This window comes from Streptomyces sp. NPDC098789, assembly GCF_044759975.1.
Taxonomy (GTDB): domain Bacteria; phylum Actinomycetota; class Actinomycetes; order Streptomycetales; family Streptomycetaceae; genus Streptomyces.
Map to the genome: position 1 here is coordinate 449,741 of NZ_JBIWAJ010000004.1, position 56,331 is coordinate 506,071.

The following is a 56,331-nucleotide window of genomic DNA, read 5'->3' on the forward strand; positions in this document are numbered from 1 at the left end:
GTGCGGCGGACCGTGGTCCAGCGCAGCTCCGTGAAGGCGTCGAGGTTGGCCTCGCCGCCGAACCGGGCCCCGTTGCCGGAGGCACCCACACCGCCGAAGGGGGCGACCGCCTCGTCGTTCACCGTCTGGTCGTTCACGTGCACGATGCCGGTGGGGATCCGATCGGCCAGCTCCAGCCCCCGCGCCGCGTCACGGGTGACCACGCCCAGGGAGAGGCCGTACGGGCCCGCCGAGGCGAGGTCGATGGCCTCCTCCTCCGAGGCGAAGGAGCGTACGGGCGCCACCGGTCCGAAGACCTCCTGCGCGTAGGCGGGGGTGTCATCGGAGACGCCCGCGAGCACCGTCGGCCGGTAGAAGAGGTCCTGGTGGGCGCCGCCGGCGAGCAGCTTCGCGCCCCGCTCGGTGCTCGCCTCGACCAGCGCGTGGACCCGCTCCAGCTGGGCGCGGTCGATCAGCGGCCCCAGGTGCACCTGTTCCCGGTACGGGTCCCCCACCACCAGCGCCTCGGCCCGGGCGGCGAGCCGCTCGACGTACTCGTCGTAGAGCGACGCGTGCACGAGGTGGCGGCCCGCGGTCATGCAGATCTGGCCCTGGTGGAAGAAGGACCCCCAGGACGCCTGGGCCACGGCGGCCTCGACGTCGGCGTCGGCGAGCACGATCAGCGCCGAGTTGCCGCCCAACTCCAGGTGCGCGCGCTTGAGGTGACGGCCGGCCGACTCCCCGACGGTCCGGCCGCTCGCGGTGGAGCCGGTGAACGAGACGACGCGCACCAGGGGGTCGGCGACCACCGCCGCCCCGGTCCTCGCGTCCCCGGGCAGGACGTGCAGCAACCCGGCCGGCAGCCCGGCGGCGGCGAGGACCGCGGCGAGCGCGAGCCCCCCGCACACGGCGGTGCGCCGGTCCGGCTTGAGCAGCACGGCGTTGCCGAGGGCGAGCGCGGGCGCGACCGATCGGATGGCGAGGATCAGCGGGGCGTTGAAGGGCGCGATCACCCCGACGACCCCGGCCGGGGTGCGCCGGGTGTACGAGAGCCGGGGCGCCTCGGTCGCCAGCACCTGCCCGGTCGGGCGCGAGGCGAGCGCCGCGGCCTCGTAGCACTCCTGGGCCGCGACGTGCAGTTCGAAGTCCGCCTTGCCGGGGATCGAGCCGGATTCGCGGATCAGCCACCCGCGCAGTTCGTCGGCGTGGGCGGTGAAGAGGTCCCCCGCCCGGCGGAGCACCGCGGCGCGCTCCAGGTGGGTGGCGCGCGCCCAGTCCCGCTGCGCGGCCAGGGCCCGTACGGCGGCCTCGGCGACGTCGGGGGCCGAGGCCAGGTCGAGGGTGGCGAGGGTGCGGCCGGTCGCCGGTTCGACGACCGGTGACGTACCCCCGGCCAGGGTCGGTCCGTCCTGCCAGAGCTGCGGGTCGAGGAGCGGCATGGCGCGGGGCCTCCGATGGGTGGGGCGGAGCTGCTGGGGTGGGGGGCGGCACGCGTCATCGTGCCAGAACGGAGTTCCCAATTCTGTTCACTTATTGGGCAGTTGCCGGCGGCACGTGTCCGGAATCGATCGAGCGTCCGTACGGCCCACCGGCCGACCGGCCCCCTGCCCCGACGGCCCCCGTGCCCCCTGCCCCCGGCCCGTCAGCGCTCCAGCACGAGGGCGATGCCCTGGCCCACCCCGATGCAGAGCGCGGCCATCCCCGTCCCCGAACCGGCCGCCGCCAGCTGGTGGGCGACCGAGCCCGCGAGCCGGGCTCCGGAGGCGCCCAGCGGGTGACCCAGGGCGATGGCCCCGCCGCGCGGGTTGACCACGCTCCGGTCCAGCTCGGGCCAGGCCTGCAGACAACCCAACGCCTGTGCGGCGAAGGCCTCGTTGAGCTCCAGGGTGGTCAGGTCCGCGAAACCGCGGCCCGCCTTCTCCAGAGCCCGCCGGACGGCCTCGACCGGCCCCAGCCCGAAGAGCTGCGGCTCGATCCCGGTGACCGCGGAGGCCCGGATCCGGGCGAGCGGCTCGCGCCCGGTCGCCGCGAGCCCCGCCTCGTCGGTGAGCAGCAGAGCCGCGGCCCCGTCGTTGAGCGGGGAGGCGTTGCCGGCGGTGACCGTGCCCCGGCCGTCGGTGCGGAAGGCCGGCTTCAGCCGGCCGAGGGCCTCCATGGTCGAGCCCTCCCGGATGCACTCGTCGCGCAGCAGGTCGACGCCGGGGTACGGGACCACCTCGGCCGCGTACTCCCCCGCCGCCCAGGCGGCGGCGGCCTTGCGGTGGCTCTCCAGGGCGAAGGCGTCCTGGGCCTCGCGGGTGAGGGCGTACTTGTCCGCGACCAGTTCCGCGCCCTCGCCCAGCGAACCGGTCCACTCCTGCGGCATCCGGGGGTTCGTCATCCGCCAGCCCAAGGTGGTGGACCACATCTGCTGGTGGGTCGCGGGGAAGGCCCGCTCCGGCTTCTGCACCACCCAGGGGGCGCGGGTCATGGACTCCACCCCGCCCGCGATCGCCACGGAGGCGTCACCGAGCGCGATGGCACGGGCGGCCTGGATCACGGCCTCCAGACCCGATCCGCAGAGCCGGTTGACGGTGACCCCGGGGACCGTGACCGGCAGGCCGGCCAGCAGCACCGCCATGCGGGCGACGTCCCGGTTGTCCTCGCCGGCGCCGTTGGCGTCGCCGAAGACCACGTCGTCGATCCGCGCGGGGTCGAGCGCGGGCGTACGGTCCACCAGGGCGCGGACCACGTGCGCGGCCAGGTCGTCCGGGCGGACCCCGGCGTAGGCACCGCCGAACTTGCCGATCGGGGTACGGACGGCGTCGACGATGTAGACGTCGCGGATGCGCATGCGGGGTCTCCTGGGCAGATCCGTGCGGGCGCGCCGGTGGGCGCGCCCGCAGTCTCCGTCCCCGGCTCGCGGCCTGTCAACGCCCCCCGGCGGCGCCCTGACCTGGCCGACCCGGCGGTCCGGGAAGCGTCGGAGGTCCCGGCCCGGCCCGTCGGCCGGCTCCGGAGCGCTCAGGTGGACTCGCGGGGGACGGCGCGCGCGGCCAGCAGGTCGCGGCGGGCCGGGACCTCCGTGGGTTCCCGGACCGCCCGGTCCACCAGGGACGCCAGGTGATCGCCCGTGGGCATCTCGATCTGCACCGTGCTCAGGCGCGGCCGCAGCAGGCGGCCGATCAGCAGGTCGTCGGCGCCCATCACGGCCACGTCCTCGGGCACCCGCACCCCCGCGTCCTGGAGGGCGCGCATGAGGAGCATCGCGTACTCGTCGTTGTAGGCGAAGACGGCATCAGGGCCGCTTTCCGGCCACCTGGCCGCCAGGGCCTGCGCGGACTCCTCCGTGTAGGCCATCGGCAGCGGCTCGATCGCGGCCGCGCCGGCGGCCGCCGCCCGGGCGCCGGCCAGGCGCGGGGCGGAGAAGAGTTCCAGGCCCGCCTCCTCGGGGACGATCACACCGATCCGGCGGTGGCCGCGCTCGACGAGGTGGGCCGCGGCCCGGGCACCGACCTCGGCCTGGTCCATGACGAGCGCGTGCGCCCCGGCGACGCTGGCCGGCCCGAGCGTGATCACGGCGCGGGCACCGGCCCGCTTGAGGGTCTCGACGTTGTGGGCGCTCAGGACGATCTCGCCGAGGGAGATCACCGCCACGGGCCGCAGCTCGGCCCAGGCGCGGGCCGCCTGGTCCCCGGTGAGGCCGAGGCTGCCGTACTGGACGACGGTGTAGTCGAGCCGGCGCAGCGCCCACTGGAGCTCGTTGAAGAAAGCACTGTACAGCGGCCCGGCCGGGACGTGCGAGGTGGGCAGCAGCACGATCCGGGTGTGCCCGGCCCGCAGGCTGCGGGCGGCGGCGTGCGGGACGTAGCCCAACTCCTCCGCGGCCTCGCGCACCTTGCGCCGGGTCGGCTCGCTGATGCGCACGGCTTCGGCGTTGTTCAGGACGTACGAGACCGTGGCGCGCGAGACGCCGGCGAGCCGGGCCACGTCGGCACTGGTCGGCGCGGCGGGGAGCGCGGGGGCGGCAGCCACGGGCGCGGGGGCGACGGGCAGTCCGGGCGCGGCGGTCTCCACGGCCTCGACGGCGGCCGCGGCGGGGCCCGCCGTAGGCCCCGGGGCGGGCGGCGGGGGCGGCGCCGATCGGGCGGACGACTTCGGCGACGGTCGCTTCGGGGACGACTTCGGTGAGGGAGGCATTGCCGTGGCATCTTTCCAGACCGGTGGGGCTCGGGGGCTAGCGGATGGCCGGAATCGGATGCTACACAGTGGTTACACGATTCATTGACACGTGTAACCCGGTCGTCACAACCCCTGCACCGACCGTGCCGCAACCCGTGTCGCACCGTGCCGCCGCCCCGTCGTGTTCCGACGCACCCCCGCCGTCACGACGGGGCGGCGCGCACCCCCTCACCCGCCCGACATCCCTGCCCAGGAGGGCACCGTGGCCGTCTCCTCCCCCGGCACCGGCACCGCCGACGCCTCCCCCGCCGCATCCGCCGCCGCGCCCTCGACGCCCGCGCCCGGACGCGGTCTGCTCCCGCTGCTCCTCATCGGCAACACCGCGATGTACGCGCTCTACATCGGAGTCGCCGGAATCCTGCTCGCGCTCCAGGTCGAACACATCGACCCGGCGAACAAGGTCTCCAACTTCGGCCTGATCGCGGGGGTCTCCGCGGTCTTCGCCACGGTCTTCAACCCGGTCGCGGGCGCCCTCTCGGACCGCAGCGGCCGCCGCAACCCCTGGATCCTGGGCGGCGGCCTGGCGGCGGTCCCCGCGATGTTCCTCCTCGGGCTCGCCGACACGATCCTGCTGATCACCATCGCCTGGTGCCTCGGCCAGGCCGTGATGAACGTCTACCAGGCCGCGATCACCTCCGTGGTCCCCGACCGGATCCCGGTCAGCGCCCGCGGCAAGGCCTCGGCGGCGGTCGGACTCGGCCTGCCCTTCGGCTCGACCCTGGGCGCCCTGCTGGGCGCGGCCTTCTCCGACGACTACCGCACCGGCTACCTGGTCTTCGGCGCGGTCGTGGCGGGCGCGGCCCTGCTCTTCACGGCGAGCAGCCGCGAGCAGCGCCTCCCGGTCCGCGCCCAGCTGCCCGTCCGTGCCCAACTGGCGGCCTTCAGCGGGGCGTTGCGGGACCATGACTTCCGGTGGGCCTTCATCGGGCGCGCGCTGCTGGTCCTCGGGTACTTCTCGGTGAGCGGCTACCAGCTGTACATCCTCCAGGACCACACCGCGTTGCCCGCGGGCATGGAGCCGGAGGAGGCGGTGGCCCTCCTGATGCCGCTGACCAGCGTCGCGATGGTGGTCTCGACGGTCCTGGGCGGCTACCTGTCCGACCGCTTCGACCGCCGCAAGCTGTTCGTCGGCGCCTCCGCGCTGCTGTCGGCCGTCGCGCTCCTCATCCCGGCCCTGTCGACGAGTTGGTCGGCGATGCTCGCCTTCTCCGTGGTCAACGGCCTCGCCTTCGGCAGCTACATGGCCGTCGACACGGCGCTGGTGACGATGGTGCTCCCGAAGGCCGAGGACGCGGCCAGGGACATGGGCGTCCTCAACATCGCCAACGCCGGACCGCAGATCGTCGCGCCGTTCGTCGCCTCGGTGATCGTGTCCGTCAGCGGCGGGTACACCGCCCTGTTCGTCATCGCGGCGGTGCTCTCCGTCGCGGGCGCGCTGGCCGTGAAGCCGATCCGCAGCGTCCGCTGACGACCGCTGACGTCCGCTCACCGGCAGACTCGTACGGCACACCCGCACCACGCTCCACGCAACACGCAACACGCAACACGCAACCACGCAGCCCGCACCACGCGTCCCGCAGAAAGGCACTCCGTGCAACTCCACACCCACACCTGGGGCGAGGGCGACCGCGTCGCCCTGCTCGTCCACGGCGCCATGTCCGACCACCGCACCTGGCGCCGGGTCGGTCCCGCGCTCGCCGCCCTCGGGTACCGCGTCATCGCCGTCGACCTGCGCGGCCACGGCGCCAGCGGCCGGGGCGACTACACCCCGCAGGGCTTCGCCGACGACCTGGTCGAAACCCTCCCCACCGGTGCGGAGCTCGCCATCGGCCACTCCCTCGGCGGCCTGGCGCTCTCCCTGGCCGTCGACCGGCTGCGGCCGCGGCGCGCGGTCTACTCCGACCCGGCCTGGCACCTGGCCCCGCTCGGCGAGGGCTTCGGTCCCGAGGTGTTCGCCGCGTTCAAGTCGGCGTCCAGGGAGCGGATCCGGGCGCTGAGCCCGCGCTGGGAGGAGGCCGACGTGGACGTCGAGCTGCTCACCCTGGCGGCCTGGGACGAAGCCACCGCGCTGTGCCTCGCCGCCCTGGCCGGTACGGACCTGCTGCCCGCCGCGCCGGTGGTGCCGTCCCTGGTCCAGCTGGCCGATCCGAGCTTCCTGATCGACGAGGAGCGCGGCGCCGTCCTCAAGGCCCGTGGTTTCGAGGTCCGTTCGGTGGCGGGCGCCGGTCACACCATCCACCGCGACGACTTCGAGGGGTTCATGACCTCGCTTGAAGGATGGATATAGCAAGCTTCCAGATCTCCCCGTTACGGTCGGTATACCGATGAGTAACGGGGAGGTCCGGTTTCGATGACCACAGTTCCTGGCACGGTTCCTGGTAGAGCGCCTGGTGCGACGACCGCCGTCCTGGCTCCGGGCGCCACGGCCGTCCTGGCCCCCGGCTCGCCGCCGGGCCCGCACCCCCTCCCGACCCCGCACCGGGTGCCCGGCCTCGCCGACATGGTCAGGGCGCTCGCCGACGGCAGCGTGACCTCGCGCTGGCTCACCGAACAGTGCCTGGAGCGGATCGAGGCCTCGCAGCCGGAGTTGAACGCCTTCCGGATCGTGCACTCCGAGGCGGCCCTCGCGGAGGCGGACGCGGCCGACCGGCGGCTCGCCGCCGGGGAGCGGCTCCCGCTGCTCGGCGTGCCGCTCGCGGTCAAGGACGACATGGACGTGGCCGGGCTGCCGACGGCCTTCGGCTGCGCCGGGGACTTCCCGCCGAAGGCCGAGGACAGCGAGGCGGTACGCCGCCTGCGCGCCGCGGGCGCGGTCATCGTCGGCAAGACCCAGACCCCGGAGCTGGGCCAGTGGCCGCTCACCGAGGGGCCCGCCTTCGGCGCGACCCGCAATCCCTGGAACCCGGCCTTCACCCCCGGCGGCTCCTCCGGCGGCTCGGCGGCCGCCGTGGCCGCCGGCCTGATCCCGGCCGCGCTGGGATCGGACGGCGCCGGTTCCATCCGCATCCCGGCGGCCTGGACGCACCTGGTCGGCATCAAACCGCAGCGCGGCCGCATCTCCACCTGGCCCGAGCCGGAGGCCTTCCGCGGGCTGACGGTCAACGGCGTGCTGGCCCGTACGGTCGCGGACGCCGCGCTGCTGCTCGACGCGGCCAGCGGGTCCCACCGCGGCGACCTGCACCGGCCCGCGCCGATCTCCGCCTCCCGGGCCGCCCGTACCGAGCCGGGGCGGCTGCGGATCGCGCTCGCCTTCGCGATGCCGTTCACCGGCACCTCCAAGTCCCTGGACCCGTCGATCCGTTCCGCCGTGGAGCGGCTCGCCGGGCGGCTGGAGGCGCTGGGTCACGAGGTGGCCCTGGAGGACCCCCGGTACGGGCAGATCGGGCTGAGCTTCATACCCCGCGCGACCGGGGGCGTACACGAGTGGGCCGCGCGGGTGCCGGATCCCTCGCTGCTTGACCCGCGGACGAGCGAGGCGACCCTCATGGGGCGGATCCTCAGCGGCCTGCCCCTGCGGGCCGCCCGCCGCGCGGAGGCCCTGCACCAGCACCGGATCGGGGAGATCTTCAGCCGCTACGACGTGGTCCTCACGCCCACGACGGCCACCGCCCCGCTGCGCGTCGGCGCCCTGGACGACCGGGGTTCCCTGGACACCGAGCGGGCGATCATCGCGGCCTGCCCGTACGCCTGGCCCTGGAACGTCCTCGGCTGGCCCGGCGTGAACGTCCCGGCGGGCTTCACCCCCCAGGGGCTCCCCGTGGGTGCGCAACTGCTGGGCCCGGAGTCTTCGGAGCCGCTCCTCATCTCGCTGGCGGCCCAGCTGGAGGCGGCGGAGAACTGGCAGTCCCACTGGCCGCGTTGGTCCGCCCCACTGGGAGCGGCGACGGCATCGGTCACGGGTTCGGCATAGCGCCTGTCAGGGCACCGCTGCGGCACGTCCCGCACCGGCCGCGCCGGCGCACCGCTAACCTCTGCCGGATGACGGCACTTTCGCACCACACCCCGCACACCGACCAGCCCCACCAGCCCGGCCGCGACGGCGCCGGGGCGACCGCCGAGGTCGATCCGCGCGCCATCGGGCCCGTGCGCACCTCCTACGCCCCCGATCACGACGGGGACCCCGACCCCGGCGAGATCGTGTGGACCTTCGTCCCCTACGAGGAGAACGACGGCCGGGGCAAGGACCGGCCGGTGCTGGTCGTGGCCCGCGAGACCGACCGCGACACCGTGCTGGCCGTACAGCTCTCCAGCAAGCGCCACGACCAGGACCGGGAGTGGGTCCCGATCGGCACCGGACCCTGGGACGCGGCCGGACGGGAGTCCTGGGTGGACGTGGACCGGGTGCTGCGCGTGCACGACGCCGGCATGCGGCGCGAGGCGTGCGCCCTGGACCGCGGCCGATTCCAACTGGTCGTCGACCGCCTGCGCGAGCGGTACGGCTGGGCCTGAGCGGACCTTCCTCGGTCAGTGCCCGCTGTCAGTGCCCGCTGTCAGCATCCTGTGCATGACGGATACCGAGGCATTCGACTGGCGGACCTTCCTCCTCAGGTGGAGCGGGGAGTGGGCGGACCACACGGCGGCCGCCGAGGAGCGGAACGAGGACGACGAGCTCGCCCTGCGTGCACGGTGGTTGGGGTTCCCGGCCGCCGCCGAGGAGCGGATTGCGGCCATGGAGGAGCGCCTCGGCCGCCGCATGCCCCCGTCGTACCGGGAGTTCCTCGCGGTCAGCGACGGGTGGCGGCACGCGGGCGGGTTCGTGTGGCTCCTGGCAGGGACCGCGCAGGCGCGCTGGCACCACAACGAGTCCGGGCTCGCCGACGTGTTCGAGGAGTACCTGGACGATGACGCCGGTCCCGAGGCGCGGCTAGGAGGTGTCTGGCGGCGCGGGCTCCAGCTGAACGTGCGGTCCGACGGTACTTACGTCCTGATGGATCCCGAGGACGTCGACGAGGACGGCGAGTGGGCCGTGTACACCTGGGCGGGCTGGCGGGCCGCGCCGCCCGAGCGGCACGCCGGCTTCCGGGCGTTCATGCGGGACATGCACCGGGAGTTCCACAACCTGCGGGCGAGCCCGCGGGACGGGGAGCCGGAGTTCGTCAACGAGACCACCCGCGAGCTGGACGCCCTGGTGGACTACGCCCGACAGGAGGCGTTGCGGGGCGGATGGGAGTCGGCCCTGGCCGCGCTGGACGAGGCCAAGGGGTACGGCAGGCCGGGCGCCGTCGGGCTCGGCGACCAGATCCGGCGCCTGCTTGGGCACACCTGCATGGTGAACTTCGGCGGCCTGGTGACGGACCCCCGGTACGCGCTCGAGGTGTTGCCGCCGCTGCTGGCCGCGGAAGCGCACCACGGTGGCGCCGCGCTGACGTTCTCCGTGCGGGGCGCGGGCGAGGACGTGCTGGACCTGGCCCGCGCGACCCTGGAGCGCCTGCGGGGCGGCACGTACCGGTACACGGCGCCCGGCGCCTTCGGGGAGGCTGTCGAGCGGGCCCGGGAGCTGGCCCGGTGGGGCGATACGGACGGGGCGTGGCGGACGCTGCGGGAGACCCTGCCCCGGTGGGAGCCGTGCGGGCCGGACCACCTGGCGCCGCTGGGCTGGCTGGCCGACCCGCTGCTCGGACCATTGCTCACCCCGGAGCGGGGCCGGGAGCTGCTGGCCACGCCGAGGAGCGGGCAGGCGGGCGGCGGGCAGGCGGGCGCGGCGCCGGAGCCGACGGCCGGGCTCGACCCGGGGAACCTGGCGTGGCTCGCGGAGCCGGACCCCGGCGGCAACCTCACCTCCTACCGGTTCGTCCTGGTGGAGGGGGTGGAGCCGGCGGAGCTGCCCGGCCGGCTCGCGGACGCCGACCCGGAGGGGGAGGGCCTCCTCCTCCAGCTGCCGATGACCTTCTGGGAGGCGCGCGACAGGGCCTTCCACCGCCAGCGGGAGTCCTCCTCCTACGACGACCGGGCCCTCGTGTCGGTCGGGCGGGCCGGCGACGGCTGGAGCTTCGCCTTCGACGGCGAGCCCGCCCCGTTCGACCGGCAGCGGCTGCGCTCCCCCGCCGCGGGCGCCAGCGCGGGCACCCGCGCGGTGGCGGTGTGGAGCGGGCTGCGGGCGGGCCGCGGTGCGCCCGTGTTCCACCTGTCGGTGGCCCGGGACGGTGTCGAGCAGTACGCGTTCACGTAACGCGGGGGGTGAGCTCCGCACCGCCGGAGCGGTACCGGCGCAGCTGGACCCGCACCGGTTCCTCGGCAGCGCCCTGGACGGCGCCGTGGCGGAGCGCTCGCTGCTGGAGGCGGTGACCCGGGAGTTCGGCGTCCTGCTGCCTCGGCACTCGCTCACGCACGGGCGCCTGCACACCTTCACCACCCGCTCCTGGACGCGGCCGCCCACGCACGGGGAGACGTACACGGGGTTCGTATGGTCCAGGGGGTGACCGCGAAGGTGCGCCGCGTCACGGCGCCCGGCGTGGCACCGGGACGCCGTCCTCAGCCCGGGAAGGCCGCCTCGAAGGCCCGGCGCGGGCCCGGGGAGCGGTCCAGGATCCCGAACGCCACCCGCTCGAAGACGCCCTCGAACCGGCCCGTCAGCAGGGCCCGGAAGGCCTCGGCGACCTCGGCCGGGTCGTTCATGAACACCCCGCACCCCCACGCCCCCAGCACCAGCTGCGGGTAGCCGTGCAGCGCCGCCACCTCCAGGACCCGCTCGGCCCGCCGGGCCAGCGCCGCCGGGATCTCGTGGGTCCGCTCCGGTTCCTGGCGCCGGATGGTGCCCGCGTTCGGAGCCGGGGAGGTGAGGAAGCCCGCCCGGAAGGGCACCTCCAGCAGTTCGCCCCGGTCGTCGCGGAAGACCGGGACCCCGGGCGAGTGAATCACCCGGTCGGTGTAGAAGGTGCTCACCTCGGCGCGGTGGACCTCGTAGTACTCGCGCGCCTCCAGCAGCGTCTCGTAGAGCGCCGAAGCGCGGCACAGGGCCTCCTCCTGCGCCTTGGCCCCACGGACGTATCCGCCCCCGGGATTGCGGGCCGAGGCGAAGTTGAGGACCGCGACCGGGCCGCCCGGGACGAGCCTGCGGGCGGCGACCGTGCTGCTCTCCCCGGTCACCTCGTACACGGTCTCCCGGCTCCGCACCCCCTCCGGCTTGCCCTGGATGACCGGATTGGGGCCATATATCCTGGTTCCCGCCTTGGCTTCCGCCACGGCGGCGGCGAGCGCCACCTCCCGCCCCGACCGCGACCGGTACCCCCCGGCCGCCACGATCTGCGCGTTCTCCAGCGCGATGGCCCTCAGTCTGCTGCTCATCCCCCGATCTTCCGGAACGGGCACCGCAAGTGGCAACGCAATTACTTGCACGAATCGGCACGGGTTTGCGCGATCTTGATGCGATCCGCACGCTTCACGGCCCGACCACGACGGGTAGGCAACGGTGACGTCACGGCTCACGACAGGAGAAGAGGATCCGGTCATGCCCCAGGACTCACCCCTGACGCACCTGCGCGCACATCCGCCAGGGCGTCCCCCCGGACGCGCCGCCGAGCACCCCCCGCGGCCGCTCACCGAGACCGCCGCCGAGGACCTCGTGCGCGGCATCTGTTTCAAGACGGGCCCGCCCCGGCTGCTCGGCGCCGAACTGGAGTGGCTGCTGCTGGACGCCGAGGACCCCGCGCGACCGCTGTCGCCGGACCGGCTCACCGCCGCCCACGACGCGGCGGCCGCACTGCCCCTGCGCTCCCGGTTCACCGTCGAACCGGGCGGCCAGCTCGAACTCAGCTCACCGCCCGCCACCTCCCTGATGGGGTGCGTGGGCGACCTCCAGGCCGATCTGGACGCCGTGCGCGCCGCCCTGGGCGCCCAGGGCGTCGTGCTCGACGGGCTCGGGCACGATCTGCGCCGGCCGCTGCGGCGGCTGCTGGACAGCCCGCGCTACCGGGCCATGGAGACCTACTTCGACCGCACCGGACCGGCCGGGCGCGCCATGATGCGCGCGTCCGCCTCCGTGCAGGTCTGCGTCGACGCGGGCCACGAGGAGCCCGGCCCGCTCGGCCACGGCAGGCGCTGGCGCTCCGCTCACCTGCTCGGCGCGGTGCTGGTGTCGGCCTTCGCGAACTCCCCCGCCCACAGCGGCCCGTACGCGGGTTGGCGGTGTTCCCGCCAGGGCGTCTGGAGCGACCTCGACACCGCGCGCGCCCTCGCTCCACCGCTGGACGCCGACCCGCGCGCGGCCTGGGTGCGCCAGGCGCTCGACACCGCGGTGATGTGCGTACGTCCGCAGGACCCGACCGGCCGGGACGGCGCGGGCGACCCGGGCGACACGGCCGCGGAGCACGCCGCGGGCGCGGCGTGGGAGGTCCCGCGGGACCTGAGCTTCCGTGCGTGGGTGCGCGGCGCCGGGCCCAGGCCGCCGACCGGCGCGGACCTCGACTACCACCTGACCACCCTGTTCCCGCCGATCCGGCCGCGCGGGCACCTGGAACTGCGGATGATCGACGCGCAGCCGGGCGTGGACGGCTGGCTGGTCCCGGTGGCCGTGGTGCACGCCCTGTTCGACGATCCGGAGGCCGCGGAGACGGCCTACCGCGTGGCGAAGGGGCTGGCCGACTCCTACGGCCCGGGGCCCGCGCCGCGCAATCCGCTCTGGCGCTCGGCGGCCCGGTACGGGCCGCGCGATCCGGAGCTGCGCGCGGCGGCCCGCGCGTGCTTCCGGGCCGCGACCGAGGCGTTGCCGCGGCTCGGCGCGGACACCCGGGTGCGGGACGCCGTCGGGGAGTTCACCGAACGGTTCGTGCGCCGCGGCCGCTGTCCGGCCGACGAGGTGGACGGGTTCGGCGGGGTCGACGACGCACGGCCCCGGTCCGCCGCCCGGCCCTTCCCGGCCTCGACCCCCACCCCCCTGCGCGCGTCTTTCCGCGCCCCCGTCCGCAAGGAGGAACGCCCGTGAGCGCCACGACCGCCCCGGCCGGCGGGACCGACCAGCAGCCGCCGGGCGACCTGCGCGAACGGGCGGCCGCCGCGCTGATCGCCGCCCGGGCCCGGACGGCGGCGCTGACCGATCCGGTGACGGACGCCGACCTGACCGCACAGCACTCGCCGCTGATGTCCCCCCTGGTGTGGGACCTCGCGCACATCGGCAACCAGGAGGAGCTGTGGCTCCTGCGCCGCGTCGCCGGGCGGGAGCCGATGCGCCCCGAGATCGACCCGCTGTACGACGCGTTCGCGCATCCCCGCGCCCAGCGGCCCGCGCTGCCCCTGCTCGGACCCGCCGAGGCCCGTGGCTACAGCGCCGACGTGCGGGGGCGGGTGTTCGACCTGTTGGAGCGGACCGCCCTCGAGGGTTCGGCGCTGCTCGACGACGGCTTCGCCTTCGGGATGATCGCGCAGCACGAACAGCAGCACGACGAAACGATGCTGATCACCCATCAGCTGCGGCTCGGCGGCCCGGTGCTGACCGCCCCGGAGCCCGGTCCGGCGACCGGTCCGGCGCCGTCGGCTCCCGAAGTCCTGGTTCCCGGAGGCCCCTTCACGATGGGGACCTCCACCGAGCCGTGGTCGCTGGACAACGAGCGCCCCGCGCACACCCGCGAGAGCGCACCCTTCTGGATCGACACGGTCCCGGTCACCAACGCCGCCTACCTGGCCTTCATGGCGGACGGCGGCTACGGCGAGCCCCGCTGGTGGGCGGCCGAGGGCTGGGACCAGATCCGCGGCCACGGCATCGAGGCCCCGCTGTTCTGGTACCGCGAGGCCGGCCAGTGGCTGCGGCGGCGCTTCGGCGTGGTGGAGCCGGTGCCGGCCGACGAGCCCGTGCTGCACGTCAGTTGGTACGAGGCGGACGCGTACGCCCGGTGGGCCGGGCGGCGGCTGCCGACCGAGACCGAGTGGGAGAAGGCGGCCCGTCACGACCCGGCGACCGGCCGCTCGCACCGCTACCCGTGGGGCGACGCCGATCCCACGCCCGCGCACGCCAATCTGGGCCAGCGGCACCTGCGGCCGGCCGCCGCGGGCAGCTATCCGGCCGGGTCCTCCCCGCTCGGGGTGCGCCAGCTGATCGGCGACGTGTGGGAATGGACGGCGAGCGACTTCCTTCCGTACCCGGGCTTCAGGGCGTTCCCGTACCGCGAGTACTCCGAGGTGTTCTTCGGCCCGGAGCACAAGGTGCTGCGCGGCGGTTCGTTCGCGGTGGATCCGGTGGCCTGCCGGGGCACCTTCCGCAACTGGGACCTGCCGGTGCGCCGCCAGATCTTCGCCGGTTTCCGCACCGCGAGGGACGCCTGATGTGCCGTCACATCGCCTGGCTCGGGCCCGTGACGCCGCTCGGCCGGCTGCTGACCGAACCGGAGCACTCCCTGGTGCGCCAGTCCTGGGAGCCGCGCCACCAGCGCTACGGGACGGTCAACGCCGACGGCTTCGGCGTGGGCTGGTACGCGGAGGGCGACCCGATACCGGGCCGCTACCGCAGGGCGGGCCCGGTGTGGGGCGACGCCACCTTCGGCGACCTCGCCCGGGTCGTGCGCAGCGGGGCCGCACTGGCCGCCGTCCGCGACGCGACCCTGAGCGGCGCGGACGGGGAGGCCGCGGCCGCGCCCTTCGCGGCCGGGCCCTGGCTGTTCAGTCACAACGGAGCGGTCCGGGACTGGCCGGACTCGGCGGCCGGAGCCGCCGCGGCGCTCCCCCCTCTGGATCTGCTCCAGTTGGCGGCCCGGTCCGATTCGGCACTGGTGTGGGCGCTCGTTCTACGCGCCCTGCGGGCCGGTGCGAGCCCGGGCGACGCGCTGACCGGGCCGGTGCGGGAGCTGGCGGCCGCCGCTCCCGGTTCGCGGCTGAACCTGCTGCTCACCGACGGCCACGCGATCGCGGCGACGGCCTGGGGCGATTCGCTCTGGTACCTCGCGGACGCCCGCACGAGCCGCACGGTCGTCGCCTCCGAGCCCTACGACGACGACCCGCGGTGGTGCGAGGTGCCCGACCGGACCCTGTTGACCGCCTCCCGCACCCGTGTCGACCTGACCGCGATCAAGGAGATCCCCGCGCAGGCGAGCACGCCGAAACCGAGCAAGGAGAACCCGGACAGTGAGTGAATTCCCCATGGGCGACTTCCGGTTGACCCGGACCCTCGACGAGAACGCGGCGGAGGCGGCACTGCGCACCGATGTGCGCGAGGGGCTGACCGGCTCGCCCAAATCACTGCCGCCCAAGTGGTTCTACGACGCTCGGGGCAGCGAACTCTTCGAGGAGATCACCCGGTTGCCCGAGTACTACCCGACGCGCGCCGAGCGGGAGATCCTGCTGGAGCGGGCCGGGGAGATCGCGGCGGTCAGTGGCGCGCGCACGCTGGTGGAGCTGGGGTCCGGGTCCTCGGAGAAGACCCGGCACCTGATCGAGGCGCTGCCCGCGCTGGACACCTACATCCCGGTGGACGTGAGCGAGAGCGCCCTGCGGGGCGCGGCCGACGTGCTGCTCTCGGACCGGCCCGGGCTGCGGGTCCACGCGCTGGTGGCGGACTTCACCCGCCCGTTGGCGCTCCCGCCGACGCCCGGGCCCCGGCTCGTGGTGTTCCTGGGCGGGACGATCGGAAACCTGCGGCCGGCCGAGCGGGCCGCCTTCCTGGCGTCCGTCCGGGCGATGCTCTCGCCCGGGGACGCGCTGCTGATGGGGACCGACCTCGTGAAGGACGAGGCGGTGCTGGTCGCGGCGTACGACGACGCGCGGGGCGTGACGGCCGAGTTCAACCGGAACGTCCTGGCCGTCATCGACCGGGAGTTGGGCGCCGATTTCCACACCGCCGATTTCGCGCACGTGGCGGTGTGGAACCGGGAGCAGGAGTGGATGGAGATGCGGCTGCGGGCCCGGACGGACGCCCTGGTGAAGATCCGGGCCCTGGATCTCGTGGTGCCGTTCGCGGCCGGCGAGGAGATCCTCACCGAGGTCTCCGCGAAGTTCCGTCAGGAGGGCGTGCGCGACGAGCTGGCCTCCGCGGGGCTCGAACTGACCCAGTGGTGGGCCGACCGGGAGGGCCGGTTCGCGCTGTCGCTGTCCGTCGCCGCGGCCGCCGCGGCGACGGAGGACGCTGACGTGCGCGAGGGCGCGCGGCGCGGGGTCGGGACTGCGCCGAGCGGAGCCGGCGCGGACGTGACGGCCGCCTGAGCCGCCGCGGCGAGTTCCCGCCGGTCCGCGTGGCGGCCCGGCGGGATCCGCGGCAGCAGGGTGAGCTCGGCCCGTACGCCGCGGGACCGGGCGATCCGCCACAGCGAGGCGGTGAGCGGATCGTCCCCGACGAAGGCGGGCGCCCCCGCGAGCTGACCGTCGGCCAGCCGGTAGGCGATCCGGACGGGCTGTACGGCGGCCCCCGCGTCCAGCGCCGCCTGGAAGGCCGCCCGGCGGAAGGGCCCCTGGCCGCGGCCGCACCAGGTGCTCCCCTCGGGGAAGACGGTCACCCGGTCCCCGGACCGTAGGGCTGCGGCGAGCGCACCCACGGTGTCCGGCAGGGCCCGGATCCGCTCGCGTTCGATGAAGAGGGTCCCGGCGCCGGTGGCGAGCCGGCCCAGCACCGGCCACCGCCGGACCTCGCTCTTGGCCAGCATCCGGGAGGGCAGCGCGGCCACCACCAGCGGGATGTCCAGCCAGGAGATGTGGTTGGGGACGACGAGCCGGGCCCCCTCGGGCCCGGGGTTGCCGTGGACGGTGATCCGGATGCCGAAGGACCGGACGAACCCGCGCGCCCAGGCCCGTACGAGCGCCCCGCGGGCCCCGGCGGGCAGCGGCCGCAGGGCCGGCGCGGCCAGGATGCCGAGCAGCAGCACCAGCACGGCGGTGGCCAGGCGCGCCGCCGCGCGCACGGCGCCCGCCACCGGTCCGTGGTGGGCGGCGCAGGTGTCGGGGGTGCAGGGCGAGGTGGGCAGCCAGGCGCTCATGCGCCGGGGGCGAGCGCGAGGAAGTGCCGCAGGTAGCGCGGGTTGGTGCGGCGCAGCGAGAGCAGGACGTACAGGTCGGCGACGCCGAACTCGGCGTCGAAGGCGGGCTCCCCGCACACCCAGGCCCCCAGCCGCAGGTATCCCCGCAGCAGCGGCGGCAGCTCGACGCGGTCGGGGAAGGCGATGCCCTCGGGGCTCCACGGGCGGTGCGGGGTGACCCGGTACTCCTGCGGGGCCGGGTTGCGGGCGAGGACGCTCTCGCGGGTGGCGGCCGCCAGGACCCCGCCGTCGGCGAGCGGGACGGAGCAGCAGCCGGCCAACCAGTTGTGCCCGGAGCGGTCCATGTAGCGGGCCAGCCCGGCCCAGATCAGCGCGATGACGGCGCCGTTGCGGTGGTCGGGGTGGACGCAGGAGCGGCCGACCTCGACGAGGTCGGGGCGGATGGGCGCGAGCGCGGAGAGGTCGAACTCGCCCTCGGAGTAGAGCCGCCCCGCGATCGCGGCGCGCTCCGGGGGGAGCAGCCGGTAGGTGCCGACGACCTGTTCGGTCTCCTCCTCGACGACGAGGAGGTGGTCGCAGTAGGCGTCGAAGGCGTCGGCGTCGAGCCCCGGCTCGGGGCCGTCGAGGCGGGCACCGAGCTCGCCCGCGAAGACCTGGTGGCGCAGCCGCTGGGCGGCGCGGACCTCGTTCTCGTCACGGGCCAGGCGGACGGCGTAGCGGGGCGCGGGGTGGGTGGGGGCGCCCTGCGCGGGTGCGGGGCGCGGGGCCACGGGGCGCGGGGCCGCGGGGAGGCTGGTGAGGTCGACGGGGGAAAGGGGGGCGATGGTCATGACGGCTCCTGGTCCGGAAGCGGGAGCCGGGCCGGCGGCGTATCGGCCCGTCTCCCCTACTTCTTCCGTGACCGACTGGATTCGACATGACCGAGCGGCGGCACCCGGATGTGCGAACGCTGAACTCAGCGGTCGGAGCTGAGGACCTTGCTGATGGCCTCGGAGGCGGTCCTGGCCGCTTCCTTGGCGTCCTGTCCGGACAGGACGGCCGTCATGTAGGGCTTGATGGGGTTCTTGGCCTCGACCTCGGCCCAGCGCGCGGACTTCGGGGTGGCCCGGCCCTGGGCGGCTCCGGGGGCCATCGCGGTGGCGCCGTCGTTGCCCTCGACGACGTGCGCGAGCGTGGTCTTGTTGGGCACGTAGCTCATCTCGCGCGCCAGCTCGGTCTGCCACTTCTCGCTGACCAGGGCCGAGATCACGTCCACGGCGGCCTTCCGGTCGGCGGTGTGGTCGGGAATGATCAGGTCGGAGCCGCCGGTGAAGACGGCGCCCGGCTTCTCGGTGGTCTTCCCGGGTATCGAGAAGAAGCCGAGCTTGCCCTTGAGCGCCGGGTTGAGCTCCTCGATCTGTGCGGCCTGCCCGGGCGGGGCGATGATCTGCGCGATCTGGCCGCGCGCGAAGACCTCGGCCTGCGAGGGGGTCTCCTCGTCGGAGCTCTTGGGGCCGTCGCCGAGTGCCTGGAGCTGCTTGTAGAAGTCCATGCCGGCGAGCGCCTCGTTGGTGTCGAGGGTGCCGACCCACTGGCCGCCGGTCTCCACGGCCAGGTCGCCGCCCTCGTCCCAGATGAACCCGGACAGCACGTACCAGTTCTGCCCCGGCAGGTAGATGCCCTGCTGGGCGCCCTTGTCGAGCTTCTGGGTGGCGGAGATCCACTCCCCGCGGCTCTTGGGCGGCGTCTTGAGCCCGGCGCTCGCGAACATGTCCTTGTTGTAGATCACCACCCGGTTGGCCGCGTACCAGGGGACGCCGTACTGGGCGCCGCCGACGCTACCGGGGTCCGCGAGGCCCTTGAGCCAGTCCTTGCTGCCCCACTCGCGCAGCCCTTCCAGGGTGACTTCGGACAGGCCACCGGTCTCGATGTACTGCGCGACCTGGGTGTTGCCGACCTCGATGACGTCGGCCTTCTCCTTGCCCTTGCCCTTCAGGACGCCGTTGACCTTGTCGCCGATGCCCGTCCACTCCTGGATCTTGACGTCGAGGTCGATCCCGGGGTGGTCCTTCTCGTAGGAGTCGGTGAACTTCTTGATGAAGTCGTCCGAGGCACTGCCCTTCATGAGCCACAGGGTGACCTTCTGGGGCCCGCCGTCCGATTCGCCGAGCACGCTGCAGCCGGTCAGCGCGGTGGCGGCCACCAAGGCCGTGCACACGGCGAGGAAACGCATTTTCACGAAGGTCACCTTCTGGGGGGTTGATCTCAGATGGCTTGAAATTGGCATGGACCAATGGGCGGGTCAAGGGGCTCGGGCTCTGGATTCTCTGCGCAAAAGCGACGAACCGGTACGACTCCTCCACCTGGCGCACACAATGGGTTCACAGGAACGCCGCATCCGGGCCGTACGGACCCCCGCGCCGCCCCCGCGCACCGCCCGGCCACCGTCTCCGCCTCGCGGACCGGGACGTACTGGGGCACCGTGGAACGAGGCACCAGTCCCCACCCTCGGGAGAGCCCCATGTCCAACCACACCTACCGGGTGACCGAGATCGTCGGCACCTCCACCGAGAGCATCGACCAGGCCATCCGCAACGGCATCGCCCGCGCGGGCCAGACCCTGCGCAACCTCGACTGGTTCGAGGTCTCCCAGGTGCGCGGACACATCGAGAACGGCGAGGTCGCGCACTTCCAGGTGGCGCTCAAGGTGGGCTTCCGCCTCGACGGCGAGGACTGAGCCGGGCCCCCGGCCCGATCAGGTACGCCCCTCGCCCTCCTGCGCCTCGCGCAGCTCCGGCGCGTCCGCCGCCCAGTCGGCCCGCACGACGCGGAACCCCGCCGCGCGCACCGCCTGGCACACCAGCTCGTCGTCGTCCACGAGCATGCGCACCTCCCGGCCCCGGGCGATCCGGCGCAGCACCTCCAGCTTGGTCGTCCGCGCCGGACGCCGGTCCTGGTTCCCGCGCATCCACACCCGCCCCTCGGGCAGCCCGTGCCGCGCCAGCCACTCCAGGGTGTCCGCCCGGCACCGCTCGGGCCGACCGGTCAGGTACACCACCTCGCAGTCGGCGCCGCTCTCGACCGCCAGCGCCACGCCCCGCGCGAGCGGCGGGTCGTCCTGCGCCGCGCCGAAGAAGCCGTCCCAGTCCCGGGGGCGGCCCTCCAGGAAGTGCTGGCGGTGCGCGGTGTCGGCGAGGGTCCCGTCGATGTCGAAGACGGCCAGGGGGCGGCGGGTGGCGTGATCACTCATGCGGGCCAGCCTAGGCGCGGGCACCGACAGCGAACGGGACCGGGACCGGGACCGGGACCGGGGAACCTTCACCTCCGCGAATTCCGCCCTTGTAGCGCGTTGCATACGCACGGGCGATTCCGTCGGCGCGCAATGGACCGGCGTCGCCCAGGATATTCGATCTTCATTCCTGAGAGTGAACTTGCGCGGCACTTCCCGACCCTTCGCCGCACCCGAACCTCCGCTGCGCAAAGCCCCTTTCGCCGCCCGCAGGACCCGGGCCAGGCCGTATCGGCCGGATTGACAACGGTGGACCGATCATAGGGAGATTCGAATTCCCATGAGGGGCGCCCTTGCACGTTCTGCCGGGACGTCACTTCCGTTGAGGAGACGGTAGATTCGGCTCCGCATTCACCACAGCAGGACGGCCCCGAGCGTTGGCGCGCCCAGGGCCGTCCGTCAAGCGAAGGGAAAAGGAATCACCTTGCTCAACCCGCTACGCCGGGGGGTCCTCGCATGGAACCCGGTGCACCGTAAGCGCAGTATCCCGCAGCCCTCCGGCAGGCAAACCCTCCTGCGCCTCGTGCTGGCCACGGTCCTCGTCCCCCTCTGCCTGCTCGTCGCCCTGCTCCTGTACCGGTGGGGCGGTTCCGCGACCCTCGACGTCGTGGGCTTCGCGCTGACCCTGGTGGCGCTCCTCTTCGCGATCGGCCTGTGGGTCGCGCGGGAACGCCGGGTCCGCAGGATCCGGCGCGAGCGCCGGGAGCGCGCCCGGCGCCGAGCACCCTGAGCGCCGCCGCTCCGGCGGTCCCACGGGACCGCCGGACTCGATCCCGCGCGACCCCTGCCCCCGCGCGCCCCGGAATCAACACCTTCAGGTGACGGCGCGGGCCCCGCATCCTCTCTAACATGGTCAGTTGTGACCGGAACAACTCCTGGCAAGGGTTGAGGGGGACGGATGCACCACGGTGTGCGCACGCCGAGCGTCGCGCGGATCTACGACCGGTTGCTCGGGGGGGTCGACAACCATCCCGTGGACCAGAAGGTCTGTGACGACCTGATCGGCATCGCACCCGGGTCCCGCACCCTGGCCCTCGCCAGCAGGTCCTTCCTGCGCCGCGCGGTCCGGGTGCTGGCCCGGGACTACGGGGTGCGGCAGTTCATGGAGCACGGCTGCGGCCTGCCCGCCCGTGACAACGTGCACGAGGTCGCCGGGGCCGTCGCCCCCGAGGCGCGCGTGGTCTACATCGACAACGATCCGCTGGTCCTGGCCCACGCCCGGGCCCGGCTGGTCGAGAACCCGTGGACCGCCGTGGTCGCCGCCGACGTCCGGGACACCGCAGCCATCTTCGACTCTGCCCAGGTGCGCGGGCTCGTCCGGCCCGACGAGCCCACGGCCGCCCTGTTCGTGGCCGTCTCCCAGTGCCTGCCCGACGAGGACGTCGTCCCCATGCTGGAACGGGTCAAGGAGCGCCTGGCGCCCGGCAGTTTCCTGGTCGTGTGCCAGTACACCAGCCGCTGTCCCGAGGTCCGCGAACAGGTCACCTCCCTCATCAGGGGGGCCACGCAGGGGAGATGGGGCCGCGTGCGCGAGGAGCACGAGGTCCGCGGCTTCCTGCACGGGATGGAGATCATGGACCCCGGCTTGGGGGACGTCACCGACTGGCGTCCGGATCCGGTCCGGCCGTCGCTCCCCCGCGCCACGGACCTGATCGCGTGGGGCGGGGTGGGGCGGATACCCTGAATCAGGCTCCGGCCGGGGCCGGTTCCACCGGCTGCGACTGCCGCGCGTAGTCCCGGATCCGCTCGTCGAGGAAGTCGACGCTCTCCCGCCACGGCAGGGCGCGCTCCATCAGGTGGTCCATGACCTCGCGGTAGCGCCGGACGCGGGCGGGGGCCGTCACGTAGTCCGCGCTCTCCAACTGCTCGACGTACACCAGCTCGGCCGGCCCGCCGTCGACGAACTGCAGGTGGGTGACGGGGAATCCGGGGGCCGTGCCGACCTGTTCGTGGTCGAAGCGCAGGATCCGGATGTGCGCGTCGGTGGATCCGTCGGAGGCGAAGCTCCTCAGGTGCCGCATCTGGTCGCACATCACCCGGGGTCCGCCGACGGGCCGGTACAGGACGCTCTCGTCCAGGATCATGATGAGTTCGGGGCGGTGCGGGCGGTGCAGCAGCCGCTGGCGCTCCTCGCGGACCCGGACGTGCCGGCTGATCTCCACCGGGTCCGCTTCCGTGGCCTGGCCCACCAGCACCTCGGCGTACTCCTTGGTCTGGAGCAATCCGGGGACCACGTGGGTCTCGTACGCGCAGATCCGTTTCGCCTGCGCCTCCAGCGAGATGAGCCTGCGCAGGAAGTCCGGCGTCAGGTCCTCGTACTTGCGGGCACGGCCCTCCAGCCGCACCTGGCCGAGGAGTTCGTGGATCTCGTCGTACTCGGTCGCGGGCAGGCCGTAGTGGCGCACCAGGTCCCAGACGTCGTTGGTCTTGGGCGGGCTCTCCCCCCGCTCCAGTCTGCTCAGCTTGGACGCGGACCCCCGGATGAGGGCCGCGGCGTCCACGAGGGACATCTTCTGGTCCTCCCGGAGTCTCCGCAGTCGTTCGCCCAACAACCGCGATGCGGGACCGCGTTCGGCGGGGGCCACGGCGGGGGACGGACCGGGGGACGGGGGGGCGGTGGCCCCGCGCCGTGGTCGCGGACGACCGGGCATGCGAGCTCCTTGCTGACTGAAATGCGCCATCAGCGGCCCAGTCTGGATCTCGCATGCCCGTTTCATCAAGCATTGGCCAGGAATTTACCCTAGGCACTCGCTCCGTGCAGGTGATCGAACTCCCCCGCGCCCGCGCCCGCCACGAACGCCGTCATCTCGTCCTGGGTGAAGACCAGTGCGGGACCGCCCGGGAACCTCGAATTGCGCACCGCGAACTCGCCTCCCGGCAAGGCCGCCACCTCCACGCAGTTCCCGATTCCACTGCTCGCGCTGCTCTTCACCCAGCGCACCGATGTGATGCCGTCCGCCGCCATGCCGTTCTCGAACCCCACGGGTCACCTCTTCCCGAAATCCCATATCCGACACTCCCTCCATCCCATATGCAATTGCATGCGGGTGGATTCAGGGACGAGCGTAGCCAGTGGCCCCGGCGAAGTAAGTCCCCCTAACGGGTGTCCCGGCGCCCGGCGCGGTGACCCGGACCCCGTAAAATGTGATGAATGCGCCAGTCGACCGATCCCCCCGCCCGTGATTCCTTCGTCCGCGTGCGGGGCGCCCGGGAACACAATCTGCGCGGGGTCGACGTGGACGTCCCCCGCGACGCCCTGACCGTTTTCACCGGGGTCTCCGGATCCGGAAAGAGTTCGCTCGCCTTCGGCACCCTCTACGCCGAGGCGCAGCGCCGGTACTTCGAATCCGTGGCGCCCTACGCCCGTCGGCTCATCCACCAGATCGGCGCGCCGAAGGTGGACTCGGTGACCGGTCTGCCGCCGGCCGTCTCGCTGGAGCAGCGGCGCTCCACGCCGGGCACCCGCTCCTCCGTCGGGACCGTGACCCTGCTGTCGAACTCCCTGCGGATGCTGTACTCCAGGGCCGGGACCTATCCGCCGGGCGCGCCCCCGCTGGACTCGGACGCCTTCTCGCCCAACACGGCCGCCGGCGCCTGTCCCTCCTGCCACGGGCTCGGCCGGGTCCACCGCACCAGCGAGGAACTCCTGGTGCCCGATCCGGGCCTGTCGATCCGCCAGGGCGCCGTCGCCGCCTGGCCGGGGGCCTGGCAGGGCAAGAACCTGCGGGACATCCTGGAGGTGCTGGGCCACGACGTGGACCGTCCCTGGCGGGAGCTGCCGGCGCGGGACCGCGAGTGGATCCTGTTCACCGAGGAGCAGCCGGTGGTGACCGTGCACCCGGTGCGGGACGCCGACCGGATCCAGCGGCCCTACCAGGGCACGTACATGAGCGCGCGGCACTACGTGATGAGGACCTTCGGCTCCACGAAGAGCGCCACCCTGCGGGCGCGGGCCGAGAAGTTCCTCGCCGATTCCCCCTGCCCCGTCTGCGCGGGCAGCAGGCTGCGCCCCGAGGCGCTCGCCGTGACCTTCGCGGGCCGGACGATCGCGGAGCTCGCGGCGCTGGCGCTGACCGAGCTGGACGCCGTACTGGCCTGCGCTCCCCCGACCGGTGAGGCGGCCCGGGTGCTGGCCGCGGACCTGCGGGCGCGGATCGGCGCGGTGACCGAACTGGGCCTGGGGTACCTGAGCCTGGACCGGACGGCGCCGACCCTGTCGGCGGGCGAGTTGCAACGGCTCCGCCTGGCGACGCAGCTGCGGTCCGGGCTGTTCGGCGTGGTGTACGTCCTGGACGAGCCGTCGGCCGGGCTGCACCCGGCCGACACGGAGGCACTGCTCGGCGTGCTGGACCGGTTGAAGGAGGCGGGGAACACCGTCTTCGTCGTGGAACACCACCTGGACGTGGTGCGCCACGCGGACTGGCTCGTGGACGTCGGGCCGCGGGCCGGGGAGCACGGCGGCCGGGTGCTGTACAGCGGGCCGCCGAAGGACCTGGCCGGGGTGCCCGATTCGGCCACGGCCCGGTTCCTGCACCCCGCGCCGGGGAGCGCGGGGGCCGGGGGGCGGGCCGAGCGGGCGCCGCGGACGGCGACCGGTGAGGTGCGACTGTCCGGGGTCACCCGGCACAACCTGCGGGACCTGTCGGCCGCGTTCCCGCTGGGCGTGTTCACGGCGGTCACCGGGGTCTCCGGATCGGGCAAGTCCACGCTGGTGGGCCAGGTACTGGCCGAGACGGTGCGGGAGCGGATCGCGGCGGCCGGGCCGGGGTTCCCGGTCCGGCGGCTGGTGGAGGTGGACCAGAAGCCGATCGGCCGGACCCCGCGGTCCAACCTGGCGACCTACACCGGCCTGTTCGACGCGGTCCGCGCACTCTTCACGGCCACCCCCGAGGCCCGGGCGCGCGGCTGGAAGGCGGGCCGGTTCTCCTTCAACGTGGCGGGCGGGCGCTGCGAGACCTGCCAGGGCGAGGGCTTCGTCTCGGTGGAGCTCCTCTTCCTGCCCAGCACCTACGCCCCCTGTCCGCTGTGTGCGGGCGCCCGGTACAACGACGAGACCCTCCAGGTGCGCCACGCGGGCCTGAACATCGCCGAGGTGCTGGAGCTGACCGTGGAGGCGGCGGCCGCGTTCTTCGCCGAGGTGCCGGCGGCGGACCGCGCGCTGCGCGCGCTCACCGACATCGGCCTGGGCTACCTGCGGCTCGGACAGCCCGCGACGGAGCTCTCGGGGGGCGAGGCACAGCGGATCAAACTGGCGAACGAGCTGCAACGGGTGCGCCGCGACCACACCCTGTACCTGCTGGACGAGCCGACGACCGGACTGCACCCGGCCGATGTGGAGGTGCTGCTGGACCGGCTGCACGGACTGGTGGACGCCGGGCACTCGGTGGTGGTCGTGGAGCACGACATGGCGGTGGTGGCGGGCGCGGACTGGGTGCTCGACCTGGGCCCGGGCGGTGGTGCGGAGGGTGGCCGGGTGGTGGCGGCCGGCCCGCCGGCCCGGGTGGCCCGGTCCGGGGAGGGCCTCACGGCCGGCTACCTGGCGCGGGCTATGCGTCTCCGGTGAGCAGGTGCTGCGGGAGCTCGCGGAAGCTCCAGCGGCCCTGGCGGCGGGCCAGCAGCCACACGAGGTCGTAGCGGTCGGGCCAGCCCGCCGGGATCCCGAGCACCTAGTCGGCGCCGAGTGCGCTGACCAGCCGCGGGACGCCCGTGTGTTCCCAGCAGACGAGGACGGGGGCGCGGGCGGCGAGCACGGCGCGGGCCAGGTCCGCTTCGCGGCCGACGGCGAGGTCGGCCCGTACCGGCGTGCGCAGTGCCTCGGCCAGCGGGGCGACGGTCTGGCGGGACCGGGCGGCGCCGCCCGCGAAGATCACCGTGGGCCGGGGCAGGAGGGCGCCCGGGGTGGGCGCGAAGAGCTGCGGCAGGGCCTCGGCCCGGCGGCGGCCGCGCACGGCCAGGGAGCCGGCGTCGTCGTTGCCCTCGTCGTCCTCGCCGGTGTCGCCCGCGTACGGCTTCTCGGCGTGCCGGATCACCATGACCAGGGCGTCCTTGGCGGGCGGCTGCGGCCCCGGTGCGGGGGCGGGCGGCCGCTCCTCGGCGGCGCAGCCGACCAGGGCCAGCGGGGCGATCGGGGCCAGTGCGGCGAGCACGGTCCGGCGCCGCGGTCCGCTGCGGGCGATTTCGGGTGCTTCTGCCATGCCGAACACTGTCACCCATGACCGTGCGCGGTCAGGGACACGGCACGGTGCGGGCCGCCGAGGTCAGCCGATCGGCGCAGGCTCGGGGGCCCGCTGCCCCTCGGCCGCGGGCACGGGCGCGGACTTCTCGTAGGGGGAGAGGACCGGAAAGTACGCCTCCAGGAAGGCGGTGACCGCCCGGTGCTGTTCGTCCGGCGACAGCTCCGTCCCGCAGTCGTCGGCGAGGCAGAAGGCGTCGGTGCGCCGGTCGTGGACCAGCTCCGGCAGCCGTTCGATCTCCTGCGAGCGGTCGGTGGAGACGTAGGCGAGGGTCAGCTCGCCTTCGACGGCCCGGCCCTCGGCGAGCGCGAGGTGCGCCGCCAGGGTGATCGGGGCGAGGTCGGTGGCGCTACGGAAGGCGGAGCGGCTGGTGGCCGCGAGCCGGCCGGGGAGCCGTTCCTCCAGCCGGGCGAAGAGGGAGCGGCGCATCGGGTACGGCGCGTGGGCCAGGATGCGCGGGTAGGTGCGCTGGGCGACCTCCTCGACGGCGCGGCGCGTGGCCCGCTGCGAGGCGGTGAACACGTCGTCGTGGGTCTCCGGCGAGCTGGGCGGGACGGCCCGGGTGTCGTGGAAGACCCGGGGCAGCCCGGAGGGGAGGAAGTAGCCCTGGGGCCGCTGGGGACGGCCGAGGAAGATGTCGTCGTTGAAGTAGAGGAAGTGCTCGGCGAGACCGGGTATGCGGTGCAGTTGCGTCTCGATGGCGTGCGAGTTGAAGACCGGCAGCGCGCCGGGGTCGGCGAAGAGCTCGCGGTGGGAGACGACGGTGACCTGCGGATGGTCGGTGGCGAGCCAGTCGGGCACCTGGTCGTCGGTGACGAGGAAGATCCGCCGGATCCAGGGGGCGTGGGCCGCGATGGAGCGCAGGCAGTAGCGCAGCTCGCCGCGGTCCCGGTAGCGGTGGTCCGCGTCGTCGACGGCGGGAACGCCCGCCGAGCCGCCGGCCCCGGAGCCGTCGGCCGCCATGTCCTGCTCGTACTCGGCCTTGGTGCGGTCCCTGCGGCGGCGCCAGACCGGGTCGGCGGCGTCCACCCAGGTGACCACGGCGTCGATCGGGAAGTCGATGTCGTCGGGGAAGCGCCGCGCGAGGGCGTCCACGACGGGGTACTCGCGGTCGCCGACGCGTCGGGTCAGGGTGGCGGCGAGGGAGGGCACCCACCAGCCGAAGGGGGTGTCGCGCAGCGAGGCGATCCCGCCCGATCCGGACGCCGGAGGGTCCCAGAACTCCAGGTCGCAGCCGTGGTCGGCGCCGAGGTAGAGGGTCCGGCCGGAGGTCACCACGGGCTGGTGCAGGCGCACGCCCTTGACCTTGTGGTGCGGATCCTCGTCGTCCGGGGCCGCGTCGTGGCGGCGCTCCGCCTCCTTGGCGGCGACGGCCGCGGGGAGGGCCTCGGCGAGGGTTACGCCCAGCGTTCCGCCGTCGCCGAGCAGTTCGGCGTAGACGGGCCGGCCCGCGAAGGCCCGCGCGCACGCCGCCAGCGCGGAGGTGCGCGTGCCGGGGGCGAGGGCGACCCGGTGCAGCAGGCCGCCGTCGGGGACCAGTCCGTAGTCGATGCCCGCGGTTTCGAGGGCTTCGGCCGCGGCCCGGAGGTTCACAGCGCGCATGTCGGCGGGCAGCAGGTCGTCCCGTACGAGGGCCAGTCGCCCCCGGTAGCGGACGGCGCCCTCGCTCGGGGCGAGGACGGCGAGCAGCTCCTCCTCGCGGTCGGGCGGGCGCGGGGCCTGCGCCGCACCGTCGAGGCGTTCGCGCTCCGTGCGACCCGGTTGCTTCGGGACGCGGGCGGACGGGCGCAGGACGCGGACGAGTCGGTGCAGGCCGGTCCAGCGCAGGCGCCTGCGGAAGCCGCTCATGCTCACACCTCGGGGGTCGCGGTCGTGTTTTCCCTCGGCCGTGAACGGCGGTTCCGCCCAGGTCAACATCACAATAAGCCGAGATGGCTGAATGTTGAACAGGACCTTGGACCTTTGGCGTTCCGTACAAGTCAATGCAGGTCACAGGCCCCGCACAGGAATCCCGCACCGACCCTTCGACAAAACCGGACTTTCCCGAAACACCTCCGGAAAAGCCCGGCGCCGCATGTCCGCCCGACCCCGATGAACGACTTTAGTGACCGCCCTTGCGGACGGCCCGGAGCCATTCCTTGTTCATCGCCGCGATCGACGGGAGCGGGATGCCCTTGGGGCAGGCGGTGGCGCACTCGCCGGTCAGCGTACAGCCGCCGAACCCCTCGCCGTCCATCCGGGCCACCATGTCCAACACCCGGGTCTCCCGCTCCGGGGAGCCCTGCGGCAGCACGTTGAGGTGGTTGACCTTGGCCGCGGTGAAGAGCATCGCGGAACCGTTCGGGCAGGCCGCCACGCAGGCGCCGCAGCCGATGCACTCGGCGTTCTCGAAGGCGTGGTCGGCGACGGGCTTGGGCACCGCCGTGGCGTGCGCCTCGGGCGCGGCTCCCGTCGGCGCGGTGATGTAACCGCCCGCCTGGATGATCCGGTCGAAGGCGCTGCGGTCCACGACCAGGTCGCGGACCACCGGGAAGGCCGCGGCCCGCCAGGGTTCGACGTCGATGGTGTCGCCGTCGGCGAAGGACCGCATGTGCAGCTGGCAGGTGGTGGTGCGCTCCGGTCCGTGTGCGTCGCCGTTGATGACCAGGCTGCACGCACCGCAGATGCCCTCGCGGCAGTCGTGGTCGAAGGCGACCGGGTCCTCACCGCGCAGGATCAGGTCCTCGTTGAGGGTGTCGAGCATCTCCAGGAAGGACATGTCCTTCGAGATGCCGTCGACCTCGTAGGCCTTCATGGCGCCGGGGGCGTCGGCGTGCTGCTGGCGCCAGACGCGCAGGGTGAGCTTCATGCGTAGCTCCGCTGGGTGGGGTGGACGTACTCGAAGGCGAGTTGTTCCTTGTGCAGGACGGGGGCGGCGGCGGTCCCGGTGAACTCCCAGGCCGCGGCGTAGGAGAACTCCTCGTCACGACGCTCGGCCTCGCCGTCCGGGGTCTGGGACTCGACGCGGAAGTGCCCGCCGCAGGACTCGGCCCGGTGCAGGGCGTCGAGGCACATCAGCTCGGCCAACTCCAGGTAGTCGACGACCCGGTTGGCCTTCTCCAGGGTCTGGTTGAACTGCTCGCCGCTGCCCGGTACCTTGACCCGCCGCCAGAACTCCTCCCGGATCTCCGGAAGGCGGTCGAGCGCCTTGCGCAGCCCCTCCTCGGTGCGGGCCATGCCGCAGTACTCCCACATCAGCTCACCGATCTCGCGGTGGAAGGAGTCGGGGGTGCGGTCGCCGTCGACCGCGATGAGCCGCGCGATGCGGGCCTCGGTCTCCCGCACGGCGGACACGGCCTCGGGGTGGGTGTCGTCGAGGGCCTCGGTACGGGGATGGCGGGCGAGGTAGTCGCTGATCGTGGACGGCAGGACGAAGTAGCCGTCGGCCAGGCCCTGCATGAGGGCGGAGGCACCGAGCCGGTTGGCGCCGTGGTCGGAGAAGTTGGCCTCGCCGATCGCGAAGAGTCCGGGGACGGTCGTCGCCAGGTCGTAGTCGACCCAGAGGCCGCCCATCGTGTAGTGCACGGCGGGATAGATCCGCATGGGGACCTCGTAGGGGTTCTCCGCGGTGATCCGCTCGTACATCTCGAAGAGGTTGCCGTACTTCTCGGCCACCTTGTCCTTGCCCATGCGGCGGATGGCGTCGGCGAAGTCGAGGTAGACGCCCTGACCGCCCGGGCCCACGCCCCGCCCCTCGTCGCAGACGTTCTTCGCGGCGCGGGAGGCGATGTCACGGGGCACGAGGTTGCCGAAGGAGGGGTAGATCCGCTCCAGGTAGTAGTCGCGCTCCTCCTCGGGGATCCGGGCGGCGGGGCGGGTGTCCCCGTGGGCCTTGGGCACCCAGATCCGGCCGTCGTTGCGCAGCGACTCGCTCATCAGGGTCAGCTTGGACTGGTGGTCGCCGGTGCGCGGGATGCAGGTCGGGTGGATCTGGGTGAAGCAGGGGTTGGCGAAGTGCGCACCGCGGCGGTGGGCCCGCCAGATCGCGGTCGCGTTGGAGTTCATGGCGTTGGTGGAGAGGTAGAAGACGTTCCCGTAGCCGCCGGTCGCCAGGACGACGGCGTCGGCGAAGTGGGTCGAGATCTTCCCGGTGATCAGGTCGCGGGCCACGATGCCGCGCGCCGTGCCGTCCACCACGACGAGGTCGAGCATCTCCGTGCGCGCGTGCATCTCGATGTTGCCGGCGGCGATCTGCCGGGAGAGGGCCTGGTAGGCGCCGAGCAGCAGCTGCTGGCCGGTCTGGCCGCGGGCGTAGAACGTCCGGGAGACCTGGACCCCGCCGAAGGAGCGGGTGTCGAGGAGGCCGCCGTACTCGCGGGCGAAGGGGACGCCCTGGGCCACGCACTGGTCGATGATCTCCACGGAGATCTGGGCGAGACGGTGCACGTTGGACTCGCGGGCGCGGAAGTCGCCGCCCTTGACCGTGTCGTAGAACAGCCGGTGCACGGAGTCGCCGTCGTTGCGGTAGTTCTTGGCGGCGTTGATGCCGCCCTGCGCGGCGATGGAGTGGGCCCGGCGCGGGGAGTCGGAGAAGCAGAACTGGACGACGTGGTAGCCCTGTTCGGCGAGGGTGGCGCCGGCCGCGCCGCCGGCGAGGCCGGTACCGACGACGATGACGGTGTGCTTGCGGCGGTTGGCCGGATTGACCAGCTTGGCCTCGAAGCGGCGGCGGTCCCAACGGTCGGCGACCGGACCCCCGGGGGCCTTGGCGTCGGCGATCGGCTCGCCGGTGCGGTAGTCGGCGTAGGTGTTCGCGCTCATGGTCAGCCCACCAATCCGGTCATGACGGCGACGGGGACCGAGACGAATCCCACGAAGAGGACGAGGGCCAGCAGGTCGGCCAGGGCCTTGAGCGTCCGGTCGCGGCGGGCGTTGCCCGCGCCGAGGGTCTGGGCCGCGCTCCAGAAGCCGTGCCGGACGTGGAGGGCGAGGGCGGTCATCGCGGTGATGTAGATGACGTTGCCGTACCAGGTGGAGAAGGTCGCCACGACGTTCTCGTACGGATGCCCCTCCAGCGCCCGCTCGTTGACCGTCAGGGTGGTCAGGTCGAGGATGTGCCAGATGATGAACAGCCCGAGGATCACTCCGCCCCACCGCATGGTGCGGGTGGCGTAGCTGGCCCGCCGCCGCTTGTGGGCGTACTTGACGGGGCGCGCCTTGATGTCGCGGCGGCTCAGCTGGTAGGCGGAGACGGCGTGCGCGACGACGGCGGCGACCAGGGCGATCCTCGCGATCCACAGCCCCCAGTGACTGTGCAGGACCGGCGCGCCCATGTGGCGCAGCCAGGCCGCGTAGCCGTTGAACTCAGCGGCCCCGAAGAAGATCTTCAGGTTGCCGAACATGTGGACCACGAGGTAGCCGAGCATGATCAACCCGGACACCGCCATGACGGTCTTCTTGCCGACGGTGGAGTCCCAGAGCGTTCGCGTGGTGGACGGCCGTCGGCCCGTCCGCGTTGCCAGAGCCATGGGTCCAGACGTTAGGGACCAAGGGCCCCAAAGGTCCAAGACATGATGAGGCTCATCTTGATAGGACGTGACTATCAGGTGGTCTAAGCTGGGACGATGCAATTCCAGCAACTCGTGTATTTCGTGGCCGTCGCCGAGACCAAGCACTTCACCCGGGCGGCGGAGCGGGTGCACGTCGCCCAGCCGTCGCTCTCCCAGCAGATCAAGGCGCTGGAGCGGGAGCTGGGCGCCGAGCTCTTCAGCCGGGCACGGGGGAACATCACGCTGACGGACGCGGGCGAGACCCTGCTGCCGCTGGCGCGGCGGATCCTGGCCGACGCGGACACGGCCCGCCTGGAAGTGCAGGAACTGGCGCAGCTGCGGCGCGGGCGGGTGCGGCTGGGGGCCACGCCGAGCGTGTGCACGGGCCTGCTGCCGGACGTCCTGCGCGCCTTCCACACCGCGCACCCGGGGATCGAGCTGATGATCGAGGAGAGCGGGTCGCTGGACCTGGTGCGCGAGCTGGCGCGGGGGGCCCTGGATCTGGCCCTGGTCACGCTGCCGTTGCCACCGTCGGCGCCGGCGCTCACGACCGTGGAGCTGCTGACCGAGGACCTCGTGGTGATCTCCTCGGCGGAGCTCCCGCCGCCGGGCGACGGCGGTCCGCTGCACATCCGGGACCTGCGCGAGCAGCCGATGGTGATGTTCCGGCACGGCTACGACCTGCGGGAACTGACGGTGACCGCCTGCCGGGCCGAGGGCTTCGAGCCGGTGTTCACGGTGGAGGGGGGCGAGATGGACGCCGTCCTCGGCTTCGTCCGGGCCGGGCTCGGGCTCGCGGTGGTCCCGGCGATGGTGGTCGACCACGCGGGGCACGGGCTGCGCACGACTCCCCTGGCGGGTTCGCCACTGCGCCGCACGATCGCCCTGGCCCACCGCACGGACGTGGCCCCGCCGCGCGCGGCCCGCGAGTTGAAGCGGATCCTGGTGGGCTGAGCAAGGGGCTGGGCTGGGTGTGAGCCTGGCCCTCGGGCTGGGCGTGAGCCTCGGCAAGGGGCTGTGCGTGAGCCTCGGCAAGGGGCTGAGCAAGAAGCTGAGCAGCGGACTGAGCAGAGGGCTGAGCAGAGGGGGCCGGGCAGCCGGCTGAGCAGCGGAAATCGGGCTGCCGGGGGCTGGACGACACCCGTACTGTCCCCACATGAGCGCTCCTTCCTATCCCCCCAAGCCCGTGCCGGGCGACCGCATCGCGGTCATCTCCCCTTCCTCCGGCCTGCCGGGGATCCTTCCGCTTCCCTACGAGTTGGGGCTGGCGCGGCTGCGGGAGGACTTCGCACTGGAGCCGGTGGAGTATCCGGCGACCCGGAAGATGGGATCCACGCCCCGGGAACGCGCCGACGACATCCATGCCGCCTTCGCCGACCCGACGGTCAAGGCGGTGATGGCGAGCATCGGCGGCGACGACCAGCTCACCGTCCTGCCGCTGCTGGACCGGGAGTTGATCCGCTCGCACCCGAAGCCGTTCTTCGGCTTCAGCGACAACACCTGTCTCCTGTTGTTCCTGCGGAACCTGGGCATCGTGGCCTACCACGGCGCCTGCGTGATGACCGAGCTCGGGCGGCCGTACGCGCTCCACCCGATGACCGCCGCTTCGATCCGCGCCGCCCTCTTCTCCTCGGGCCCCTACGAGATCCGGCCCGCCGAACGCTTCCGGGACACCGACCGCGACTGGGCCGATCCCGCGACCTTCGACTCCGCGCCCGACGCGCGCGACGGGGGTGGGTGGATCTGGCACCGCCCCGACCGGGTGGCCGAGGGACGCGCGTGGGGCGGCAACCTGGAGGTCCTCTCCTGGCTCCTGATGGCCGACCGGGAGGTCGCGACCGCGCAGGACGCGGCCGAGGGCGGCGTGCTGTTCCTGGAGACGTCCGAGGAGATGCCTCAGGCGCAGGAGGTGTTCCGGATGCTGCGCGGCTTGGGTGAGCGGGGGCTGCTCGCCCGCTTCTCCGCACTGATGATGGGGCGCCCGAAGGCGTGGTCCTTCGACCGGCCGAACGACCCCGAGGAGCGGCTCCGTTACGCCGAGGAGCAGCGGGAGGCCGTGCTGCGGGCGCTCAAGACCTACGCCCCGGACATGATGGCCGTCTTCGACGTGGACCTGGGGCACACGGATCCACAGGTGGTGATCCCCTACGGCGGCCTCGTCCGGATCGACGGCCCCGAGCGGCGGATCACCGTGGCCTACTGACTCGCCGACCTCACGCCCCGACGACCTCCTGCCCCGACCACTCCTTCAGCCGCTGACCTCCTGGCCGGCTCCGGGCGTGGTGGATATCGGGGCCGAGTCCGTGGTCGAGGCCTCTGATGACGTGGGCCGGGCCCGGGCGGGCAGGGTCCGGTTCAGCCCCTCGCCCAGCATGGCGAAGGCCGTGTCGGCATCGGCCACAGCGGCAGCATGTGCCTCGGCGGCACTCTGCCCGGCGTCCATGCGGAGCCAGTTCGCCCGCCCCAGTTCATGGCGGGCTGTCACCAGGTACAGGGCGGCGAGCCTGGCCGGCAGCAGTTGGGCCCTCGCCCCGGACCCCGCCGCATCGGGGTCCACACTCGCAGCCGCCTCCGCCTCCACCCCTGCCGCTGCCTCCGCTTCCGCTTCCGCTTCCAGCACCGCGGCGAGCAGGTCCACCTCGCGTTCGGTGTAGTGGGCCAGGCGGGACTTGAGGCTGGCGGTCGAGTAGAGCAGTCGTTGGAAGACGACCACGTTCGGGTGGTCGCAGAGGCCGGTGATCGGATCGTTTGCGGCGAGGGCGGCGATGAAGTGGTCGCGCAAGGCTTCGACCGGCGTCTGTCCGGCCGGTCGCTCCCGCACGACGCGCGCCGCTTCGTCCTGGTGGTCGGCGAAGCGGTCCAGCAGCAGGTCCTCCTTGCTCGGGTAGTACCGGAAGAGGGTGGGCTTGGAGACCTCGGCGGCGGCCGCGATGTCCGCGACCGATACCGCGTCGAAGCCGCGCTCCAGGAAGAGCTCCAGCGCGGTCGCGGCGAGCTGCTGCCGCGTGCGCTGCTTCTTCGCCTCTCGCAGCCCGGTGGTTGGGGGGGCACTCGTGTTGTCCATGCCACCAAGCTAGCACAGATTTCACAACCTGGTTATTTTTGTGACCCGGTTGCTTTTTCTTCGTGGAGGCGCTTCACTGGAACCAAGACGACGACAGCGACCGCCCCGGCGGCGCCGATGCCGCTACAGAGCAAAGGACTTCTGATGAACGACGCACTGACCGAGGCACCGACCACTGACGTGCTGGCCGAGGTACTGACGGATGTCCTGATCGTGGGTTCCGGGCCGACCGGCCTCACCCTCGCCTGTGACCTGGTCCGCCGCGGGGCCCGGGTCCGGGTGATCGACCAGCGCTCCGCACCCCACCGCGAGTCCCGGGGCAAGGCGCTCCACCCCACCAGCCTGGAGGTCTTCGAGACGCTCGGGGTGGCCGAGCGGATGACCTCGACGGGCAGCGCGGGCCTGACCTTCCGCAAGTACTTCGACGGGGAGTACATCAACGACACACCCCGCGACGCCACCGCCCTCTTCATGGGTCAGTGGCAGATCGAGGAGATCCTGCGCGACCGACTGGCCGAGCTCGGTGTCGATGTCGAGTACGACGCCGAGGTGAAGGCCGTGGACCAGGACGCCACCGGGGTGCGGGTGACCCTCGCCGACGGGCGGACCCTGCGGGCCGCCTACCTCGCCGGCTGCGACGGCGGCCGCAGCACCATCCGGAAGCAGCTCGGCATCTCCTTCGAGGGGCGCACCTCCGACGAGGAGGCGATGGTCGTCGGGGACGTGACGGCACAGGGTCTGAGCCGTGAGTACTGGCACCAGTGGTTCACCTCCGACGGCGGCGCCATGATGCTCTGCCCGATACCGGGAACCGAGACGTTCCAGCTCCAGGCATCACCGGAGACGGACGAGCAGGGACAACGCCTGGCCCCCTCCTTGGAGGGCTTCCAGCGGCTGTTCGACCAGCACGCACGGATGCCGGGGATCCGGCTCACCGAGGCGACCTGGCTCTCGACCTGGCGGGTCAACGTGCGGATGGCCGACCGGATGCGGCAGGGACGTTGCTTCCTGGCAGGAGACGCGGCCCACGTGCACCCGATCGCGGGCGGGCTGGGCATGAACACCGGCATCCAGGACGCGGCCACCCTCGGGCGGATCCTGGCCGAGGCGCTGGCGGGATCCGGCGACGAGCGGATACTGGAGGCCTACGAAGCCGAACGGCTGCCGGCCGCCGCCCACTTGCTGGCCGACACCTCCGCCCGCCACGACCGCGTCCGCGAGGCGGTCCGCGAGCCCGGCCGGGGCATCGAAGCCGCCCTCAACTGAACCCCGTGAGCCCCGTATGCCGTGTGCACCCCGTGCACCCCGTACGCCCCGCCCGACCTCGCCTCAGGTGTCGGGCAGGGGCAGCGAGATCAGGGAGTGGGTACGGCGTCGCAGAGGGACAGGGTGTGGATCCGGTCCGGGGCGCCGGGCCGGGCGTAGTACCACCCCTGGGCCGTGTCACAGCCCAGCGCGCGGAGCTGGGCCGCTTGGGCACCGGTCTCGACGCCCTCCACCGTCACGGCGAGTTCGAGGCTGTGGGCCAGGGCGACGATCCCCTCCACGATCTTCACATCGACCGGGTTCGCCGGCTCCTGCTGCATGCCCTGCGTGAAGGAGCGGTCCAGTTTCAGGACGCTCACCGGGAGGCGGCGCAGGTTCGCCAGGTTCGAGTAGCCGGTGCCGAAGTCGTCGAGCGCGATGTCGACGCCGAGGGCGGCGAGTCGTCGCAGCGGTTCGAGGAGTTCGTCGTCGGCCCCGATCAGGGCCGATTCGGTGACCTCCAGGCACAGCGCGCCCGGCGCCAGCCCGGAGTTCTCCAGCACCGCCACCGTGTCGGCGACCAGGCCCGGGTGGTGGAGCTGGGTCGGCGAGAGGTTCACGTTGATCCGCAGGGCCGAGTCACCGTACTCGCGCTGCCACTTGCGGGCCTGGCGGACCGCCTCCTCCAGGACCCAGCGACCGAGCGGCACGATCAGGCCGGTCCGTTCGGCGAGCGGGATGAAGCGGTCGGGGCCGAGCACCCCGTACTGCGGGTGCGACCAGCGCACCAGCGCCTCGGCGCCGTGCACGCTGCCGTCGTGCATGTGCACCAGCGGCTGGTACTCGATGAAGAACTCGCCGCGCTCCAGGGCCGCGGGGAGCGCGTTGGTCAGACCGTGGCGGGTGATCGCCCGGGCGTCGGCCTCCTCGTCGGCGAACTCGAAGCGGTTGCCGCCGGCCGCCTTCGCCCGGTACATCGTGATGTCGGCGCTGCGCAGCACCTCGGCCGCGGTCCGCGAGCCCGCCGGGCCCTCGACGATGCCGATGCTGCCCCGGACCGTCAGCTCGCGGCCCTCCAGGCGGATCGGGGTGGCGAGGGCGGAGAGGATCCGCATCGCCAGGTCCGTCACCTCCTCCTCGGTCTCGGGCCCGGTGGTCAGCGCCACGAACTCGTCACCGCCGAGCCGGGCCACGACCTCGCCGGGACCGGTGGCGCAGCTCTGCAGCCGGTCCGCGACCTCCACCAGCAGCCGGTCGCCCGCCGAGTGGCCGAGGCTGTCGTTGACGGTCTTGAAGCCGTCAAGGTCGAGGTAGCACAGCCCGAAGCGGCTGCCGCCGGCCCCGCTCAGGGCCTTCTCCAGCCGTTCGAAGAACAGGGTCCGGTTGGGCAGGCCGGTCAGCGCGTCGTGGGTGGCCTCGTAGCGCAGCCGCAGGTTCAGCAGCCGCCGCTCGGTGGTGTCCTCCATCAGGGCCAGCTGGTACTGCGGGGTGCCCTCGGCGTCGCGCAGCAGGGACACCGTCAGGTTGGTCCACAGCACGGTCCCGTCGTGCCGGTAGTACGGCTTCTCCACGCGGTAGTGCTCGCGCTCGCCGCGCACGAGTTCCCCGTACATCCGCCACACGTGCGGGGTGTCGTCGGGATGGCTCCACTCGTTGACGTTGCGGCCCCGGACGTGCCCTTCGAGGCCGCCGAACATCTGGAGCAAGGTGTCGTTGACCTCGATGACGTTGCCCTGGAGGTCGGCGATGCCGATGCCGATGGCAGCGCCCTCGAAGACCGCTCGGAAGCGCGCCTCGCTGGCGTGCAGGGCCTGCTGGGCGTCGATCCGGGCGGTCAGCGCGGAGCGGGCGATGGCCTCCTGCTCCCTGAGCGTGCGCTCCCGCAGCTCGCGGGCGAAGCCCGCCGCGATCCCGTGCTGGAGACGGGCGCACCGGGCCCGGTACTCCTCGGACTCGTCCGCCCCGCCGCCGCCCGGGCCGCAGTACAGCACGAGATAGGCCTCGACCACGCCGAGGGTGCCCGCGAGGGCCTCCGGGTCGGTGCAGTGCACGGCCACGAGTTCCGCGCCGACCCGCTGACCGACCGACGCGTCGAAGGGACGGGCGTGCAGGGCCTCGGCCAGGGTGCGCGCGAGGGGCACGAGGTGGCGTTCGAACTCCACCCGGGTCAGCGAGGTGGCGGTCACCGGGAAGATGGCCCGGCTCCAGATCGTCGCGAACCGTCCGATCCGGTCGTCCGGGTCGGCGGGCAGCCCGGCCGCCACGGGGCCCGCCGGTGCCGTGCCCGCTCCTGCAGTGCCCGCTCCTGCCGTGCCCGCAGGGGCCGTGCCGGTCCGTGCCGTGCCGGTCCGCGCCGTGCCCGCGGGGGCCGTGCGCGCGGCCGGCGGGACGGCTCCGGGCGCGGGGACGCCCTTCGCGGTCTTTCCGGCGCCCATCGCGCCCGCGTCCCCCGCCGTCTGTGCCGGGAGTCTCACGCCTTGCGTCCCACGCCCGCGAAGCCCGAGAAGGCGTACGGGTCTTCCTGTACCTCGCCGTCCTGCGGGCCCTCCGGCCGCCACTCGGGCATCGAGACCAGCCCCGGTTCCACCCAGTCGAACCCGTCGAAGAACCGGCCGATCTCCGCGCCGCTGCGCATGACCAGCGGGTTGCGGATGTCCCGGTACACGCCGACGGCGCCGCCGGCGACCTCCTCCGCGAGCGGTACGCCCTCGTAGGAGGCGTGCGTGAGGACCAGCAGGCTGCCGGGGGCCAGCGCGTCGCGCAGCTCGGCCACCGCGGCGTACGGCTCGTCGGCGTCCTCCAGGAAGTGCAGGACCGCGACCAGCAGCAGGGCCACCGGCCGGTCCAGGTCGAGCAGCCGGGTCACCTCGGGGCTCGCCAGGATGTCCGCCGGCTTGCGCAGATCGGCGGCGGCGATGCCGGTGCCTTCGGTGCCGGCCAGGACGGCCTGGCTGTGCGCGACGGCCACCGGGTCGTGGTCGACGTACACGACGTGGGCCTCGGGGCTCGCGGCCCGGGCGATCTCGTGGACGTTGCCGAAGGTGGGGATGCCGGACCCGATGTCCAGGAACTGGGTGACGCCCTGGTCGACCGCGTACCGGACGGCGCGGCGCATGAATGCCCGGTTCGCCTGCATGATCTTGGGAAGCCCGGGGATGAATTCCATGGCCCGGCGGGCCGCTTGGCGGTCGACCTCGAAATTGTGGGAGCCGCCCAGGTAGTAATCGTAGATGCGGGACACGCTCGGCACCGATATGTCGATGCCCGGCGGGGCCCAGGCGGGTCGCTCCATCGGGGTCTCCAAGTGTAGTCCATCGGTGTCCGCGGTCTCGGACAGCTGTCCGAGCCGAATGTACTGATCATTGCCCAACCGAGCGAGCAAAAGCGGAAATTGGCGGTCCGTTCTTCGTCACACACCAAACACACCAGGAGCCCCGTCCGCCCACATTGATCGAAACCGACAAATACCTTTTGGGAATTGACCGCCACCTGATCGGACACCGTCGATCTCTGGCTCAAACCTCTACGGTCCACACATCGCCCGTTCGGGGGAACCGGAGCGGGTGCGGGAGCGCGGGAGGGCCTGTGGCCCCATGCTCCCCGGGTGAACAGACCCTGTGCCAGGCGCCTGCTGACGGTCCCGGTCCTCGTGTGGGCGGCACTGTCCGTCACACCCGCCGTGGCCGATAGCCGCGCCTCCACGATGCCCGGCCCGGACGACGGCCGAGCCGTCGTCGAGCTGGTCACGGCAGCCCGGAGCGAGAGCTTCCGCGGTGGTGGCGGGGGTTCCCGAGGTGGCGGACATCACGACGACGACCACGGGAGTCGGCCCTGCGGGGGCCATCACGGCGGGCACCACTGCACGCCGCCGCCCCCGCCGTGCCCGCCGCCCCCGCCACCGCCCTGCCCGAAGCCCACGCCCACCCCGACTCCCACCCCGACCCCGACCCCCACCCCGACGCCTCCCAAGCCCACGCCCACCCCGAAGCCCACGCCGCCGGCGCCCCCGAAACCCACGCCCCCGAAACCCACGCCGCCGCCTCCCCCGCCGCCGCCCGCACCCCCGAAGCCGGCGCCGCCCGCGCCCCGGGTGTACCGGGCTCCGGCGCCGCCGCCACCGCCCGCGCCGACACCGCCGCCGGCCCCCGTGGTGGCGCCTCCCGCGAAGAAGCCGGTGCCCAGGCCGGCTTACCGCACGGAGGCCCGTAAACCGGCGGAGCACCACATCTCGCCGGTGACCTTCACCTTGCTCACGGCGGCCCCCGCCGTGCTCGCCATCGTCGCGCTGCGCCCGCGCTGACCCCGACCCGATTCGTTTCTCGTGGGAGTTCCCTTGTCGGAATGGCTCGTCCTGTCCCTCGCGATGGCCGCGGCCTGCGCCGTCGTCTTAACCATCGCCTTCTTCAACCACCGCCGGATCGGTGAGGACGACGATCCGAACGAGACCCCGGACGTCATCGAGTACATGACGATGATGATCGGGGTCATCTATGCGATCGTGCTCGGCCTGGCGATCGCCGGCGTCTGGGAGGGCCGCGGGGCCGCCCAGGAATACGTGCGCCAGGAGTCCCAGGCGCTCCACGAGGTCAGCGTCCGCTCGGAGGTCTATCCGGCGGCGGTGCGCACCAAGATCCGGGCCGACGTCGACGCCTACGTGACGTACGTGGTCACGCAGGAGTGGAAGGACATGGCCGACGACGGGGACGTCTCGGACCAGGGCACCAAGCTGCTCGACCGGATCCGCCGGGACGTCACCGACTACGAACCGCAGACCGACCACGAGGGCCAGGCCTACCAGCCCCTGGTCGACCAGGTGGGGATCGCGGACGACGCCCGCAGCGCGCGACTGCAGAGCGCCGGGGCCACCATGCCGGGGGTGGTCTGGTTCGGCCTGGTGGCGGGCGCGCTGGTGACGGTGGGTTTGATCTTCACCCTGCAGATCCGACGCTCCTTCCGGGAGATGCTGCTCGCCGGACTCTTCAGCGCGCTGATCGCCTTCCTGCTCTTCCTCATCTGGGACTTCGACGCGCCGTTCAGCCGGGGGGTCTCGGCCACCGCCGAGCCGTTCTTCCAGCACTTCCCGCACCTGGGGCTGGACGACAACTGACCCGGGGACGGCGACCCGGGGACGGACGGGCCGGCAAACCGCTGCCGGCCCGTCCGTCCCCGGTTCGGCCTACCGGGATGCCCCATTCGCCCGTTCCTGATCGCGGGTCACCGCAGGCGGACCTAGCGTGGCGGACATCGAGGCGCACGTTCCCCCACGTGCGGAAACCGTTCCGCAGCTGCTCCTCGGGGATCCGGAGAAGAACCATGGGCGCGATACGCACCTCAGCCACCGCTCTCCTCACCGCCGGGGCCGCGGGCACCGTCCTCGCGCTCGGCGCAGCGTGCGCCGTCGCGGCGGAGGCCCAGCCCGTCACCTCGTTCGGGTTCGCCGTCTCCCCCTCGACGGTCGCACCCGGCGGCGCGGTCGTACTCTCCCTCACCGGCTGCACGGCGGCGTACGCCACCGTCGCCTCGGGCATCTTCGACAACGTCAGCGTGCCGAAGGGCAAGACGGTGCGGGTCACGGTGGACCGGGACGCCCGGCGCGGGGCCCGCTACTCCGTCAACTTCACCTGCAACAACGAGACCGGTTCCACCGATCTCACCATCGCGGGCGGTACGACCGCCCCCACCGCCAGGTCCACGGCCGCGGCCCGCGGCGTGCGCGGCGGTCTCGGCGGCAGCGTGGCCGGGATGGACGTCGGCGAACTGGCCGTGGGCGCCGGACTCCTGCTGGTCGCGGCCGCGGGTACCGGATATGCGATCAGACGCCGCGCGGACTCCCGCGGGCACTGAGCCGACCCCCACCGCATCGACCGCCGTTCGCCCCGAGTCCTGGCCAGGACTCGGGGCGAACGGCGGTTCACGGGCTGGTGGGCAGGACCGGGGAGGCTGCCGGTCAGACCCGCCCGTGGACCGGGCGGCGGCGGCGCATCACGTGGATGCCCGCGCCGAGGGCCGCCGTGCCCACGAGTCCCGCGCCGATGGCGGTCTCGGTGGCGGACGGGCCGATGGAGCCGCCGAGGCCGCCCTGTGCGCCGCGACCCTCCAGGATCCGGAAGCGGTGGGTGGCGACGAGGCTGTTGTCGTGGCACTTGACGGAGAGCGTCTGGTCGCCGGTGCGGGCATCGTGCCTGATGTGCACGTTGGCGAAGGCGGGGGACCCGCCCGACAGGTTCGCCTGGTCGAAGTTGCCGGGCGACCAGACCGTGCCTCCGTTGCGGCAGCCCTCGGCCTTGACCTCCATCGAGGCGCCCCGGTGCACCGAGTACGGGCTGACCGCGACGTTCCTCGGGCCACCCCCCGGGCCACCGCCGCCGGGCCCGCCGGCGGGTCCGGCGGCCGGCTCGTTGCTCGCACTGGCGAACGGAGCGGCGAGTCCGAGGGCGACGAAGGCCGCCGCGGTCACGGTGAGAGCGCGAGAAGCACGCATGGTTGAACCTCCAGCGGGAGGCGCCCCGGAGCGGTGGTCGCCCGGGATCATCGACGAGAACGCCTCCCAAGACGAACCCTCCGGCCGGTCCGCAACCAGCGCATTTCCACCTTTGGGCCGGCCGGTTGAGCGACACGCCGAGGCGAGCGCGGCTCATCTGACGGATCCGCAGGTCACGACCCGTCAGTCATTTATGTGACGATTACCTGGATGGGCGCATCCCGTACGGCCCCCCGCCCGGCCCCGGCCGCGGTCCGCCACCCGTTCGCACCTCCCCCCTCGCCGTCCCCCGCACTCGCCCTTAGCGTGCGTGACGTAGGGCGTACGAAGCAGTGCACACGGGGTGGGACGGGAACGCGGGTCGGGACCCCCGCGTCGGGAAGGGAGAACCATGGGCTGGGACGAGACCGTTCCGTCACGAAGACGCTCTCCGTGGGGAGCGCTCGCCCTCGTCATGCTCACCGGCCTCGCCATGGTCCGGAACGGGGCGGAGTTCGAGGAGGGGCCTCCCCAGCCGACCGCGGCCGCGGCCGTCGGGGTGCGCCCGGGGCAGCCGCAGGCGGCGCCGAGCACGCCCGCTGCCGCGCAGCAGCCGGAGCAGACCTCGGACCAGGTGCCGCAGCAACTGCCGGAGCAGGCGCTCCCGCCGGCGCCGGACCCGCTGGACCACTCCTCGGTGCAGCGGGTGCGGATCCCCTCGATCAAGGTGGACGCGCCGGTGATGACGGTCGGGCTGGACGCGGAGGGCTGGATCGACGCCCCGCCGCCGCAGGATCCGAACCTCGCGGGCTGGTACCTCAACGGCGTCTCGCCCGGCCAGCAGGGCTCGGCGGTGATCGTGGGCCACGTGGACAACGCGAAGGGCCCGGCGGTCTTCTACGGCCTGGGCTCGCTCCGCAAGGGCAATCGCGTCGAGGTGCAGCGCTACGACGGGCGCACGGCGGTGTTCGAGGTGTACGGCGTCGAGGTCTTCGCCAAGGACGCCTTCCCCGGAGCCCGGGTGTACGGGGACACCGGCCAGCCGGAGCTCCGGGTGATCACGTGTGGCGGCGGATATTCGAAGGCCCGCGGCTACGACGGCAACGTGGTCGTCTTCGCCCGGATGGTGGAGACGCGCTGACCGCGTGGCCCCGAGGGGCCGGACCCGGACCGCGGTCCCGCTGACGGAACGTATCTTCAGTGGGACCGCAGGCCGGGCAGGGTCATCCGGTAGCCCCGGGAGAGCAGTTGGGGCAGGTACTCGCCCAGCGCCTGGACGCTCTGCGCGCGGTTGCCGCCCGCGTCGTGCGAGAGCACGATCACTCCGGGGGCGGCCCCCTTGAGCACCCGCGAGACGATCGTCGGGGTACCCGGCTCGGTCCAGTCCAGCGTGTCCACGGTCCAGGCGAGCGGCTCCATCCCCAGTTCCGCGCCGATCTCGAAGGCGGCCCGATTCCAGGCCCCGTACGGCGCCCGGAACCAGTGCGGCGCCTCCCCCGTGGCCTGCTGCACGACCTCGCTCGTGCGGCCGATCTCGGACGCGAGGTCGGGCCGGGTGAGCTTCGGGATGAGCGGGTGGGTCCAGGTGTGGTTGCCGATGACGTGCCCCTCGGCGGCCATCCGCCGCACCAGGTCCCGGTTGTCGGTGGCCATTTCACCGCAGACGAAGAACATGGCGCGGACCCCGTACCGGGCCAGGGTGTCCAGGATCGCGGGCGTGTAGCGGGGGTCGGGGCCGTCGTCGAAGGTGAGCACCATCTGGCTGCCGACGGCCGGGGCTCCGGGCGCGCCCGAGAGTTCCAGGATGGGGCGGGTGCGGACGACGGGCCTGGCCGGGTGGTAGCGGGGCGGGACGTCGGCCGCCATCGGACTCAGCCGGTACGCGCTGGAGGCCGCGCCCTGCCGGTTCAGCGCGGCGGTTCCGGGCGCTCCGGGCGCTCCGGCGCCGCCGGCCGCCGCGGGTGCGCCGGGCCGGGCGGGGTCCGCGGCCTCCTCCTCGCCGAGGACGCCGGAGGCCGCGGCGGCGATCCCGAGGAAGACGGCGGTGCGCAGGAGCATGCGCCGCCCTACTGTCGGCTCGTCAGTTTTCATTACTACTACGTATCAACGGCGCCGCCCCGGATGCCGGGAGACGCGGACGCGCCACCGCCCCCTCACCCGATCAGCCGCCCGGCGGCCGCCGGGCGGCGCCATCAGCTCCGGCGCACCAGGGGGAACGGAAGCGTCTCGCGGATCGTCAGACCGGTGAGGAACATGACGAGCCGGTCCACCCCGATGCCCAGCCCGCCGGTGGGCGGCATCGCGTACTCCAGCGCGTCCAGGAACTCGTTGTCGATCTCCATCGCCTCCGGGTCGCCGCCCGCCGCCAGCAGCGACTGGGCGGTGAGCCTGCGCCGCTGCTCGACCGGGTCGGTCAGCTCCGAGTAGGCGGTGCCCAGCTCGGTGCCGAAGGCGACCAGGTCCCAGCGTTCGGCGAGCCGGGGGTCCTTGCGGTGCTGGCGGGTGAGCGGCGAGACGTCCGTCGGGAAGTCCTTGTAGAAGGTGGGGAGGAGGGTCTTCTCCTCCACCAGCCGCTCGTACATCTCCAGGACCACGTCGCCGCGGGTGTTCTCCGGGGTGTGGGGCACGCCCGCCCGGTCGCAGTGGCGGCGCAGGGCCGCCTCCCCGGTGTCCGCGTCGACCTCCTCCCCGAGCGCCTCGCTGATCGCCCCGTACATCGTCTTCACCGGCCAGGCGCCGGAGATGTCGTGCACGACGAGCCGGCCGTCGGGTCCCGCCTTGTGCGCGATCGCGGAGCCGAAGGCGGCGGTCGCGGCGCCCTGGATCAACTCGCGGGTGAGGTCGAGCATGACGTCGTAGTCGGCGAAGGCCTGGTAGGCCTCCAGCATCGTGAACTCGGGGTTGTGCTTGTAGGAGACGCCCTCGTTGCGGAAGGTGCGGCCCATCTCGAAGACCTTCTCCATGCCGCCGACGCACAGTCGCTTGAGGTACAGCTCGGGCGCGATGCGCAGGTAGAGGTCCATGTCGTAGGCGTTGATGTGGGTGCGGAACGGGCGGGCGTTGGCGCCGCCGTGGATCTGCTGGAGCATCGGGGTCTCGACCTCCAGGTAGCCGCGGTCGAGCAGCCCCTGGCGCAGTGCCTGCACGGCGCTGGAGCGGGCCCGTACGACCTCGCGCGCCTCGGGACTGGCCACCAGGTCGAGGTAGCGCCGCCGGACCCGGGCCTCGGGATCGGCCAGGCCCTTGCGCTTGTCGGGCAGCGGGCGCAGGCACTTGCCGGTGAGCTGCCAGGAGCCGACGACGACGGAGAGTTCGCCGCTCCTGCTGCTGCCGATCTCGCCGCTCGCGACGACGTGGTCGCCGAAGTCGACCTGGGTGGTGAAGGTGCCGAGCACCTCGGTCCCGGCCTCGTCGCGCGTGAACATCAGCTGCACGTCGCCGGTCCAGTCGCGGAGCACGGCGAAGACCACGCCGCCGAGGTCGCGCACGACCATCACGCGTCCGGCGACGGTGACCTGTTCGCCGGTCCGCTCGCCCGACGGGTACCCGGGGTGGGCGGCGCGCAGCTGCGCCACGGTGTGGGTGCGCTGGCGGATGCCGACCGGGTAGGGGTCGGTACCGCTCGCACGGATCCGCTCCACCTTGCGGTGGCGGACGCGGACCTGTTCGGGCAGCCGCTCGGCGCCGCGCCCGCCCTCCTCCTGCCCCACGGCACCGAGGTTGAGGGAGGCGATCGGGGGGAGGCCCGCGGTGGTGGCCGGGGCGGTGACGCCCCTGGCGTGCCCGTTGCCCCACAGGGTGCGCATGCTCGGGACGGAGACGAAGCCCTCGGCGATGCCGGAGGCGAGGCTGACCCGGGCGAGGGAGCCGGCGTCCTGGTAGCAGAGGAAGCGCGGGTACCACTCGGGTCCGTATTTGACGTTGGACCGGTACAGGGCCTCCAGCTGCCACCACTTGGAGAAGAACAGCAGGAGCTTGCGCCACAGCTTCAGGACGGGCCCCGCGCCGATCCGGCCGCCCTCCTCGAAGGCGGAGCGGAAGACGGCGAAGTTGAGGGAGATCCGGCGCACGCCCAGCTTGGGCGCGGCGGCGCACAGTTCGGCGACCATGAACTCCATGACGCCGTTGGGCGCGGAGCGGTCGCGGCGCATCAGGTCGAGGGAGATGCCGTCCTTGCCCCAGGGGACGAAGGAGAGCAGGGCGATGAGTTCGCCCTCGGCGTCGAAGGCCTCGACGAGCAGGCAGTCCCCGTCGGTGGGGTCGCCGAGCCGGTCGAGGGCCATGGAGAAGCCCCGCTCGGTCTCGGTGTCGCGCCACTTGTCGGCGCGGTCGACGATCCGCTGCATCTCCTCCTCGGTGAGGGCGGAGTGGCGCCGGATGACGGTGGAGGCGCCGGTGCGCCGGACCCGGTTGACGGCCTGGCGGGTGACGCGCATGTCGCGGCCGTCGAGGTCGAACTGGGCGATGTGCAGGATCGCCTCGTCGCCGAGCTGGAGGGCGCTGAGCCCGGACCGGGCGAAGGCGGTCGCGCCCTCCTCGGAGGCGCCCATCACGGCGGGCTGCCAGCCGTAGCGGCGGGCGACGCCGAGCCAGGCGTCGATGGCGGGCGTCCAGGCTCCCGGGTCGCCGACGGGGTCGCCGCTGGCCAGGCAGACGCCGGCCTCGACGCGGTAGGTGACGGCGGCCTTGCCGTTGGGGGCGAAGACGACGGCCTTGTCGCGGCGGGTGGCGAAGTAGCCGAGGGAGTCGCCCCGGCCGTAGGCGCCGAGCAGCGCCCGGATGCGCGGTTCCTCGTCGCCGTGCAGGGCGGCCGTCATGCGCTGCGAGCGGAAGAGCGTGGAGGCGGCGTTCAGCAGGGCGAGGGCGCCGAAGAGGCCGAGCAGGAAGTAGAGGGGCCGGGGCGGGTGGCCGTCGAACTGGCGGGCGGAGAAGAGTCCGCCGAAGACCTGTTTGGCGGCCCAGTCCAGCCACTGTCCCTTGGGCAGGCTGCCGGGGAAGATCGCGACGAGCCCCCAGCCGAGGAAGACGGCGGCGAGCAGTCCGAGGCCGAGGACCAGCAGCGCCCGCCACAGGGCCCCGGGCCGGGAGGCGGCGTAGAACTCCTTGCGGGCGGCGATCAGCAGCACCATGGCGGCGACGGCGATGACGCCGGAGACGATCGAGACCCAGTAGTCACCGTCGGCGAGGATGAGGACGTCGACCAGGATCAACAGGGCCAGATAGGTGACGACGATCCACCAGGCGACCTTCTTGCGGGTGCCGAGGGCCGCGGCCAGCAGGAAGAGGAAGACGGCGTAGGCGAGGTTCTCGCTGACCGGGACGACGAACATGTCCAGGAAACGCACCACCGGCCGCAGCAGCCGCCGCAGCGTGGGGGACAGCGCCAGGACGGCGCACACCAGGCCGAGCGTTCCGAAGAACGCGCCGAATCCGTCGGGCACCCGCTTCAGGAAGCGGTTCCGGGTCCCACGGGTCTCCTCCACGGTGGCACTCATGGTTCGCACTGTAGGGAGGCGCGCGCCGGTCCGCGCGCCGAACGCACTAACCTCGGTGGGGTGACAGAGCACGTGAGCACGGGGTTCGAGCGGGGTACCGACGGTCCGAAGGTGATCCTCGCCGGGGTTGACGGATCGGAGTCGTCGCTGCGCGCGGCGGCCTATGCGGCGGGGCTGGCCCGGCGCCAGAACGCCCTCCTGGCGCTGGTCTACGTCCAGCCGGTGATCGCGGCCGGGGCGGCCATGGGCGCGCCGGTGGCCGGGGCCACCGAGGAGATCGCGGAGGGGATCGTGGCCGAGATCCGGGACTCCGCGGAGCGCGTGAAGGGCATCTTCGAGGTGCGCTGGCAGTTCCACACCTTCCGCGGGGACCCGTACGCGGGCCTGGTGAGCGCCGCCGAGGAGCTGACCGCGGACGCCGTGGTCGTGGGCGCCTCGGAGCAGGCCGGGCACCGGATCATCGGGTCGGTGGCGGTCCGGCTGGTGAAGGCGGGGCGCTGGCCGGTGACCGTGGTTCCCTAGGGCCTGCCGTCACGGTCGGGTCGGTGGCGGTGCCGCTCCGGTGGCCGGACCGCCGCCGGACCGGCCCGCCGCCGGACCGTACGGGCGCCGGACCGTACGGGCGCCGGACCGGCCCGCCGCCGGACCGTACGGGCGCCGGACCGTACGGGCGCCGGACCGTACGGGCGCCCGCCCGGTGGTGCTACCTGCCGAGGGTCAGGCCGTCCTTGGCCGCGCCGCGGCTCAGTACGGCCTCGCTGATGGCCTCCTCGGCGGTCTTGTACGCCTCGTGGTCGGGGTCCTTGGCCAGGCCCGCCGGGAGGTTGACGACCTTGCCGGCGGTGAGGTCGGTCATCTGCGGGACGTACTCGGCCTTGGTGACGCGCCAGCGCTGCCCCGGCGCGGCGGGGGGCTCGAAGGTGAAGCGGCCGATCGAGCCGTAGTTGCCGCGCAGGTCGCGGTCGCCCGAGTCGTTGAACATCTCACCGGCGACCTGGTCGCCCATGCCGTAGACGATCCAGGTGCCGTTGACCTTCTCGTACGCCTGCGGGATGTGCGCGTGCGTGCCGAGGATCATGTCGATGTCGGGGCGGCCGCCGCTCGTCGAGGCCGTGAGGGCCTTGCCGAGGGAGAGCTGGCGCTCGTCCGGCGCGGTCTGCCACTCCGTGCCCCAGTGCAGGCTGACCAGCACCACGTCCGCGCCCGCCGTCCGGGCCGCCCGGGCGTCGGCGACGATCTCCTGTTGTTCCATCAGGTTGACCGCCCAGGGCTGCCCTGCGGGCATCGGGTGGTCGTTGGTGTCGTAGGTGTAGGCGAGGTGCGCCACCTTGGCACCGCCCGCGGTGTAGGTCGTCACCGTGGCCGCCTCGGCCGCCGTGCGCGCCGAACCCGCATGTTTCAGGCCGACCTTGTCGAAGGTGTCCAGGGTGCGCTTCAGTCCTTCGGCGCCGTCGTCAAGGGTGTGGTTCGAGGCGGTCGAGCAGCCGTCGTACCCGGCGTCCTTCAGCCCTTCGGCCACCTGGGGCGGGGAGACGAAGTCCGGGTAGCCCGAGAAGGGGCCGCCCTCCTCGCCGTAGACCGTCTCGCTGTGGCAGATCGCCAGGTCTGCTGCGGTGACGAGGTCCTTGACGTCCGCGAACATCGGCTTGAAGTCGTAGCCGCCGCCCCCGGTGGCCGCCCCGTTGATGATCGAGGTGTGCGGGAGCACGTCCCCGCTCGCGACCAGGGTGAAGCCCTTCTTCCCGGTCCCGCCGATCCCCTTGGTCGCCCCGGTCCCCGTGTCGCCCGGGCTGCCCGCGCCGCCCGGGCTGACCGACGGGCCGGAGCAGCCCGCCGCGGCCGCGGCCGACAGCAGGACGGCCGACAGGACCGCGACGGCCCGCCGCGTGCGCTTGGTCATCTGCCCCAGCTTCCATTTAGTAGGACTATCGGATGACCTGAATCCTGGAGAGCGGGCGGCGCAAGTCAAGGAACGGCTCCGCCGGTCGCCCCGGACTCACCCTCCTGGCGGTACCGCGCCCCGGTGGACGGCCTGCCGTTCACCGCGCCGTTCGACCGTTCACCGACGAGGGCGGCCGCCCACCGGACGGCCGGGGTGCTTGGGCGCAGCAGCGGCACCCGACGGTTCCCGGGCGGCCCGCCGCAGGTCAGGGTGGTCATGTCGACCCGCACCCACCCCGGAAGGAGCCACTCGGTGCCCCCCTCCCCCACTGATTGCCGCACCGACCCCGAGGCACTCGCCGCACTCCAGCGCGAGCACGGCCGGGCTCTGTTCGGATTCCTCTTCGGCCTCTGCAACGGCGACGCGCAGCGCGCCGAGGACCTGGTGCAGGAGACCCTGGTGCGCGCCTGGCAGCACCCCGAAGTACTGGAGAGCCCCCACGCCTCCATGCGCCCCTGGCTCTTCACCGTCGGCCGGCGGCTCGCGATCGACGCGCGCCGCGCCCGGCTCGCCCGCCCCCAGGAGGTCGAGCAGGAGGACCTGGACCAGACGCCCGCACCCCGGGACGGGGTCTCCCGCTCGGTCACCGCCATCGACGTCCGACGGGCGGTCGGCAGTCTGGGACCGGAGCACCGCGAGGTGCTGATGCAGGTCTACTTCCGCGACCTGTCGGTCGCGGAAGCCGCCGAAGAGCTGGGCATACCGACGGGAACCGTCAAGTCCCGGACCTACTACGCACTGCGGGCCCTGCGCAAGGACCTCCAGGGGTACGGGCTCGGGGCCTGAGACGGGGCCGGGCGGTCGCCCGGCGACCGCCCGAACCACGGGGGACGAGCGGTCAACTGGCCGAGAACCGCTCAAGGATTGACCGGAGTGGGCGCATGGCGCATCCAATTCGGCTCCAGAGCGTCCAAGTTGAGTAAACATCGCCCGTCCTGCGAGGCTCGGAGGAGAGGCTCTGACCGACGGCGGCAAGCTCGACACGCGGGAGAAGGTGGAACGGTGCAGCCCGAGGGTATGAACGGCACCAGTGACGGCGGGCTCGCGGTGCCCATGGCGTGGCTCTACGCCGAGTACATCGCGGACGAACTGCTGCGCACGGGGCGACTGATCCCGGTCAGCACCCTGGAATTCCGGGCCGGGCGGGACACCCTGGCACTGACGATCTACCTTTCCGACGCCGCCGGCGAGCTGTCCGGGATCCGGGTCGTCTCGCAGCTCGACGAGTGGCTCTCCCTGACGGCGTACGGCCATCCCTGGCGCGACTGGGTGCAGACCCGGTTCCTCCAGCTGGGCGAGGAGGCCCGGGAGCGCGGCGCCGGCGAGGACCCCGACCTGGAACTGGCCCGGGACGCCTGGAGTTGGCTGGAGCGGACCGAGCTGTTCGCCACCAACCTGGACCCGGGGCGGCCCGGCCCCGAGGACACCCCGCCGGGGCTGGACGAGAACGCCCGGGTGTGGACCCCGGCCTGGCAACTGGGCCTGCCGTTGGGGCACCTGGCGATGCACCTCTTCTGACCGGACGGCCCGGCGGGCGGTCAGCCGGCCGGTGGCTCCCTCCGAGGCTCCCTCGGGGGTTCGGCCAGGGGTTCGCTCAAGGGCTCCGTCACCAGGCCGGTGAAGTCGGCCTCGTTGCGTTCGGCCCGTACGACGTACCGGTGCGCGATCAGCCACATCACCGGGTACACCACCACCCCGAGCCCCACCCACACCAGGGGGCCCGCGTCGACGCGGGGCAGGGAGAACAGCAGGGGCAGCGCCCCGACGAAGGCCAGCAGCACGGCCAGCGCGGCCAGCGCGGCCCGCAGTTGGCTGCGCATCAGGGCGCGGACGTAGGTGGCCCCGAGCGAGGTCTGCTGGGAGATCTCCGAGCGCGCGGGAGTGTGCGCGGGCGGGCGTCCGCGCGCGCCGCGCGGCACGCCGGTGACGACCTCCCGCCGCGAGCCGGGCTGGGCCGGGGGCGCCAGGGGGTGTCGGGGCGGCCGGTGCCGCGCGTCATCGGGCATGGTGCGCACCAGTGTATGCACGGGCGCGGCACACGACCGGGGCCCGCCGGCGGCTACTTCAGCAGGCGGGACAACCTCCGGTCGGCGAGCGGCTTGCCCCCGGTCTGGCAGGTGGGGCAGTACTGGAGCGAGGAGTCGGCGAAGGACACCGAGCGGATGGTGTCCCCGCACACGGGGCAGGGCTCGCCGGTCCGGCCGTGCACCCGCAGCCCGTTCTTCTTCTCCGCCTTCAGGCTCCCGGCGGCCACGCCGTGCGTGCGGGCGAGCGCCTCGTGCAGGGTCGCCCGGACCGCCTCGAAGAGGTGGGACACCTCGGTCGGTTCGAGGGAGGCGGCGAGCTTGAAGGGTGACATCCGCGCGTGGTGCAGGATCTCGTCGCTGTACGCGTTCCCGATCCCGGCCAGGACGCTCTGGTCGCGCAGGAACCCCTTGAGCCGGCGCCGCTCCCCCGCCAGCAGTGCCGCGAACCGCGCTTCGTCGAAGTCCTCGGCGAGCGGGTCCGGCCCGAGCCGGGCGATGCCGGGCACCTGCGCCGGATCGTGGACGACGTACACCGCGAGCCGCTTCTTGGTGCCCGCCTCGGTGAGGTCGAAGCCGCCCCCGCCGTCGAGCAGCACGCGCAGGGCGAGCGGGCCCTTGCCGCCGGGCTTGGGCGGCGTCGCGGGGAAGGCGTCGTGCCACCGCAGCCAGCCGGCCCGGGCGAGATGGGTGACGAGGTACAGCTCGCCGATCCGCAGCGCGAGGAACTTGCCGTGGCGGGCGGTGGCTCCCGCCGGCTGCCCTTCGAGGGCGGTGACCGCCGGTTCGTAGGTCTTGAGCACGCTCACGTTGAGCGGGAGGACGCGCTCCACCACCCGCCCGGTCAGGTGCTCGTCGAGGAATTCCCTGAGGGCCTCGACCTCCGGCAGCTCCGGCACCCTCCCAGGGTGCCGCGCCCTCACCCGAAGCGCGAGCCGGGGACCGGGCCGGGCGAGCGGGCGTGGTCGCGGGCCCCGCCGAGCCAGCCGGGGGCCACCGCGGCGACGTAGGTCCGCAGGGCCTCGTCCGGGTCGGCCGGGGTCCGGCCGTCGCCCTCGTCCGGCGCGGGGTCGGCGTCGACGACGTCGCGGGCCACGTCCTCCTCGGGGCGCTCGTCCGCGGGCCGGTCGCCGTGCGCCGCCCAGGGCGCGACGGCGTACTGGCACAGCAGCGCGCTGGAATCGGCGCTCACCGGCGGCGGATCGGTCCAGCAGGTGAGGTGCTCGTGCAGGACCTGGCCGGTGGTGCGGGTGCGCAGGGTGTGGACGAGCTCGGGGTCGCTCGCGCGCAGGTCGTAGGAGGCCACGACCGTGTCCGGCCGGGCGGGGTCGTAGGGCACCACGGGCAGCCCGAGCACCCCGGCGGCGGCCAGCCCGAGGATCCGGTCGGCGCGGCCGGGGAGCAGCGAGACCGTCGTCGGGCGCTGCCCGGCGACGGCCAGGGCGAGCGCGAGGCGGTCGAGGCCGCGCCGGACCAGTGCGTGGCTGTCCCCGAGGAAGGCGTAGCGGCCGGTCATTCCGGCGTCGTAGCCGTACGGGGAGAGCGTGCCCAGCAGCGCGCCGGTGAGCGCGAAGTGCCAGCCCCGCAGGTCACGGGCGTCGAGGGGGCCGGCCGCGCGGGCCAGTTCGGCGCGGCCCAGCATGCGGCGCTGGCGGCCGTGGGCCCCGAGCCAGGTCGCGTCCTCGGGGGCCGGAAGCCGGATCGCGGCGGCGCGGGCTCCGTCGAAGTCGCCCGCGCACAGGGTGTTGTGCACTAGGAGGTAGGTCTCGGGCCAGGCGGGCAGGCGCTCGCCGCGGGCGGCGAGCAGGGCGGCGGCCTCGACGTGCCGGTGTCCGTCCTCAAGCGCGGCGACGAGTTCGGCGAGGAGCTTGCGGGAGTCGGGCCGGATCGCGAGCGCGTGGCGCAGCGGGGCGACGGCGAGGAAGGACACGCCGCGTTCCACGCAGGCGTAGCCGAAGTCGTAGAGCGCCTGGGGATCTCGGGGCTTCTTGGCGGCGGTCTTCGCGGCCAGGGCGAGGTCGGTGAAGCCCGCGGCGTCGGCGAGTACCCGGGTGGCCTTGGCGAGGTCGGCGGGCGAGGCGGTTTCCGCGTGGGGGCGCAGGGCCCGGACGGCTCCGGGCAGATCTCCGGCCTTCAGCGACCGGCGGACGTCGTGCGTGGCGGTAGTCATCGCCCCGATCCTGCGGCACCGCCGCCGCGCGCCGCAACGGGCTTTGGGCCCGTCGGGCCGGGCGGTGCGTGCCGGTTCCGCTTCCGTTTCTCCTTCCCGTTCCCCTTCCGGTTCGCTTCGGTTCAGGTCATGACGAACTCGCACCACACGCACTTGCCGCCGCCCCGGGACTCCACTCCCCAGACGTCCGCGAGGCGGTCCACCAGCATCAACCCGCGTCCCGAGACCCCCGAATCGCCCGCTTCCCGGCGGCGCGGGAGGGCGCTGGAGCGGTCCTCGACCTCGACGCGGATACGGCGTTCGGGGCCGGCCAGTACGCGCAGGGTGACGATCGCCGGGCCGTCGGTGTGCATCAGGGCGTTCACGATCAGTTCGTCCGCGACGAGTTCGATCTCGTCGCCCCGGGCCCGGGCGCCCCAGGCCCGTACGGCGGTGCCGATCATGTGCCGGGCCGAGACCAGGCCTTCGGGGTCGCCGGGGGCCACGTGCTGCTGGAGCCGGCCGCCCGCCTGCGGGGCGTCCTCGGCCTGGCGGCGCAGCAGCAGGAGGGCGACGTCGTCGTCGCCCCGCTCGTCGGCCATCTCGACCAGCCGGTCGGCGAGCAGCGTGAGGTCGGCCGGGCCGGACCGGACCATGGCGGTGAGGTACTGGATCCCGTCGTCGAGGTCGGCGCCGGGTTGTTCGACCAGGCCGTCGGTGCACAGGAGAAGCGTTTCCCCGGGGTCCAGTTCCACCGTGGTCACGGGGTACTCCAGGCGGCCGAACTCCGCCGAGAGGCCGAGCGGCATCCCGCCCTCCACGGGGAGCCTGCGGCAGTCCCCGTCGCGCGTGCGCAGCAGGGGGTCCAGGTGGCCCGCGCGGACCAGTTGGAGCACCCCGGTGGTGAGGTCCGCCTCGACGTAGGTGCAGGTCGCGAAGCGGTCGGTGTCCAGTTCGTGGAGGAAGACGGAGGCCCGGGCGATCACCGTGGCGGGTGCGTGTCCTTCGGCGGCGTAGGCGCGCAGCACGATGCGGAGCTGGCCCATCACGGCCGCCGCGTGGGTGTCGTGCCCCTGGACGTCGCCGATGACGGCGCCGACCCGCCCGCCGGGCAGCGGGATGACGTCGTACCAGTCGCCGCCGATGTCGCGGCCCATCCGGGCGGAGCGGTAGCGCACCTCGATCTGCGCGCCGGGCACCGCCGGGATCCGGCGCGGCAGCATGGCCTGTTGGAGGCCCTCGGCGATGTCGTGTTCCTGCTCCAGCAGCATCGCGCGCTGGAGGCTCTGGGCGATGCTGCTGCCGAGGGCGACGAGCAGGTTCCGTTCGTCCTGGGTGAAGGCTTCCTTGTCCTGGTAGAGGAGTCCGATCGCGCCGATGGGGCGGGCCTGGGCGATCAGCGGCAGGTAGGCGGCGGCCGAGATCCGCATGTACGAGATCTTCGACCAGAGTCCCGGGTAGGAGGTGGCGAACTCCTCCTGCGAGTCGATGAACCGGGGCTGGAGCGAGCGGACCACTTCGCTCATCGGGTACTGCTCGTCGATGCGGGTGTAGCGGGTGCCGGGGACGAAGCTGCCTTCGGGTCCCTCGGCGACCAGGTGGATGCGGCCCGCCTCGACCAGCCCCATCACCATGCCCATCGTGCCGAGCCGCTCCAGGCCGTGCGCGTCGCTGAGCGCGTCGATGACGTCCTGCACGGTGCGCGCGTGGGCGAGGGCGGCGGTGGTGCCCTCGACCACGGAGGTCTGGCGGCGGCGTTCCTCGTCCAGGCCGAGGCGTTCGGCGGAGTGGCTCAGCTCCTCGGTGGCGTCCCGGACGATGCCGATGATGCGG

Annotated in this window: 48 protein-coding genes and 2 pseudogenes (2 of these 50 only partly in view); 23 read left to right on the top strand and 27 right to left on the bottom strand. The window is 73.3% G+C overall.

The annotated features are described in order from the left end of the window. The 3 genes from ACIQWR_RS12155 to ACIQWR_RS12165 form a co-directional block, all read right to left on the bottom strand. Nucleotides 1-1,418, bottom strand: the 5' portion of a protein-coding gene (locus ACIQWR_RS12155; RefSeq protein WP_404007246.1) for an aldehyde dehydrogenase family protein. It extends 22 nt beyond the left edge of the window; the window shows 1,418 of its 1,440 coding nt (coding positions 1-1,418); it begins with the start codon at nt 1,416-1,418; its stop codon lies off the left edge, out of view. A 203-nt stretch (nt 1,419-1,621) separates the two neighbouring features. Beyond that, nucleotides 1,622-2,812, bottom strand: a complete 1,191-nt coding sequence (locus ACIQWR_RS12160; RefSeq protein WP_404007249.1) for a thiolase family protein — start codon at nt 2,810-2,812, stop codon at nt 1,622-1,624. A 170-nt stretch (nt 2,813-2,982) separates the two neighbouring features. After that, nucleotides 2,983-4,158 carry a LacI family DNA-binding transcriptional regulator gene (locus tag ACIQWR_RS12165; protein WP_404007251.1) on the bottom strand — a complete coding sequence of 392 codons (1,176 nt, stop codon included), beginning with the start codon at nt 4,156-4,158 and terminating at the stop codon, nt 2,983-2,985. Nucleotides 4,159-4,402: 244 nt separating this feature from the next. On the opposite strand from ACIQWR_RS12165, the gene ACIQWR_RS12170 reads away from it, so the two are divergent. From ACIQWR_RS12170 to ACIQWR_RS12190, 5 genes and pseudogenes are all read left to right on the top strand, one after another. Continuing rightward, on the top strand, nt 4,403-5,668 hold the full coding sequence (locus ACIQWR_RS12170) for an MFS transporter (RefSeq protein ID WP_404007254.1): 1,266 nt from the start codon (nt 4,403-4,405) through the stop codon (nt 5,666-5,668). Nucleotides 5,669-5,791: 123 nt separating this feature from the next. After that, nucleotides 5,792-6,487: an alpha/beta fold hydrolase gene (locus ACIQWR_RS12175; RefSeq protein ID WP_404007257.1), complete on the top strand. Its 696-nt coding sequence runs from the start codon at nt 5,792-5,794 to the stop codon at nt 6,485-6,487. Between the two features lie 213 nt (nt 6,488-6,700). Next, complete coding sequence (locus ACIQWR_RS12180) at nt 6,701-8,110, top strand: amidase (protein ID WP_404007519.1); 1,410 nt, start codon at nt 6,701-6,703, stop codon at nt 8,108-8,110. A gap of 68 nt (nt 8,111-8,178) precedes the next feature. Continuing rightward, nucleotides 8,179-8,649 (top strand): type II toxin-antitoxin system PemK/MazF family toxin, encoded by a 471-nt coding sequence (locus tag ACIQWR_RS12185; RefSeq protein ID WP_399256732.1) that lies wholly within the window; start codon nt 8,179-8,181, stop codon nt 8,647-8,649. A gap of 55 nt (nt 8,650-8,704) precedes the next feature. Next, nucleotides 8,705-10,619, top strand: a pseudogene (locus ACIQWR_RS12190) (SMI1/KNR4 family protein). Between the two features lie 52 nt (nt 10,620-10,671). Here ACIQWR_RS12190 and ACIQWR_RS12195 read toward each other — a convergent pair. Further along, the gene (locus tag ACIQWR_RS12195) at nt 10,672-11,484 is read right to left on the bottom strand and encodes a TIGR02452 family protein (RefSeq protein WP_404007261.1); all 813 of its coding nucleotides are present in this window, start codon (nt 11,482-11,484) and stop codon (nt 10,672-10,674) included. Between the two features lie 163 nt (nt 11,485-11,647). Here ACIQWR_RS12195 and egtA point away from each other — a divergent pair, with 163 nt between their 5' ends. The 4 genes from egtA to egtD are packed head-to-tail and all read left to right on the top strand — an operon-like array spanning nt 11,648 to nt 16,323. Further along, nucleotides 11,648-13,120 (top strand): ergothioneine biosynthesis glutamate--cysteine ligase EgtA, encoded by a 1,473-nt coding sequence (gene egtA / locus ACIQWR_RS12200; RefSeq protein WP_404007264.1) that lies wholly within the window; start codon nt 11,648-11,650, stop codon nt 13,118-13,120. Continuing rightward, nucleotides 13,117-14,454: an ergothioneine biosynthesis protein EgtB gene (gene egtB, locus ACIQWR_RS12205; RefSeq protein WP_404007267.1), complete on the top strand. Its 1,338-nt coding sequence runs from the start codon at nt 13,117-13,119 to the stop codon at nt 14,452-14,454. The genes egtA and egtB overlap by 4 nt, the downstream gene beginning before the upstream one ends. Beyond that, nucleotides 14,454-15,257 (top strand): ergothioneine biosynthesis protein EgtC, encoded by an 804-nt coding sequence (egtC, locus tag ACIQWR_RS12210; protein WP_404007270.1) that lies wholly within the window; start codon nt 14,454-14,456, stop codon nt 15,255-15,257. Before egtB ends, egtC begins: the two co-directional genes overlap by 1 nt. Before the next feature lie 7 nt (nt 15,258-15,264). After that, nucleotides 15,265-16,323 (top strand): L-histidine N(alpha)-methyltransferase, encoded by a 1,059-nt coding sequence (gene egtD, locus ACIQWR_RS12215; protein WP_404007522.1) that lies wholly within the window; start codon nt 15,265-15,267, stop codon nt 16,321-16,323. A 236-nt stretch (nt 16,324-16,559) separates the two neighbouring features. Here the strand turns inward: egtD and ACIQWR_RS12220 are convergent. The 3 genes and pseudogenes from ACIQWR_RS12220 to ACIQWR_RS12230 form a co-directional block, all read right to left on the bottom strand. Then, a pseudogene (locus tag ACIQWR_RS12220) lies at nt 16,560-17,090 on the bottom strand (lysophospholipid acyltransferase family protein); the annotation flags it as partial. Next, nucleotides 17,087-17,920 carry a GNAT family N-acetyltransferase gene (locus tag ACIQWR_RS12225; RefSeq protein WP_404007273.1) on the bottom strand — a complete coding sequence of 278 codons (834 nt, stop codon included), beginning with the start codon at nt 17,918-17,920 and terminating at the stop codon, nt 17,087-17,089. The pseudogene ACIQWR_RS12220 and the gene ACIQWR_RS12225, both read right to left, overlap by 4 nt. 125 nt (nt 17,921-18,045) lie before the next feature. Next, entirely contained in the window at nt 18,046-19,308 is a 1,263-nt protein-coding gene (locus tag ACIQWR_RS12230) for an extracellular solute-binding protein (protein ID WP_404007275.1), read from the bottom strand. 282 nt (nt 19,309-19,590) lie between these two features. On the opposite strand from ACIQWR_RS12230, the gene ACIQWR_RS12235 reads away from it, so the two are divergent. Beyond that, nucleotides 19,591-19,806 carry a dodecin gene (locus ACIQWR_RS12235; RefSeq protein WP_399256716.1) on the top strand — a complete coding sequence of 72 codons (216 nt, stop codon included), beginning with the start codon at nt 19,591-19,593 and terminating at the stop codon, nt 19,804-19,806. Nucleotides 19,807-19,824: 18 nt separating this feature from the next. On the opposite strand, the gene ACIQWR_RS12240 is transcribed toward ACIQWR_RS12235, so the two are convergent. After that, nucleotides 19,825-20,319, bottom strand: a complete 495-nt coding sequence (locus ACIQWR_RS12240) for a hypothetical protein (protein WP_385780367.1) — start codon at nt 20,317-20,319, stop codon at nt 19,825-19,827. A gap of 505 nt (nt 20,320-20,824) precedes the next feature. Here ACIQWR_RS12240 and ACIQWR_RS12245 point away from each other — a divergent pair. Continuing rightward, nucleotides 20,825-21,088, top strand: a complete 264-nt coding sequence (locus ACIQWR_RS12245; RefSeq protein WP_404007278.1) for a hypothetical protein — start codon at nt 20,825-20,827, stop codon at nt 21,086-21,088. A gap of 168 nt (nt 21,089-21,256) precedes the next feature. Next, complete coding sequence (locus ACIQWR_RS12250; RefSeq protein ID WP_404007281.1) at nt 21,257-22,042, top strand: SAM-dependent methyltransferase; 786 nt, start codon at nt 21,257-21,259, stop codon at nt 22,040-22,042. A 1-nt stretch (nt 22,043) separates the two neighbouring features. On the opposite strand, the gene ACIQWR_RS12255 is transcribed toward ACIQWR_RS12250, so the two are convergent. Together ACIQWR_RS12255 and ACIQWR_RS12260 are read right to left on the bottom strand one after the other, a co-directional pair. Continuing rightward, entirely contained in the window at nt 22,044-23,075 is a 1,032-nt protein-coding gene (locus tag ACIQWR_RS12255) for a helix-turn-helix transcriptional regulator (protein ID WP_404007283.1), read from the bottom strand. Between the two features lie 23 nt (nt 23,076-23,098). Next, a complete protein-coding gene (locus tag ACIQWR_RS12260) occupies nt 23,099-23,323 on the bottom strand; it encodes a DUF397 domain-containing protein (RefSeq protein WP_385780511.1) in 225 nt (74 codons plus the stop codon). 186 nt (nt 23,324-23,509) lie between these two features. Between ACIQWR_RS12260 and ACIQWR_RS12265 the strand changes: the two genes are divergently transcribed. Then, on the top strand, nt 23,510-25,921 hold the full coding sequence (locus ACIQWR_RS12265; RefSeq protein WP_404007286.1) for an ABC transporter: 2,412 nt from the start codon (nt 23,510-23,512) through the stop codon (nt 25,919-25,921). A 103-nt stretch (nt 25,922-26,024) separates the two neighbouring features. Here the strand turns inward: ACIQWR_RS12265 and ACIQWR_RS12270 are convergent, their stop codons facing one another. From ACIQWR_RS12270 to ACIQWR_RS12290, 5 genes are all read right to left on the bottom strand, one after another. After that, complete coding sequence (locus ACIQWR_RS12270) at nt 26,025-26,552, bottom strand: hypothetical protein (protein WP_404007288.1); 528 nt, start codon at nt 26,550-26,552, stop codon at nt 26,025-26,027. Nucleotides 26,553-26,615: 63 nt separating this feature from the next. Beyond that, complete coding sequence (locus ACIQWR_RS12275; RefSeq protein ID WP_404007290.1) at nt 26,616-28,439, bottom strand: stealth conserved region 3 domain-containing protein; 1,824 nt, start codon at nt 28,437-28,439, stop codon at nt 26,616-26,618. A 253-nt stretch (nt 28,440-28,692) separates the two neighbouring features. Next, on the bottom strand, nt 28,693-29,439 hold the full coding sequence (locus ACIQWR_RS12280; protein WP_385780349.1) for a succinate dehydrogenase/fumarate reductase iron-sulfur subunit: 747 nt from the start codon (nt 29,437-29,439) through the stop codon (nt 28,693-28,695). After that, nucleotides 29,436-31,391: a fumarate reductase/succinate dehydrogenase flavoprotein subunit gene (locus ACIQWR_RS12285; protein WP_404007293.1), complete on the bottom strand. Its 1,956-nt coding sequence runs from the start codon at nt 31,389-31,391 to the stop codon at nt 29,436-29,438. Before ACIQWR_RS12285 ends, ACIQWR_RS12280 begins: the two co-directional genes overlap by 4 nt. Before the next feature lie 2 nt (nt 31,392-31,393). Further along, nucleotides 31,394-32,098, bottom strand: a complete 705-nt coding sequence (locus ACIQWR_RS12290) for a succinate dehydrogenase cytochrome b subunit (RefSeq protein WP_404007296.1) — start codon at nt 32,096-32,098, stop codon at nt 31,394-31,396. A gap of 96 nt (nt 32,099-32,194) precedes the next feature. Here ACIQWR_RS12290 and ACIQWR_RS12295 point away from each other — a divergent pair, with 96 nt between their 5' ends. Beyond that, a complete protein-coding gene (locus tag ACIQWR_RS12295) occupies nt 32,195-33,073 on the top strand; it encodes a LysR family transcriptional regulator (RefSeq protein WP_385780341.1) in 879 nt (292 codons plus the stop codon). A gap of 202 nt (nt 33,074-33,275) precedes the next feature. After that, the gene (locus tag ACIQWR_RS12300) at nt 33,276-34,322 is read left to right on the top strand and encodes a S66 peptidase family protein (RefSeq protein WP_404007299.1); all 1,047 of its coding nucleotides are present in this window, start codon (nt 33,276-33,278) and stop codon (nt 34,320-34,322) included. Between the two features lie 45 nt (nt 34,323-34,367). Here the strand turns inward: ACIQWR_RS12300 and ACIQWR_RS12305 are convergent, their stop codons facing one another. After that, nucleotides 34,368-35,183 carry a TetR/AcrR family transcriptional regulator gene (locus ACIQWR_RS12305; protein WP_404007302.1) on the bottom strand — a complete coding sequence of 272 codons (816 nt, stop codon included), beginning with the start codon at nt 35,181-35,183 and terminating at the stop codon, nt 34,368-34,370. Between the two features lie 144 nt (nt 35,184-35,327). Here ACIQWR_RS12305 and ACIQWR_RS12310 point away from each other — a divergent pair, with 144 nt between their 5' ends. Beyond that, a complete protein-coding gene (locus ACIQWR_RS12310) occupies nt 35,328-36,449 on the top strand; it encodes an FAD-dependent monooxygenase (protein WP_404007305.1) in 1,122 nt (373 codons plus the stop codon). Nucleotides 36,450-36,538: 89 nt separating this feature from the next. Here the strand turns inward: ACIQWR_RS12310 and ACIQWR_RS12315 are convergent, their stop codons facing one another. Then, nucleotides 36,539-38,902 carry a putative bifunctional diguanylate cyclase/phosphodiesterase gene (locus ACIQWR_RS12315; RefSeq protein WP_404007308.1) on the bottom strand — a complete coding sequence of 788 codons (2,364 nt, stop codon included), beginning with the start codon at nt 38,900-38,902 and terminating at the stop codon, nt 36,539-36,541. Continuing rightward, nucleotides 38,899-39,720 carry an SAM-dependent methyltransferase gene (locus tag ACIQWR_RS12320; RefSeq protein WP_404007312.1) on the bottom strand — a complete coding sequence of 274 codons (822 nt, stop codon included), beginning with the start codon at nt 39,718-39,720 and terminating at the stop codon, nt 38,899-38,901. Before ACIQWR_RS12320 ends, ACIQWR_RS12315 begins: the two co-directional genes overlap by 4 nt. A 587-nt stretch (nt 39,721-40,307) precedes the next feature. On the opposite strand from ACIQWR_RS12320, the gene ACIQWR_RS12325 reads away from it, so the two are divergent. The 3 genes from ACIQWR_RS12325 (at nt 40,308) to ACIQWR_RS12335 (ending at nt 42,272) form a co-directional block, all read left to right on the top strand. Beyond that, nucleotides 40,308-40,637, top strand: a complete 330-nt coding sequence (locus ACIQWR_RS12325; RefSeq protein WP_404007315.1) for a hypothetical protein — start codon at nt 40,308-40,310, stop codon at nt 40,635-40,637. 124 nt (nt 40,638-40,761) lie between these two features. Continuing rightward, nucleotides 40,762-41,535, top strand: coding sequence for a hypothetical protein (locus tag ACIQWR_RS12330; protein WP_404007317.1), 774 nt, complete (start codon nt 40,762-40,764; stop codon nt 41,533-41,535). A 206-nt stretch (nt 41,536-41,741) separates the two neighbouring features. Continuing rightward, the gene (locus ACIQWR_RS12335; protein ID WP_404007320.1) at nt 41,742-42,272 is read left to right on the top strand and encodes a hypothetical protein; all 531 of its coding nucleotides are present in this window, start codon (nt 41,742-41,744) and stop codon (nt 42,270-42,272) included. Nucleotides 42,273-42,375: 103 nt separating this feature from the next. Here the strand turns inward: ACIQWR_RS12335 and ACIQWR_RS12340 are convergent, their stop codons facing one another. Continuing rightward, nucleotides 42,376-42,909, bottom strand: a complete 534-nt coding sequence (locus tag ACIQWR_RS12340; protein WP_404007323.1) for a hypothetical protein — start codon at nt 42,907-42,909, stop codon at nt 42,376-42,378. 391 nt (nt 42,910-43,300) lie between these two features. Between ACIQWR_RS12340 and ACIQWR_RS12345 the strand changes: the two genes are divergently transcribed. Beyond that, nucleotides 43,301-44,029, top strand: a complete 729-nt coding sequence (locus ACIQWR_RS12345) for a class F sortase (protein ID WP_404007326.1) — start codon at nt 43,301-43,303, stop codon at nt 44,027-44,029. A gap of 56 nt (nt 44,030-44,085) precedes the next feature. On the opposite strand, the gene ACIQWR_RS12350 is transcribed toward ACIQWR_RS12345, so the two are convergent. Further along, a complete protein-coding gene (locus tag ACIQWR_RS12350) occupies nt 44,086-44,979 on the bottom strand; it encodes a polysaccharide deacetylase family protein (RefSeq protein ID WP_404007329.1) in 894 nt (297 codons plus the stop codon). Between the two features lie 101 nt (nt 44,980-45,080). Next, complete coding sequence (lysX, locus tag ACIQWR_RS12355; protein WP_404007332.1) at nt 45,081-48,383, bottom strand: bifunctional lysylphosphatidylglycerol synthetase/lysine--tRNA ligase LysX; 3,303 nt, start codon at nt 48,381-48,383, stop codon at nt 45,081-45,083. A gap of 60 nt (nt 48,384-48,443) precedes the next feature. On the opposite strand from lysX, the gene ACIQWR_RS12360 reads away from it, so the two are divergent. Continuing rightward, nucleotides 48,444-48,905 (top strand): universal stress protein, encoded by a 462-nt coding sequence (locus ACIQWR_RS12360; RefSeq protein WP_399256671.1) that lies wholly within the window; start codon nt 48,444-48,446, stop codon nt 48,903-48,905. A gap of 181 nt (nt 48,906-49,086) precedes the next feature. Here ACIQWR_RS12360 and ACIQWR_RS12365 read toward each other — a convergent pair whose 3' ends face one another. Together ACIQWR_RS12365 and ACIQWR_RS12370 are read right to left on the bottom strand one after the other, a co-directional pair. Further along, entirely contained in the window at nt 49,087-50,283 is a 1,197-nt protein-coding gene (locus ACIQWR_RS12365) for a CapA family protein (protein ID WP_404007335.1), read from the bottom strand. A 65-nt stretch (nt 50,284-50,348) separates the two neighbouring features. After that, nucleotides 50,349-50,543, bottom strand: coding sequence for a hypothetical protein (locus ACIQWR_RS12370; protein ID WP_404007338.1), 195 nt, complete (start codon nt 50,541-50,543; stop codon nt 50,349-50,351). Between ACIQWR_RS12370 and ACIQWR_RS12375 the strand changes: the two genes are divergently transcribed. Together ACIQWR_RS12375 and ACIQWR_RS12380 are read left to right on the top strand one after the other, a co-directional pair. Further along, entirely contained in the window at nt 50,542-51,111 is a 570-nt protein-coding gene (locus tag ACIQWR_RS12375) for a sigma-70 family RNA polymerase sigma factor (RefSeq protein ID WP_404007341.1), read from the top strand. The two genes, ACIQWR_RS12370 and ACIQWR_RS12375, sit on opposite strands and share 2 nt — an antisense overlap. A gap of 231 nt (nt 51,112-51,342) precedes the next feature. After that, on the top strand, nt 51,343-51,843 hold the full coding sequence (locus ACIQWR_RS12380) for a hypothetical protein (protein WP_404007525.1): 501 nt from the start codon (nt 51,343-51,345) through the stop codon (nt 51,841-51,843). A 20-nt stretch (nt 51,844-51,863) separates the two neighbouring features. Here the strand turns inward: ACIQWR_RS12380 and ACIQWR_RS12385 are convergent, their stop codons facing one another. The 4 genes from ACIQWR_RS12385 to ACIQWR_RS12400 form a co-directional block, all read right to left on the bottom strand. Beyond that, a complete protein-coding gene (locus tag ACIQWR_RS12385) occupies nt 51,864-52,331 on the bottom strand; it encodes a hypothetical protein (RefSeq protein WP_404007344.1) in 468 nt (155 codons plus the stop codon). Between the two features lie 53 nt (nt 52,332-52,384). Continuing rightward, nucleotides 52,385-53,248 carry an Fpg/Nei family DNA glycosylase gene (locus tag ACIQWR_RS12390; protein WP_404007346.1) on the bottom strand — a complete coding sequence of 288 codons (864 nt, stop codon included), beginning with the start codon at nt 53,246-53,248 and terminating at the stop codon, nt 52,385-52,387. Nucleotides 53,249-53,268: 20 nt separating this feature from the next. Next, a complete protein-coding gene (locus tag ACIQWR_RS12395) occupies nt 53,269-54,519 on the bottom strand; it encodes a hypothetical protein (RefSeq protein WP_404007348.1) in 1,251 nt (416 codons plus the stop codon). A 122-nt stretch (nt 54,520-54,641) separates the two neighbouring features. Next, nucleotides 54,642-56,331, bottom strand: partial view of a SpoIIE family protein phosphatase gene (locus ACIQWR_RS12400; RefSeq protein WP_404007350.1) — the 3' portion only. It continues 371 nt past the right edge of the window; 1,690 of the gene's 2,061 nt are visible here — the last part of the coding sequence; the start codon falls outside the window, past its right edge; its stop codon occupies nt 54,642-54,644.

Bases quoted from the DNA above. Each gene is read 5' to 3' on its own strand.
- ACIQWR_RS12265 (WP_404007286.1), top strand. From the start codon at position 23,510: ATGCGCCAGTCGACCGATCCCCCCGCCCGTGATTCCTTCGTCCGCGTG.
- ACIQWR_RS12165 (WP_404007251.1), bottom strand. From the start codon at position 4,158: ATGCCTCCCTCACCGAAGTCGTCCCCGAAGCGACCGTCGCCGAAGTCG.
- ACIQWR_RS12225 (WP_404007273.1), bottom strand. From the start codon at position 17,920: ATGACCATCGCCCCCCTTTCCCCCGTCGACCTCACCAGCCTCCCCGCG.
- ACIQWR_RS12275 (WP_404007290.1), bottom strand. From the start codon at position 28,439: ATGAGCGGCTTCCGCAGGCGCCTGCGCTGGACCGGCCTGCACCGACTC.
- ACIQWR_RS12235 (WP_399256716.1), top strand. From the start codon at position 19,591: ATGTCCAACCACACCTACCGGGTGACCGAGATCGTCGGCACCTCCACC.
- ACIQWR_RS12365 (WP_404007335.1), bottom strand. From the start codon at position 50,283: ATGACCAAGCGCACGCGGCGGGCCGTCGCGGTCCTGTCGGCCGTCCTG.
- egtD (WP_404007522.1), top strand. From the start codon at position 15,265: ATGGGCGACTTCCGGTTGACCCGGACCCTCGACGAGAACGCGGCGGAG.
- ACIQWR_RS12385 (WP_404007344.1), bottom strand. From the start codon at position 52,331: ATGCCCGATGACGCGCGGCACCGGCCGCCCCGACACCCCCTGGCGCCC.
- egtA (WP_404007264.1), top strand. From the start codon at position 11,648: ATGCCCCAGGACTCACCCCTGACGCACCTGCGCGCACATCCGCCAGGG.
- ACIQWR_RS12195 (WP_404007261.1), bottom strand. From the start codon at position 11,484: ATGAGCAGCAGACTGAGGGCCATCGCGCTGGAGAACGCGCAGATCGTG.
- ACIQWR_RS12375 (WP_404007341.1), top strand. From the start codon at position 50,542: ATGTCGACCCGCACCCACCCCGGAAGGAGCCACTCGGTGCCCCCCTCC.
- ACIQWR_RS12350 (WP_404007329.1), bottom strand. From the start codon at position 44,979: ATGAAAACTGACGAGCCGACAGTAGGGCGGCGCATGCTCCTGCGCACC.
- ACIQWR_RS12295 (WP_385780341.1), top strand. From the start codon at position 32,195: ATGCAATTCCAGCAACTCGTGTATTTCGTGGCCGTCGCCGAGACCAAG.
- ACIQWR_RS12335 (WP_404007320.1), top strand. From the start codon at position 41,742: ATGGGCGCGATACGCACCTCAGCCACCGCTCTCCTCACCGCCGGGGCC.
- ACIQWR_RS12160 (WP_404007249.1), bottom strand. From the start codon at position 2,812: ATGCGCATCCGCGACGTCTACATCGTCGACGCCGTCCGTACCCCGATC.
- ACIQWR_RS12270 (WP_404007288.1), bottom strand. From the start codon at position 26,552: ATGGCAGAAGCACCCGAAATCGCCCGCAGCGGACCGCGGCGCCGGACC.
- ACIQWR_RS12305 (WP_404007302.1), bottom strand. From the start codon at position 35,183: ATGGACAACACGAGTGCCCCCCCAACCACCGGGCTGCGAGAGGCGAAG.
- egtC (WP_404007270.1), top strand. From the start codon at position 14,454: ATGTGCCGTCACATCGCCTGGCTCGGGCCCGTGACGCCGCTCGGCCGG.
- ACIQWR_RS12395 (WP_404007348.1), bottom strand. From the start codon at position 54,519: ATGACTACCGCCACGCACGACGTCCGCCGGTCGCTGAAGGCCGGAGAT.
- ACIQWR_RS12260 (WP_385780511.1), bottom strand. From the start codon at position 23,323: ATGGCGGCGGACGGCATCACATCGGTGCGCTGGGTGAAGAGCAGCGCG.
- ACIQWR_RS12345 (WP_404007326.1), top strand. From the start codon at position 43,301: ATGGGCTGGGACGAGACCGTTCCGTCACGAAGACGCTCTCCGTGGGGA.
- ACIQWR_RS12250 (WP_404007281.1), top strand. From the start codon at position 21,257: ATGCACCACGGTGTGCGCACGCCGAGCGTCGCGCGGATCTACGACCGG.
- ACIQWR_RS12340 (WP_404007323.1), bottom strand. From the start codon at position 42,909: ATGCGTGCTTCTCGCGCTCTCACCGTGACCGCGGCGGCCTTCGTCGCC.
- ACIQWR_RS12185 (WP_399256732.1), top strand. From the start codon at position 8,179: ATGACGGCACTTTCGCACCACACCCCGCACACCGACCAGCCCCACCAG.
- ACIQWR_RS12370 (WP_404007338.1), bottom strand. From the start codon at position 50,543: ATGACCACCCTGACCTGCGGCGGGCCGCCCGGGAACCGTCGGGTGCCG.
- ACIQWR_RS12285 (WP_404007293.1), bottom strand. From the start codon at position 31,391: ATGAGCGCGAACACCTACGCCGACTACCGCACCGGCGAGCCGATCGCC.
- ACIQWR_RS12300 (WP_404007299.1), top strand. From the start codon at position 33,276: ATGAGCGCTCCTTCCTATCCCCCCAAGCCCGTGCCGGGCGACCGCATC.
- ACIQWR_RS12310 (WP_404007305.1), top strand. From the start codon at position 35,328: ATGAACGACGCACTGACCGAGGCACCGACCACTGACGTGCTGGCCGAG.
- lysX (WP_404007332.1), bottom strand. From the start codon at position 48,383: ATGAGTGCCACCGTGGAGGAGACCCGTGGGACCCGGAACCGCTTCCTG.
- ACIQWR_RS12380 (WP_404007525.1), top strand. From the start codon at position 51,343: ATGAACGGCACCAGTGACGGCGGGCTCGCGGTGCCCATGGCGTGGCTC.
- ACIQWR_RS12255 (WP_404007283.1), bottom strand. From the start codon at position 23,075: ATGAAACGGGCATGCGAGATCCAGACTGGGCCGCTGATGGCGCATTTC.
- ACIQWR_RS12290 (WP_404007296.1), bottom strand. From the start codon at position 32,098: ATGGCTCTGGCAACGCGGACGGGCCGACGGCCGTCCACCACGCGAACG.
- ACIQWR_RS12180 (WP_404007519.1), top strand. From the start codon at position 6,701: ATGGTCAGGGCGCTCGCCGACGGCAGCGTGACCTCGCGCTGGCTCACC.
- ACIQWR_RS12320 (WP_404007312.1), bottom strand. From the start codon at position 39,720: ATGGAGCGACCCGCCTGGGCCCCGCCGGGCATCGACATATCGGTGCCG.
- ACIQWR_RS12280 (WP_385780349.1), bottom strand. From the start codon at position 29,439: ATGAAGCTCACCCTGCGCGTCTGGCGCCAGCAGCACGCCGACGCCCCC.
- ACIQWR_RS12240 (WP_385780367.1), bottom strand. From the start codon at position 20,319: ATGAGTGATCACGCCACCCGCCGCCCCCTGGCCGTCTTCGACATCGAC.